This is a genomic window from Pseudomonas sp. NFACC25 (genome assembly GCF_900100935.1).
In the GTDB taxonomy this organism is placed as follows: Bacteria; Pseudomonadota; Gammaproteobacteria; order Pseudomonadales; family Pseudomonadaceae; genus Aquipseudomonas; species Aquipseudomonas marginalis.
The window spans coordinates 625,408-681,133 of the sequence record NZ_FMUC01000001.1; the positions used below are offsets into that span (position 1 = coordinate 625,408).

Annotated in this window: 57 protein-coding genes and 1 riboswitch (2 of these 58 running past the window's edge); of the genes, 22 read left to right on the forward strand and 35 right to left on the reverse strand. The window is 61.5% G+C overall.

The genetic code is table 11. The features are described from left to right. The 7 genes from cobU to cobO form a co-directional block, all read right to left on the reverse strand. Positions 1-462: the 5' portion of a bifunctional adenosylcobinamide kinase/adenosylcobinamide-phosphate guanylyltransferase gene (gene cobU, locus BLQ09_RS03000; RefSeq protein WP_092355238.1), read on the reverse strand. Its footprint begins 60 nt before the window's first position; the window shows 462 of its 522 coding nt (coding positions 1-462); its start codon is at positions 460-462; the stop codon falls past the left edge of the window. 427 nt (positions 463-889) lie between these two features. Further along, complete coding sequence (locus BLQ09_RS03010) at positions 890-2,341, reverse strand: cobyric acid synthase (protein WP_092355240.1); 1,452 nt, start codon at positions 2,339-2,341, stop codon at positions 890-892. Beyond that, a complete protein-coding gene (gene cobD / locus BLQ09_RS03015) occupies positions 2,338-3,327 on the reverse strand; it encodes a threonine-phosphate decarboxylase CobD (protein WP_092355243.1) in 990 nt (329 codons plus the stop codon). Before cobD ends, BLQ09_RS03010 begins: the two co-directional genes overlap by 4 nt. Beyond that, on the reverse strand, positions 3,320-4,228 hold the full coding sequence (cbiB, locus tag BLQ09_RS03020) for an adenosylcobinamide-phosphate synthase CbiB (protein WP_092355246.1): 909 nt from the start codon (positions 4,226-4,228) through the stop codon (positions 3,320-3,322). Before cbiB ends, cobD begins: the two co-directional genes overlap by 8 nt. Next, positions 4,225-4,875: a 5,6-dimethylbenzimidazole synthase gene (bluB, locus tag BLQ09_RS03025; RefSeq protein ID WP_092355249.1), complete on the reverse strand. Its 651-nt coding sequence runs from the start codon at positions 4,873-4,875 to the stop codon at positions 4,225-4,227. The genes cbiB and bluB overlap by 4 nt, the downstream gene beginning before the upstream one ends. Then, positions 4,872-6,221, reverse strand: coding sequence for a cobyrinic acid a,c-diamide synthase CobB (locus tag BLQ09_RS03030; RefSeq protein WP_027603803.1), 1,350 nt, complete (start codon positions 6,219-6,221; stop codon positions 4,872-4,874). Before BLQ09_RS03030 ends, bluB begins: the two co-directional genes overlap by 4 nt. Further along, positions 6,218-6,829 carry a cob(I)yrinic acid a,c-diamide adenosyltransferase gene (cobO, locus tag BLQ09_RS03035; protein WP_027603802.1) on the reverse strand — a complete coding sequence of 204 codons (612 nt, stop codon included), beginning with the start codon at positions 6,827-6,829 and terminating at the stop codon, positions 6,218-6,220. The genes BLQ09_RS03030 and cobO overlap by 4 nt, the downstream gene beginning before the upstream one ends. Before the next feature lie 72 nt (positions 6,830-6,901). Continuing rightward, positions 6,902-7,159: riboswitch (cobalamin riboswitch) on the reverse strand. A 99-nt stretch (positions 7,160-7,258) separates the two neighbouring features. Here cobO and BLQ09_RS03040 point away from each other — a divergent pair. Then, on the forward strand, positions 7,259-8,572 hold the full coding sequence (locus tag BLQ09_RS03040) for a PQQ-dependent sugar dehydrogenase (RefSeq protein WP_092355252.1): 1,314 nt from the start codon (positions 7,259-7,261) through the stop codon (positions 8,570-8,572). A gap of 122 nt (positions 8,573-8,694) precedes the next feature. Here the strand turns inward: BLQ09_RS03040 and BLQ09_RS03045 are convergent, their stop codons facing one another. From BLQ09_RS03045 to BLQ09_RS03065, 5 genes are all read right to left on the reverse strand, one after another. Continuing rightward, entirely contained in the window at positions 8,695-9,231 is a 537-nt protein-coding gene (locus BLQ09_RS03045) for a C40 family peptidase (RefSeq protein WP_092355254.1), read from the reverse strand. Positions 9,232-9,375: 144 nt separating this feature from the next. After that, positions 9,376-10,005: a C40 family peptidase gene (locus BLQ09_RS03050; RefSeq protein WP_027603799.1), complete on the reverse strand. Its 630-nt coding sequence runs from the start codon at positions 10,003-10,005 to the stop codon at positions 9,376-9,378. Between the two features lie 209 nt (positions 10,006-10,214). Continuing rightward, positions 10,215-10,919 (reverse strand): DnaA regulatory inactivator Hda, encoded by a 705-nt coding sequence (hda, locus tag BLQ09_RS03055; RefSeq protein WP_027603798.1) that lies wholly within the window; start codon positions 10,917-10,919, stop codon positions 10,215-10,217. Positions 10,920-11,122: 203 nt separating this feature from the next. Continuing rightward, on the reverse strand, positions 11,123-12,196 hold the full coding sequence (locus BLQ09_RS03060; protein ID WP_065940599.1) for an AI-2E family transporter: 1,074 nt from the start codon (positions 12,194-12,196) through the stop codon (positions 11,123-11,125). 42 nt (positions 12,197-12,238) lie between these two features. Next, on the reverse strand, positions 12,239-13,279 hold the full coding sequence (locus BLQ09_RS03065) for a DUF2066 domain-containing protein (protein WP_092355257.1): 1,041 nt from the start codon (positions 13,277-13,279) through the stop codon (positions 12,239-12,241). A gap of 356 nt (positions 13,280-13,635) precedes the next feature. Between BLQ09_RS03065 and purM the strand changes: the two genes are divergently transcribed. The 4 genes from purM to BLQ09_RS03085 all read left to right on the forward strand — a co-directional run bounded on the left by purM (position 13,636) and on the right by BLQ09_RS03085 (position 16,461). Then, on the forward strand, positions 13,636-14,694 hold the full coding sequence (purM, locus tag BLQ09_RS03070) for a phosphoribosylformylglycinamidine cyclo-ligase (RefSeq protein ID WP_014719398.1): 1,059 nt from the start codon (positions 13,636-13,638) through the stop codon (positions 14,692-14,694). Beyond that, the gene (purN, locus tag BLQ09_RS03075; RefSeq protein ID WP_027603795.1) at positions 14,694-15,344 is read left to right on the forward strand and encodes a phosphoribosylglycinamide formyltransferase; all 651 of its coding nucleotides are present in this window, start codon (positions 14,694-14,696) and stop codon (positions 15,342-15,344) included. The genes purM and purN overlap by 1 nt, the downstream gene beginning before the upstream one ends. An 8-nt stretch (positions 15,345-15,352) precedes the next feature. Next, the gene (locus BLQ09_RS03080) at positions 15,353-16,066 is read left to right on the forward strand and encodes a DUF3108 domain-containing protein (protein WP_027603794.1); all 714 of its coding nucleotides are present in this window, start codon (positions 15,353-15,355) and stop codon (positions 16,064-16,066) included. 206 nt (positions 16,067-16,272) lie between these two features. Beyond that, positions 16,273-16,461, forward strand: coding sequence for a hypothetical protein (locus BLQ09_RS03085; protein ID WP_027603793.1), 189 nt, complete (start codon positions 16,273-16,275; stop codon positions 16,459-16,461). A gap of 152 nt (positions 16,462-16,613) precedes the next feature. Here the strand turns inward: BLQ09_RS03085 and BLQ09_RS03090 are convergent, their stop codons facing one another. The 7 genes from BLQ09_RS03090 to BLQ09_RS03120 all read right to left on the reverse strand — a co-directional run bounded on the left by BLQ09_RS03090 (position 16,614) and on the right by BLQ09_RS03120 (position 24,441). Further along, the gene (locus BLQ09_RS03090; RefSeq protein WP_010208656.1) at positions 16,614-17,159 is read right to left on the reverse strand and encodes a DUF2058 domain-containing protein; all 546 of its coding nucleotides are present in this window, start codon (positions 17,157-17,159) and stop codon (positions 16,614-16,616) included. 25 nt (positions 17,160-17,184) lie between these two features. After that, entirely contained in the window at positions 17,185-18,018 is an 834-nt protein-coding gene (gene mazG / locus BLQ09_RS03095; protein WP_027603792.1) for a nucleoside triphosphate pyrophosphohydrolase, read from the reverse strand. Positions 18,019-18,084: 66 nt separating this feature from the next. Then, a complete protein-coding gene (gene relA, locus BLQ09_RS03100) occupies positions 18,085-20,328 on the reverse strand; it encodes a GTP diphosphokinase (RefSeq protein WP_027603791.1) in 2,244 nt (747 codons plus the stop codon). A 123-nt stretch (positions 20,329-20,451) separates the two neighbouring features. Continuing rightward, entirely contained in the window at positions 20,452-21,804 is a 1,353-nt protein-coding gene (rlmD, locus tag BLQ09_RS03105) for a 23S rRNA (uracil(1939)-C(5))-methyltransferase RlmD (RefSeq protein ID WP_092355260.1), read from the reverse strand. After that, positions 21,804-22,706: a cysteine synthase CysM gene (cysM, locus tag BLQ09_RS03110; protein ID WP_015885254.1), complete on the reverse strand. Its 903-nt coding sequence runs from the start codon at positions 22,704-22,706 to the stop codon at positions 21,804-21,806. Before cysM ends, rlmD begins: the two co-directional genes overlap by 1 nt. A gap of 230 nt (positions 22,707-22,936) precedes the next feature. Continuing rightward, a complete protein-coding gene (locus BLQ09_RS03115) occupies positions 22,937-23,542 on the reverse strand; it encodes a tRNA-uridine aminocarboxypropyltransferase (protein WP_092355263.1) in 606 nt (201 codons plus the stop codon). A 5-nt stretch (positions 23,543-23,547) separates the two neighbouring features. Next, complete coding sequence (locus BLQ09_RS03120; RefSeq protein WP_065924693.1) at positions 23,548-24,441, reverse strand: LysR family transcriptional regulator; 894 nt, start codon at positions 24,439-24,441, stop codon at positions 23,548-23,550. Between the two features lie 149 nt (positions 24,442-24,590). On the opposite strand from BLQ09_RS03120, the gene speB reads away from it, so the two are divergent. From speB to BLQ09_RS03140, 4 genes are read left to right on the forward strand one after another with little or no spacing between them, the layout of a single operon-like run. Continuing rightward, positions 24,591-25,541, forward strand: coding sequence for an agmatinase (gene speB, locus BLQ09_RS03125; RefSeq protein ID WP_092355266.1), 951 nt, complete (start codon positions 24,591-24,593; stop codon positions 25,539-25,541). Next, complete coding sequence (locus BLQ09_RS03130; RefSeq protein ID WP_092355269.1) at positions 25,541-25,963, forward strand: YybH family protein; 423 nt, start codon at positions 25,541-25,543, stop codon at positions 25,961-25,963. Before speB ends, BLQ09_RS03130 begins: the two co-directional genes overlap by 1 nt. Positions 25,964-25,984: 21 nt before the next feature. Beyond that, positions 25,985-27,499 carry a purine-cytosine permease family protein gene (locus BLQ09_RS03135; protein ID WP_027603785.1) on the forward strand — a complete coding sequence of 505 codons (1,515 nt, stop codon included), beginning with the start codon at positions 25,985-25,987 and terminating at the stop codon, positions 27,497-27,499. Between the two features lie 24 nt (positions 27,500-27,523). After that, on the forward strand, positions 27,524-28,906 hold the full coding sequence (locus BLQ09_RS03140; protein ID WP_027603784.1) for a sodium:solute symporter family protein: 1,383 nt from the start codon (positions 27,524-27,526) through the stop codon (positions 28,904-28,906). A gap of 65 nt (positions 28,907-28,971) precedes the next feature. Here the strand turns inward: BLQ09_RS03140 and BLQ09_RS03145 are convergent, their stop codons facing one another. The 3 genes from BLQ09_RS03145 to BLQ09_RS03150 all read right to left on the reverse strand — a co-directional run bounded on the left by BLQ09_RS03145 (position 28,972) and on the right by BLQ09_RS03150 (position 32,714). After that, positions 28,972-31,071, reverse strand: coding sequence for an NAD(P)-dependent oxidoreductase (locus BLQ09_RS03145; protein WP_027603783.1), 2,100 nt, complete (start codon positions 31,069-31,071; stop codon positions 28,972-28,974). A gap of 483 nt (positions 31,072-31,554) precedes the next feature. Further along, positions 31,555-31,677 carry a PA1414 family protein gene (locus tag BLQ09_RS31455; RefSeq protein WP_003193089.1) on the reverse strand — a complete coding sequence of 41 codons (123 nt, stop codon included), beginning with the start codon at positions 31,675-31,677 and terminating at the stop codon, positions 31,555-31,557. Between the two features lie 143 nt (positions 31,678-31,820). Further along, a complete protein-coding gene (locus tag BLQ09_RS03150; protein ID WP_065924698.1) occupies positions 31,821-32,714 on the reverse strand; it encodes a putrescine utilization regulator PtrR in 894 nt (297 codons plus the stop codon). Positions 32,715-32,817: 103 nt separating this feature from the next. Here BLQ09_RS03150 and BLQ09_RS03155 point away from each other — a divergent pair, with 103 nt between their 5' ends. After that, on the forward strand, positions 32,818-34,026 hold the full coding sequence (locus tag BLQ09_RS03155; protein ID WP_092355272.1) for an MFS transporter: 1,209 nt from the start codon (positions 32,818-32,820) through the stop codon (positions 34,024-34,026). On the opposite strand, the gene BLQ09_RS03160 is transcribed toward BLQ09_RS03155, so the two are convergent. From BLQ09_RS03160 to BLQ09_RS03170, 3 genes are all read right to left on the reverse strand, one after another. After that, complete coding sequence (locus BLQ09_RS03160) at positions 33,938-35,380, reverse strand: NCS1 family nucleobase:cation symporter-1 (protein WP_027603780.1); 1,443 nt, start codon at positions 35,378-35,380, stop codon at positions 33,938-33,940. The genes BLQ09_RS03155 and BLQ09_RS03160 overlap by 89 nt on opposite strands. A 198-nt stretch (positions 35,381-35,578) precedes the next feature. Further along, a complete protein-coding gene (locus BLQ09_RS03165; protein ID WP_027603779.1) occupies positions 35,579-35,977 on the reverse strand; it encodes a DUF2177 family protein in 399 nt (132 codons plus the stop codon). A gap of 113 nt (positions 35,978-36,090) precedes the next feature. Beyond that, the gene (locus BLQ09_RS03170) at positions 36,091-36,927 is read right to left on the reverse strand and encodes a CvfB family protein (protein WP_027603778.1); all 837 of its coding nucleotides are present in this window, start codon (positions 36,925-36,927) and stop codon (positions 36,091-36,093) included. Between the two features lie 322 nt (positions 36,928-37,249). Between BLQ09_RS03170 and BLQ09_RS03175 the strand changes: the two genes are divergently transcribed. The 3 genes from BLQ09_RS03175 (at position 37,250) to BLQ09_RS03185 (ending at position 39,292) form a co-directional block, all read left to right on the forward strand. Further along, positions 37,250-37,429 (forward strand): hypothetical protein, encoded by a 180-nt coding sequence (locus BLQ09_RS03175; protein ID WP_003193095.1) that lies wholly within the window; start codon positions 37,250-37,252, stop codon positions 37,427-37,429. A 206-nt stretch (positions 37,430-37,635) separates the two neighbouring features. Next, positions 37,636-38,358: a TorF family putative porin gene (locus BLQ09_RS03180; protein WP_027603777.1), complete on the forward strand. Its 723-nt coding sequence runs from the start codon at positions 37,636-37,638 to the stop codon at positions 38,356-38,358. A 67-nt stretch (positions 38,359-38,425) separates the two neighbouring features. Further along, positions 38,426-39,292: a DUF6279 family lipoprotein gene (locus BLQ09_RS03185; RefSeq protein ID WP_092355275.1), complete on the forward strand. Its 867-nt coding sequence runs from the start codon at positions 38,426-38,428 to the stop codon at positions 39,290-39,292. Here BLQ09_RS03185 and copD read toward each other — a convergent pair. The 5 genes from copD to BLQ09_RS03210 form a co-directional block, all read right to left on the reverse strand. Continuing rightward, positions 39,289-40,170, reverse strand: coding sequence for a copper homeostasis membrane protein CopD (gene copD, locus BLQ09_RS03190; protein WP_092355278.1), 882 nt, complete (start codon positions 40,168-40,170; stop codon positions 39,289-39,291). The genes BLQ09_RS03185 and copD overlap by 4 nt on opposite strands. Continuing rightward, a complete protein-coding gene (copC, locus tag BLQ09_RS03195) occupies positions 40,167-40,553 on the reverse strand; it encodes a copper homeostasis periplasmic binding protein CopC (RefSeq protein WP_092355281.1) in 387 nt (128 codons plus the stop codon). Before copC ends, copD begins: the two co-directional genes overlap by 4 nt. Before the next feature lie 50 nt (positions 40,554-40,603). Continuing rightward, positions 40,604-41,428 (reverse strand): copper resistance protein B, encoded by an 825-nt coding sequence (locus BLQ09_RS03200; protein WP_092355284.1) that lies wholly within the window; start codon positions 41,426-41,428, stop codon positions 40,604-40,606. 10 nt (positions 41,429-41,438) lie between these two features. Further along, positions 41,439-43,154: a copper resistance system multicopper oxidase gene (locus tag BLQ09_RS03205; RefSeq protein WP_092355287.1), complete on the reverse strand. Its 1,716-nt coding sequence runs from the start codon at positions 43,152-43,154 to the stop codon at positions 41,439-41,441. 130 nt (positions 43,155-43,284) lie between these two features. Next, positions 43,285-43,674 carry a transcriptional regulator gene (locus tag BLQ09_RS03210; RefSeq protein WP_092355290.1) on the reverse strand — a complete coding sequence of 130 codons (390 nt, stop codon included), beginning with the start codon at positions 43,672-43,674 and terminating at the stop codon, positions 43,285-43,287. A gap of 154 nt (positions 43,675-43,828) precedes the next feature. Here BLQ09_RS03210 and BLQ09_RS03215 point away from each other — a divergent pair, with 154 nt between their 5' ends. Next, complete coding sequence (locus BLQ09_RS03215; protein WP_027603771.1) at positions 43,829-44,104, forward strand: hypothetical protein; 276 nt, start codon at positions 43,829-43,831, stop codon at positions 44,102-44,104. 48 nt (positions 44,105-44,152) lie between these two features. Here the strand turns inward: BLQ09_RS03215 and BLQ09_RS03220 are convergent, their stop codons facing one another. Further along, on the reverse strand, positions 44,153-45,499 hold the full coding sequence (locus tag BLQ09_RS03220) for a DEAD/DEAH box helicase (protein ID WP_027603770.1): 1,347 nt from the start codon (positions 45,497-45,499) through the stop codon (positions 44,153-44,155). A gap of 193 nt (positions 45,500-45,692) precedes the next feature. Here BLQ09_RS03220 and BLQ09_RS03225 point away from each other — a divergent pair, with 193 nt between their 5' ends. From BLQ09_RS03225 to BLQ09_RS03250, 6 genes are all read left to right on the forward strand, one after another. Beyond that, a complete protein-coding gene (locus tag BLQ09_RS03225; protein ID WP_092355293.1) occupies positions 45,693-46,979 on the forward strand; it encodes a mechanosensitive ion channel family protein in 1,287 nt (428 codons plus the stop codon). 269 nt (positions 46,980-47,248) lie between these two features. Next, a complete protein-coding gene (locus BLQ09_RS03230) occupies positions 47,249-48,628 on the forward strand; it encodes an iron-containing redox enzyme family protein (RefSeq protein WP_051429301.1) in 1,380 nt (459 codons plus the stop codon). A 12-nt stretch (positions 48,629-48,640) separates the two neighbouring features. After that, positions 48,641-48,955 carry a Rieske 2Fe-2S domain-containing protein gene (locus BLQ09_RS03235; RefSeq protein WP_027603767.1) on the forward strand — a complete coding sequence of 105 codons (315 nt, stop codon included), beginning with the start codon at positions 48,641-48,643 and terminating at the stop codon, positions 48,953-48,955. A gap of 8 nt (positions 48,956-48,963) precedes the next feature. After that, entirely contained in the window at positions 48,964-50,145 is a 1,182-nt protein-coding gene (locus tag BLQ09_RS03240) for an MFS transporter (protein ID WP_027603766.1), read from the forward strand. A gap of 12 nt (positions 50,146-50,157) precedes the next feature. Then, a complete protein-coding gene (locus BLQ09_RS03245) occupies positions 50,158-51,375 on the forward strand; it encodes an ATP-grasp domain-containing protein (RefSeq protein WP_092355481.1) in 1,218 nt (405 codons plus the stop codon). A gap of 4 nt (positions 51,376-51,379) precedes the next feature. Next, positions 51,380-52,057 (forward strand): phenylalanine--tRNA ligase beta subunit-related protein, encoded by a 678-nt coding sequence (locus tag BLQ09_RS03250; RefSeq protein ID WP_027603764.1) that lies wholly within the window; start codon positions 51,380-51,382, stop codon positions 52,055-52,057. Between the two features lie 28 nt (positions 52,058-52,085). Here BLQ09_RS03250 and BLQ09_RS03255 read toward each other — a convergent pair whose 3' ends face one another. The 4 genes from BLQ09_RS03255 to BLQ09_RS03270 form a co-directional block, all read right to left on the reverse strand. After that, positions 52,086-52,502: an Lrp/AsnC family transcriptional regulator gene (locus BLQ09_RS03255; RefSeq protein ID WP_027603763.1), complete on the reverse strand. Its 417-nt coding sequence runs from the start codon at positions 52,500-52,502 to the stop codon at positions 52,086-52,088. 68 nt (positions 52,503-52,570) lie between these two features. Further along, the gene (locus tag BLQ09_RS03260; protein ID WP_027603762.1) at positions 52,571-53,446 is read right to left on the reverse strand and encodes a carboxylate/amino acid/amine transporter; all 876 of its coding nucleotides are present in this window, start codon (positions 53,444-53,446) and stop codon (positions 52,571-52,573) included. A gap of 211 nt (positions 53,447-53,657) precedes the next feature. Continuing rightward, positions 53,658-54,260 carry an FMN-dependent NADH-azoreductase gene (locus tag BLQ09_RS03265; protein ID WP_092355296.1) on the reverse strand — a complete coding sequence of 201 codons (603 nt, stop codon included), beginning with the start codon at positions 54,258-54,260 and terminating at the stop codon, positions 53,658-53,660. 151 nt (positions 54,261-54,411) lie between these two features. Further along, positions 54,412-54,726, reverse strand: a complete 315-nt coding sequence (locus BLQ09_RS03270; RefSeq protein WP_027603760.1) for a hypothetical protein — start codon at positions 54,724-54,726, stop codon at positions 54,412-54,414. 49 nt (positions 54,727-54,775) lie between these two features. Between BLQ09_RS03270 and BLQ09_RS03275 the strand changes: the two genes are divergently transcribed. Both BLQ09_RS03275 and BLQ09_RS03280 read left to right on the forward strand, forming a co-directional pair. Further along, entirely contained in the window at positions 54,776-55,699 is a 924-nt protein-coding gene (locus BLQ09_RS03275; protein WP_027603759.1) for a PA3225 family LysR-type transcriptional regulator, read from the forward strand. 14 nt (positions 55,700-55,713) lie between these two features. Further along, positions 55,714-55,726: the 5' end (the start) of an alpha/beta fold hydrolase gene (locus BLQ09_RS03280; protein WP_092355299.1), read on the forward strand. 791 nt of this gene lie beyond the right edge of the window; only the first 13 of its 804 coding nucleotides appear in the window; it begins with the start codon at positions 55,714-55,716; its stop codon lies off the right edge, out of view.

A 55,726-nucleotide genomic window follows, 5' to 3' on the forward strand; every position in this document is an offset into this window, starting at 1 on the left:
ACATCGCTCGGCCAAGGCTTGATGCAGCCAACCGGCTTCATCCACATAGCGGCGAGTCAATTCGCCCAGCGGCACGACACCCAGACCGGTCTCGTTGCTGACAAAAATAATTTCACCCGGCAGCACGGCCAGGCTTTCCAGCAATTGATCGCGCTCGAACGCCAGGCGCTGCGCGTCTTCGAGCATCAGCAGGTTGGTCAACCACAGGGTCAGGCAATCCACCAGCAGGCAACGACCGGGCGCGGCGTTTTCGCGTAGCACACGCGCCAGCTCGACAGGTTCTTCGATCAAACCCCAGTGATCAGGGCGACGCTCGCGATGCAAGGCAACGCGGGCATTCATCTCGCCGTCAAGCGGTTGGCTGGTGGCGATATAGATGACGGGCAAAGCGCTGTCGCTGGCGAGCTTTTCGGCCAGGCGGCTTTTACCGGAACGGGCGCCGCCTAAAATCAGTTGAAGCATGAGACACCCCCTACCCACCCACCCATCCACGATGCGCAGCGAGTCGTTTTTGATCTGGCTTTTGATCTGAGGTCGCCCCGTAAACCACGCTGGCCGAACGCAGGCTTGAATCCGTGGGTAACCCGGCAGGACGCCGGGTTAGCCGCACCGGGCCAGGGATGGCCCATTGCGGCGGCCCACGGATTCAAGCCGGAGTGAGGGCACACCGAGCCCAAGCGAGGTGCCGAGTGGTGGGGCGAAGGCCTTTTGCTTACTTTTGGGCCTTTCCAAAAGTGAGCCGCTGTAAGAGCGGAACCATAAGTGGCCGTTACCGCAGGAATGGATATGTACTCGGTATACCCGAACAATTCAACACCTGATACACCGCTATCGGGGGCAAGTCGAATCGTCGCACCGCTCCTCCCACATTTGAACCGTGTGTACACCCTTAAACCCCACACAGTTTGCGCAACAAATCGGTATCCAAGTGGTTCTCCACCAGATCCGCCAGGCGCTCGATATCGCGCTCGCGCAGGGCGTGATAATCCACCGCCTGCACATCCTGCAACCCGGCCCAACGCAGCAACGCACCGCAGGCCGCCGGGGTCTCGAACACGCCATGCAGATACGTGCCGAGAATCTGCCCATCAGCACTGTGCGCGCCGTCACGGCGACCGTCCTCCAGCAGCACGGCGGCGTTCGCCAGGGCCGCGCCGCATGTCACGCCGGCATGGATCTCATAGCCACTGACCTCGGCGTCCTCCAGCAACAAACGCCCGCGTACATTACGCAACTGTTTCTCGGCTTCCAGGGTGGTACTGAACGCCAGCAGCCCCAGGCCGTCGCTGGAACCGGCCGGCCCTTCCAGGCCCAACGGGTCGTGCACCTGCTCACCGAGCATCTGCAAGCCGCCGCAAATCCCCAGCACCTTGCCGCCGTAGCGCAAGTGCCGCGCCACGGCGGTGTCCCAGCCATGGGCACGCAGGTACGCGAGGTCGCTGCGCACACTTTTCGAGCCCGGCAGGATGATCAGGTCGGCGGCCGGAATCGGCTGGCCCGGCCCGATGAACTGCAAATCCACTTGGGGATGCAGGCGCAGCGGATCGAAATCCGTGTGGTTGCTGATGCGCGGCAACACCGGCACCACCACCTTGAGCACCTGCGCCGTCTTGTCGATCTGACGTTGGTCGATGCCGTCCTCGGCTTCCAGGTGCAGGTCCATCACGTAGGGCAATACGCCCACCACCGGTTTGCCGGTGCGTGCCTCCAACCAGTCCAGGCCCGGTTGCAGCAGTGCGATGTCGCCGCGAAAACGGTTGATGATGAAGCCCTTGACCCGCGCCTGTTCGCTGGGAGAGAGCAGTTCCAGGGTGCCGACCAGATGGGCGAACACCCCGCCGCGATTGATGTCGGCAATCAGCAGCACCGGGCAGTCGACGGCCTCGGCGAAGCCCATGTTGGCGATGTCATTGGCGCGCAGGTTGATCTCCGCCGGGGAGCCTGCGCCTTCCACCATCACCACCGGGTAGGCTTCGCTCAACCGTGCGTGGGAGGCCAGCACCGCCTGCATCGCGATGGCTTTGTAGTCGTGATAGGCCACCGCGTTCATGCTGGTCACGGCGCGGCCATGGATGATCACCTGGGAGCCGGTGTCGCTGTTGGGCTTGAGCAGCACCGGGTTCATGTCGGTGTGGGGCGCCAGGTTGGCCGCCTGGGCCTGCACCGCCTGGGCGCGGCCGATCTCGCCGCCTTCGGCTGTCACGGCGCTGTTGAGCGCCATGTTCTGCGGCTTGAACGGCACCACGGCAATGCCCTGGCGTACCAGCCAGCGGCACAACGCAGTCACCAGGGTACTTTTGCCGGCATCGGAGGTGGTGCCTTGCACCATCAGCGTCGTCATGAGGCGTCCTTGTAGGCCGCCAGCGCTTCGTCAAGGCGCAGCCAGTCGGCCTCGGTGTCGGGCAGGCCAAACCGTACGCTGCTGTTGTGCACAAACAGGCGCAGCAAGATGCCGCGCTGGGCCATGAATTCGTGCATGCGTTCGGCGTGCGGGGTGATCAGCCATTGGAACAACGCGCAGCCGCCCTGGGGTTGAAAGCCACGGCGTTCGAGCAGTTCAAACAAACGCTGGCCGGCCTCGATGCAGCGTGCCCGCTGCCGCGCATGGCCGGCGGTATCGCGCAGGCACACTTGGCCCAGCACCCGCGTCGGCCCGCTGACGGCCCAGGGCCCGACCTGTTCGGCCAGCAACTTGAGCAGCCTGCGCTCGGCCAGCACAAAGCCCAGGCGCACACCGGCCAGGCCGAAAAACTTGCCGAACGAACGCAGCACAATCAGGCCGACCTGATGGGCCTGGCTCGCCAGGCTCAACTGCGGGGTGACATCCATGAACGCTTCGTCCACCACCAGCCAGCCGCCGCGCTGGGCCAGCCTTGTGTGCCAATCCAGCAGGCGTTGCGGGGCCAGGCTCAGCCCGGTGGGGTTATTGGGATTGACCACCACCAGCACGTCGAGGACGTCGAGGAAGAAGTCGACTTCCTGCTCCTGCACTTCACGCACCACGTAGCCGGCACGCCGCCAGGCCTCGGCATGTTCGGCGTAGCACGGCGACAGCACGCCGACCTTGCCGGCACGGCGCAGGCGCGGCAGCAACTGAATCGCCGCCTGGGAGCCGGGCACCGGCAGGACATGCGCGGCGCCGTAATACTCGCTGGCCGCCTGTTCCAGGCCGTCGTCCGATTCCGGCAAGCGCGCCCAGGCCCGCAGCGGAATCTCCGGGATCGGCCACGGCCAGGGCGCGAGGCCGCTGGACAGGTCGAGCCAATCGGCCTCGGCAATCCCGTACTGAATCGCTGCCTTGCGCAGCCGGCCACCGTGCTCAAGCATAAAATTGCCCCCCCACGCAGAGAATCAGCAACCACAACCATACGCCGCGCTGCACCAGTTGCCAGCCGCGGTCGATAGAGTCGGCATCCGCCGCAGGGCCTTCGCCCAGTGGCGGACGCTGGTGCACCTCGCCGTGGTAAATCGCGGCGCCACCCAGCTCAACGCCCAACGCGCCAGCGCCGGATGCCATCACCGGCCCGGCATTGGGGCTGTCCCAGGTCGGCCCCTGGGTGCGCCAGCATTTGAGGGCCAGGCGGGTTTTGCCCAGCACGGCGTAGGTCAAGGCCACCAGGCGTGCAGGAATATAGTTGAGTACATCGTCGATCTTGGCCGCGGCCCAACCGAAACGCTCGAAGCGTTCGTTGCGATAGCCCCACATCGCGTCGAGCGTATTGCTCAGGCGGTAGAGCACCACGCCCGGCACGCCGGCGACGACAAACCAGAACAGCGCGGCAAACACCGCATCGCTGCCGTTTTCCAGCACCGATTCGGTGGCGGCACGGGCGACTTCGGTACGGTCCAGTTCACTGGTCTGGCGGCTGACCAGGTAGCTCACCCGTGTGCGGGCCGCGTCGAGGTCATCGCTGCGCAGGGCCTGGGCCACCGGGATCACATGCTCGCCGAGGCTGCGCATGCCGAGGGCGCAGTACAACGCGAGGATCTCCAGGACCCAGCCGATATACGGCGCCCACGACAACGCGGTGGCCAGCAGGGTCAACGGCACCACGGCGATAACCCATGCGGTCACGCCATGGCTGCGCCAGCCCCGGCCACCGCTGTTGAAACGCTGCTCGATGCGCCCGGCAAAATTGCCGAACGCCACCAGCGGATGCCAGCGCCTGGGCTCGCCCAGCAGCGCATCCAGCGCCACTGCTGCGACACACAGCAAGGCCACACTCATTGACTCACTCCCCACGCGTTTTCATACACCATGTCACTCAACGGCCGAGGCTCGGTCCAGCCTTCGAGCTGCAACATCGGTGCCGGGTAAAACTCCGTCACCGGCCCCAGGCACAAGACCGCCAGGGGTTTCGCGCCGGGCGGCAGGCCCAGCAGGTCGGCCAGGGCCTGGGGGTCGAACAGCGAGACCCAGCCCATGCCCAACCCCTCGACCCGCGCCGCCAGCCACAGGTTCTGGATCGCACAGGACAGCGACGCCAGGTCCATCTCCGGCAAGGTGCGCCGCCCGAAGATGTGGCGCTCGCGATCATCCATCAACGCCGCCACCAGCACTTCGGCGCAGTCGTGGATGCCTTCGACCTTGAGCTTCATGAACGCATCGGAGCGCTCGCCCAACGCCTCGGCGGTGCGCACGCGTTCTTCTTCCACCAACTGTTGAATCCGGCTGCGCAATGCGCGGTCGCTGATGCGGATAAACCGCCAAGGCTGCATCAGGCCGACACTGGGGGCCTGGTGCGCGGCCTGGAGCAGGCGATGCAGCAATTCGGGCGCGACACTGCCGCCGCTGAAGTGGCGCATGTCGCGGCGTTCGGCGATGGCGCGGTAGACGGCGTCGCGGTCGGCCTGGGGGAAAGCGTTGTCGGTCATGGCCCTATCGGGGGCAAGCCCCCTCCCACAGTGGATGGGGTTTCAGCTCGGTCCGGGGCAAACAACGCGGCTACCGCCGTCGGATTCGACGGGAAATAGAAGTGCACGTAAGAGGCCGTCATCCGCCCCTGCCGGAACACCGCTTCGGCACCGCGCCCACCGTTCGGGCTCAGGCCACGGGCAATCGGCTGGCACTCGGTGCTGGTCAGGGAATGGTGGTACGTGTGCCCGCGCAGCACGCCTTCCGGCAATTCGACGCTTTGCAGGGCCAGGGCCGCGAGTTTCTTTTGCATCACCGCATCGCCTTGCAGCAGGCCGACCAGTTCGGCGCGGGTGCCGTCGACATCGGTGAGCGAATCCAGCAGGTAGAGCATGCCGCCACACTCGGCGAGCAAGGGTTTTCCGGCGGCATGATGGTTACGAATGGCGTCAAGCATCGGCGTGTTTTGCGACAGCGCCTGGTGGTGCAATTCCGGGTAACCGCCGGGCAAGTACAGGCTGTCAGCCTCGGGCAGTTGGCAATCATGGATCGGCGAGAAAAACGTCAGTTCGGCCCCCATCGCCCGCAGCAGGTCGAGGCTGGCGCCATAGGTGAAGGCGAAGGCTTCGTCACGGGCCACCGCAATGCGCACACCGGCCAGCAACGGCTCGGCCTCGATCACTTCCGGCGCGGCGAAGGTCACCGGTGGCGGCAATGCGACTTCGCAGCTGCTGCCCAGGGCCTGGGCGGCGGCGTCCAGGCGTACGTCGAGGTCATTCAGCTCGCTGGCCTGCACCAGGCCCAAATGGCGGCTGGGCAGTTCGATCCCGGTTTCGCGGGACAGGGCGCCATACCAGCGCAAGCCTTCGGTGAGGCTGCCTTCCAGCAACTGCGCATGGCGCAGGGTGCCGACGCGGTTGGCCAGTACCCCGGCAAACGGCAGGTCCGGCTGATAACGCGCCAGGCCCAGGGCCAGGGCGCCGAAGGTCTGGGCCATGGCGGTGCCGTCGATCACACCGAGCACCGGCACGCCGAAATGCCGCGCCAGGTCGGCGCTGGACGGTGTGCCATCGAACAGGCCCATCACGCCTTCGATCAGGATCAGGTCGGCCTCACCCGCCGCTTCCCACAGCAGCCGACGACTTTCCTGCTCGCCCACCATCCACATGTCCAATTGATACACCGGCGCACCGCTGGCGCGCTCGTGGATCATCGGGTCCAGGAAATCCGGGCCGCATTTGAACACGCGTACCCTGCGCCCCAGGTTGCGGTGCAAACGGGCCAGCGCGGCGGTGACGGTGGTTTTGCCCTGGCCGGACGCCGGTGCGGCGATCAGGACGGCCGGGCAATGACGGGGCTGATTCAAAGTTCGACGCCCTTCTGTGCCTTGATCCCGGCCTGGAACGCGTGCTTGAGCATGCCCATTTCGGTGACGGTGTCGCCCATTTCGATCAGTTCAGGCTTGGCGCCACGGCCGGTGACGACCACGTGCTGCATCGGCGGACGCGCTTGCAGGTCGCTGAGGACCTGGTCCAAGTCGAGGTAACCATGCTTGAGGGCGATGTTCAGCTCATCCAGCACCACCAGGCCGATGGTGGGGTCTTGCAGCAGTTCACGGGACACGGCCCAGGCGGCTTCGGCGGCAGCGATATCGCGCTGGCGGTCCTGGGTCTCCCAGGTGAAGCCTTCGCCCATCACGTGGAAACGCACTTGCTCGGGGAAGCGGCGGAAGAACAACTCCTCACCGGTGCTGTTGCGCCCCTTGATGAACTGCACCACACCGCACTGCATGCCGTGGCCCATGGCGCGCGCAAGCATGCCGAATGCCGAGCTGCTCTTGCCTTTGCCGTTGCCGGTCAGCACCAGCAGCAAGCCGCACTCATTGGGGGAATTGGCGATGCGCTCGTCGATCACGGCTTTTTTGCGCAGCATGCGCGCCAGGTGGCGTTCGTCGCGGTCGGGGGTATCGGTCATGGCAGCTCTCCATTGGGGCTGGACAAAAACGGCAGGCAGGAAAAAACAGACAGCCAAGCATCGCCCACCGTGATGCTGTTGGATGATCCAGGCCGGTCTCCGGGCTCATGAGTGGTGCGCTGGCTCATCGACAGAGCGAACACGCCGACGGCGCGCCTTCCCATATCGCGGGCGATACAGTGGCAAAAGGCACCGTCTTGACTCATTTACCGTTGCGGGGGCAGCGCCGGAATCGCGGCAGCACTGTGTACAAGTGCGCTCGCTCACCGGCTTCCCTGTTTCACTCGGTCGACCCATGGGTCACAGAGCACCTGGAACAAGCCGCGAAGGTTAGTGGGTTGGGGGTGGAGCGTCAATTAAAGCTGGCCTTGCACTTGAACCATCGCACCAGCGCCCTCCTCTACCCTTACAGGTATCAAGGAGAACACCATGCATAAAACCAGACTCGCCCTGCTCATCATGCTCGCCGGCACCCTCGCGGCCTGCGGTGAAAGCTCCACCCTGCAGGTGTCCGACGGCACCGGGCCGTCGCCGCAGCTACCGGAGCCGAACAAAACCCTGATTCCCACGGTGAACATTGCCCCGGCTATCGGCTGGCCGGAGGGCGTGAAGCCAACGGCAGCGGCCGGCACCCACGTGGCGGCGTTCGCCGAAGGCCTGGATCACCCGCGCTGGCTGTATGTATTGCCCAATGGCGATGTGCTGGTGGCAGAAACCAATGCGCCGCCCAAGCCGGATGACTCCAAGGGCATTCGCGGCTGGGTCATGGAGAAGGTCATGGGCCGCGCCGGTGCCGGTGTACCGAGCCCCAATCGCATTACCCTGCTGCGCGACGCCGATCACGATGGTGTTGCCGAGACCCGTACGGTGTTTCTGGAAAACCTCAACTCGCCCTTCGGTATGACACTGGTCGGCAATGACCTGTACGTCGCCGATTCGGACAAGCTGCTGCGCTTCCCCTATCAAGCGGGCGAAACCGCGATCAAGGCAGCTGGCACCAAGGTGGTCGACCTGCCTGGCGGCCCCCTGAATCATCACTGGACCAAGAACGTGATCGCCAGCAAGGACGGCAGCAAGCTGTACGTGAGCGTCGGCTCCAACAGCAACGTCGGTGAAAACGGTCTTGAGGCGGAACAGGGCCGGGCGGCTATCTGGGAAGTGGATCGCGCCAGCGGCCAGCAGCGCATTTTCGCTTCCGGCCTGCGCAACCCTAACGGCATGGCCTGGGAACCCCAGAGCGGCAAGCTATGGACGGCGGTAAACGAGCGCGACGAGATCGGCAGCGACCTGGTGCCGGACTACATCACCTCGGTCAAGGATGGCGGGTTCTATGGCTGGCCCTTCAGCTATTACGGCCAGCATGTGGATGTGCGCGTCACACCGCAGAACCTGGACCTGGTGGCCAAGGCAATCGTGCCGGACTATGCGGTAGGGCCGCACACCGCGTCTTTGGGCCTGACGTTCGCCGAGGGCAGCAAACTCCCGGCTCCGCTCAGCAACGGCGCGTTCATCGGCCAGCATGGCTCGTGGAATCGCAAGCCCCACAGTGGCTACAAGGTGATCTTCGTGCCGTTCGAGGCAGGCCAACCTAAAGGGCAGCCGGTGGATGTGCTGACCGGGTTTCTCGATAAAGATGAGAACGCCATGGGCCGGCCGGTGGGCGTGGTGATCGATCAGCAGGGGGATTTGCTGGTGGCGGATGATGTGGGGAACAAGGTGTGGCGGGTGTCGGCGGCTCAATAAACGCCCCCAGAAGCAACACAGAACCAATGTGGGAGGGGACTTGCTCCCGATAGCAGTGGGTCAGGCACAGATACTGTGACTGATACTTCGCTATCGGGGGCAAGCCCCCTCCCACATTTGGTTCAGGGATTACGTGCCAGGTTTGCTGGCAACACACGCTTGGCGCTCAGATAGGCATTCTGCCAATACGCCTTGGACAAGGTGTCCAGCTTGACCGTACCGCCGGTCTGCGGCGCATGCACAAAGCGGCCTTCGCCCACATAGATGCCGGCGTGGCTGACCTGGGAGCCGCCACCGGTGGCGAAGAACAGCAGGTCGCCGGTCTGCAGGTTCTGCTCGCTGACATCCTGGGCGCGCATCACGATCAGCTCGCGGGTGGTGCGCGGCAGGGAGATGCCGGCGGCATCGCGGAAGACGAAGCCGATCAGGCCACTGCAATCGAAACCCGAGTCCGGCGTGTTGCCGCCCCAACGGTAAGGCGTGCCGACCAGGCCCAGTGCACGAAAGAGTACATCTTCGGCCGCAGGCGAGAAATTCTGGGTGGAATAGTTGAATACCGGCTTGGGCTTGACCGCAACGGGAGCGGGTGGCGGCCGGCTGGCGCAGGCGCTGATAAGCGCGGCGCAGAGGAAAAGGAGCAGGCGGGCTGAGGTCGACATGTGCAGAACAATCCTGGTCTGGATGCGGCTATCGCTGCCGAACGCTGAAAACCAGAACGCGCAAGCAAAGCTCGCGCGAACGGATTACAACAATGTCCAGGGATTCTAGCGCTTACACGTCAAACTTCAAGTATCACTTTAAGTTTACTTACTGGCGGTAACCGTAGTCGGGGCCATGGCGAGTGCGCGCTTGGCTTCGATGAAGGTTTTGCTCCAGTAGCTGTCACCCAGGCTGTCGACTCGAACACCGCCACTGCGACGGCTGCTGGAGTGGATAAACTGGTTATCGCCCAGGTAGATACCGGCATGGCTGACGCGACCACGGCCCGCAGTACTGAAGAAAAGCAGATCACCGGGCTTGAGGTTGTTGCGCGCGACCAACGGTGCTTTCACGTTGATCATTTCGCGAGTGGAGCGTGGCAGGTTCATGCCAGCTTCTTCACGAAACAGGTAGCCGATGAAACCGCTGCAGTCGAAACCGGCTTCAGAGGTACCGCCGAAACGGTAACGGGTACCGATCAGGGACATGCCGCGTTCGAGGATGCTGTCGGCCAGGACTGGAAGCTGGTAAGGCTTGTTGCCGGAGAAATCGGCCAGTTCCTTTTCGGTTGCCACCTCTTCTTCATAGACAGAAGCAGACTGTGCAGCAACGAATTTTGCCTGGGACTGTTGTTGAGGTTTTTGCTGCTCAACCACCTGTTGAGGGTGGGAGGCGCAACCAAACAACAGGGTAACGAGTGCGAGGGGCACGAGGGGTGCGAAGCGATTTAGCATGGGCACGACCGTGGCTGGTATGTAAAGAAGTCGAGACTATGCCTTCTATCACATCGATTTGCAAATTCAATCGTGATCTATGTGACTTCACGATTGGACTATGACATCTAAGCCGTAATTCCATTTATCGGTTCACATGCGTAGCCAACGTGGCTTAGACGCAGGATTTCTGGCGCCTGGAAATTGCCGAACCCCGTAGATTCAAGCAGTTACCAGCCCAACGTTTCCTTGAGAAAAGGGATCGTCAATTTTCGTTGAGCCTGCAGGGAGGCCTGATCGAGCTGCTCGAGCAAATCGAACAACGCGCTCATGCTGCGGGTGCCACGGGTGAGGATAAAGTGCCCGACCTCATCGGTGAGGTGCAGGCCGCGACGGGATGCGCGCAATTGCAGGGCCCGCAGTTTGTCTTCGTCGGAGAGTGGGCGCATCTGGAAGATCAGCGCCAGGGTCAGGCGCGACTTGAGGTCGGCCAGCTTCACCGGTAACTCCCGTGGCGAGGTGGAGGCGGCAATCAACAAGCGCCGTCCGCTGTCCCGCAGGCGGTTGAACAGATGGAACAGCGCCTCTTCCCAATCCGCCTTGCCGGCCACCGCCTGCAGATCGTCCAGGCACACCAGTTCGTATTGCTCAAGGTTGTCGAAGATCCCGATGCCGCGATCCATCAACTCGGCCAGGGGCAGGTAAACCGCCGGCTCGCCCATCTGCTCGAAACGCAGGCAAGCGGCCTGCAACAGGTGGGTACGCCCGACGCCGTGTTTACCCCACAGATAGATCAGGCTTTCGGTCCACCCGGCGTCGGCTTCGCAGAGCCGCTCGACATAGCCGAGTGCAGCGGCATTGGCGCCTGGGTAGTAATTGATAAAGGTAGCGTCATCACGCAGACGCACACCTAAGGGCAGCTGAATCGGTTTCATGCTGACTGAACGGCTCCCATCGAACCGTTAGTGGCCTCTGTGTAAAGTTTGCAAAGTTTATACCCGTGACGCCGGGCGCACAATGCAGCAGACCACAAGCAAAATCAAAGGTTTGCGTTAACTTGCCGGTTTTAAGCGGATTGTTTGACGCCATAGCCCCATAAACAACAAACCCGGCCGAAGCCGGGTTTATGACGCAGCGGTTACAGGTCGGGGTCTTCGACCCCCGTATAGGCGTCGGAATCCTTGTACAGATCGTGCACATGACGCACCAGCACCATGATCACCGCCGCCACCGGCAGTGCCAGCAGGATGCCGGTAAAGCCGAACAGCTCGCCGCCCGCCAGGATCGCAAAGATCACCGCCACCGGGTGCAGGCCAATCCGGTCCCCCACCAGCAACGGCGTGAGCACCATGCCTTCCAGGGCCTGGCCAACCATGAACACCGCGACAATCCCCAGCATCGGGTACAGGTCGCCGCCAAACTGGAACAGGCCAGCCACCAACGCCGCGCCGATCCCGATCACAAAGCCCATATACGGCACGATAGCGGCAAGGCCGGCGATCAGGCCGATCAACAGGCCCAGCTCCAGGCCGATGGCCATCAAGCCCGCCGCGTAGATGATCCCCAGTGCCAGCATCACCAGCAGCTGCCCGCGCACAAAGGCACCAAGCACCTCATGGCACTCGCCGGCCAGGGCCACGATGCGCTCTTCACGGTTGCGGGGCAGCAGGCTACGGATCTTGGCCATCATGATGTCCCAATCACGCAGCAGGTAGAACGCCACCACCGGAATCAGCACCAGGTTGGTCAGCCAGCCGATCAGCGCCAGGCTGGAGGCGGTCGCCTGGCTGAGGATCACCCCCACAATATCGGTGGTCTGGCCCATGTGCTCGCTGATCGCCGCCTTGACCTTGTCGAACTTCCAGAAGCCATCCGACAGGCCCAACTTGGCCTGGGCCCACGGCATCGCCGTGTGCTGCAGCCAGTCGAGCATCTGCGGCGCCAGCTCATAGAGACGAAACAGTTGCTTGGCCAGCATCGGTACCAGCACCAGCACCAGCGCGGTGATGATCAACGTGAACAGTGCAAACACCGCAACCACGCCCAAGGTCCGCGACAGACCGGCTTTTTCCAGGCGATCCACCACGGGATCGAACAGATAGGCGAGCAGCAACGCAACCAGGAACGGCGTCAGGATCGAATGCAGCAGGAACACAAAAACGCACAGCAGGACGATCCCGCCAAGCCACACCCAACGACGCGTATCCGCCATAAACCACTCCATTATTTGCTTCTATCTATATAGGAAGAACTTTTACCAACGAAAATGCAGTTGCGCCTGGGGCGCAGGTGCCGCTGGCGGTTGTGTGCCATCGACCGCAGGCTGCTGCGCCGGGGCCTCACCGACAGGCACTTCCTGCAACCTGGCCAGGCTCAACTGGGTACGCAACTGATCGGCGCTGCCGTTGACCCGATACACAATACGATTGCCATCCACCCATTGCGGCTGGCCGCCAAACGGCTCAAGCAGGTGCCCCAGGGCCGCGTACCGCTCCAGGTTCATGCCCTGCACTTCCAGCAGTTGCTCGGTACTCACACCGGGCTTGACCGCAAAGCGCGGCGCCAGTTTTTGGCTGACCGCCAGCATGACTGCATCGGCCAGCGCGCCCGTGTCGGCGCCTTGCGCGGTGCCCTGCTCGCTCTTGTCACCCAGCCACAGGCGCCATTTGGCCTGCCATTGATTGCCTTCCTGGCGTGCATGCACGGCCAGCAAGGCGTCGGCACCGTAGCGCTCGGACGCGGCGCGCAATGGCGTGGCATCGGCGCTTTCAAGATTCGGCGCGGTGGCGACCACCTGTTCATCCAGGTCCCCCAGGGGCAGGCGCAATGGCAAGCCACGGTGCTGTGCCGCACGGCGCAGCGCCTGGGCAGCGGCCTGGCCATCGCCGACCAGGCTGCTGCCTTCGGTGGAGTCGTTCAGCCACCAGCCGAGGATCGAGGGCCGATTGCTGCCCCAGATCGACAGGCCGGCGTCACGCAAGGCGCGATCGGTGCTGACCGGGTCGAAGTCCACTTGCAGGCTCTCGGGCGGGCCGGCGTCGTAACCGTATTGAGTGATGATTTGCTGCGGATCCTTGCGAATCGCCGCCAGGCCCGGGCCTTGTGCGGCCTTGGCGTCGCCGGTGAGGCGGATCACCAGGGTCTCCACCGCACGCTGGGTCGCCTGGTCGCGCTCTTGCGGCGATTGGCTGCTGACGGGTTCGAGTACCTGGTACAGGCCATTGAGGGTTTCGGCATGACTCGCCAGGCTGATCAACGACAAGCAGCCTACAAAAAAGACATTACACAGACGCATGGAAGATTCCCGAACGACAAATTTAGCGGCTGGAACAGACCGCGTGAAATCGGTGTAGCCAGGCTGTGACCACAGCGACAACTAAAACATTCACGGGGTCCCGGTAAGTTTTCGCCATGTCATTAACGACAGCGGTTTAAAGGCTATACCTTAATACGTGCCTGAACAGACCCGATCAGCATTTTTTAACCGGCTTTTTTAAATCTATCTGCCCTGCCCGTCGGCCCGAGGATGGCCGCTGCCCCTCAAGCCTGATAAAATCGCGCGCCTTCGCAGACCGTCAACGGCTGGGCCTTTTACCAAAAGCGCCTGCCCGCTCGGTCGTTACCCCTGAATCCCCCCTAAAGGCCTGGATCATGAGCAAGCAACCCTCCCTGAGCTACAAGGACGCCGGTGTAGACATCGACGCCGGTGAAGCATTGGTCGAACGCATCAAGAGCGTTGCCAAGCGCACTGCGCGCCCCGAAGTCATGGGCGGCCTGGGCGGTTTTGGCGCCCTCTGCGAGATCCCGGCCGGCTACAAGCAGCCCGTATTGGTTTCCGGTACCGACGGTGTGGGCACCAAGCTGCGCCTGGCACTGAACCTGAACAAGCACGACAGCATCGGCATCGACCTGGTGGCCATGTGCGTCAACGACCTGGTGGTATGCGGTGCCGAGCCGTTGTTCTTCCTCGACTACTATGCCACCGGCAAGCTGAACGTCGAGACCGCCACCCAGGTGGTGACCGGCATCGGCGCCGGCTGCGAACTGTCGGGTTGCTCCCTGGTCGGCGGCGAAACCGCTGAAATGCCAGGCATGTACGAAGGCGAAGACTACGACCTGGCCGGCTTCTGCGTCGGCGTGGTGGAAAAAGCCGAGATCATCGACGGCTCCAAAGTGGCTGCCGGCGACGCCCTGCTCGCCCTGCCATCCTCCGGCCCGCACTCCAACGGCTACTCCCTGATCCGCAAGATCATCGAAGTGTCCGGTGCCGACATCGAGAACATCCAGCTCGACGGCAAGCCGCTGACCGACCTGCTGATGGCCCCGACCCGCATCTACGTCAAGCCACTGCTCAAGCTGATCAAGGACACCGGCGCGGTCAAGGCCATGGCCCACATCACCGGCGGCGGCCTGCTGGACAACATCCCGCGCGTACTGCCAAAAGGCGCCCAGGCGATCGTCGACGTGGCCAGTTGGCAGCGTCCTGCGGTATTCGACTGGCTGCAGGAAAAAGGCAACGTCAATGAAACCGAAATGCACCGCGTGCTGAACTGCGGCGTGGGCATGGTGATCTGCGTCGCGCAGGAACACGTTGAAACCGCGCTGAACGTATTGCGTGAAGCCGGCGAGCAGCCTTGGGTCATCGGCCAGATCGCCACCGCTGCCGAAGGCGCGGCTCAGGTTGAACTGAAGAACCTCAAGGCTCACTGATGCCTCGGACCTGTGATGTCGTGGTGCTGCTTTCCGGCACCGGCAGTAACTTGCAGGCCCTGATCGACAGCACGCGCACCGGCGACAGCCCGGTGCGCATCGCTGCGGTGATCTCCAACCGCAGCGACGCCTACGGCCTGCAACGCGCCAGGGACGCGGGTATCGAAACCCGCTCGCTGGATCACAAGGCTTTCGAAGGCCGCGAGGCCTTCGACAGCGCCCTGGTCGAACTGATCGACGCCTTCAACCCCCAACTCGTGGTGCTGGCCGGTTTCATGCGCATTCTCAGCGCAGGTTTCGTGCGGCACTACGAAGGGCGCCTGCTGAATATCCACCCTTCCCTGCTACCCAAATACAAAGGCATGCACACGCACCAGCGCGCCCTCGATGCCGGTGACAACGAGCATGGCTGCAGCGTGCACTTCGTCACCGAGGAACTCGATGGCGGGCCTCTGGTCGTACAGGCAGTGGTTCCGGTAGAGTCTGACGACTCGGCGCAGACCCTTGCGCAACGGGTGCATACCCAGGAACACAGGATTTACCCGCTGGCTGTGCGCTGGTTTGCCGAGGGGCGGTTGATTCTTGGTGACCAGGGTGCATTATTGGACGGTCAGTTACTTGCGGCCAGCGGCCACTTGATTCGAACCTAGGAGATTTTATGCGTCGCGCCTTGCTCTTCGCTTTTGCGCTGTTCGCCTTGCCTGCCGTGCAAGCGGCAGATCTACACCCGTTCTCCGCCAGCTACACCGCCGACTGGAAACAGTTGCCCATGAGTGGTTCGGCAGAACGCAGCCTGACCAAGAACGGTGACGGCACCTGGACCTTGAACTTCAAGGCTTCCATGATGATCGCCAGCCTGACCGAAACCAGCGTGATCCTGTTCGACAAGGACACCCTGCAACCGAAGAGCTATGCCTTCGAACGCGGCGGCCTGGGCAAGACCAAGAAGATCAATCTGGACTTCGACCCGTCGACCAAGAAAGTCACGGGCTTTGAAAACAAAGACCCGGTCAATGTGCCCCTGCAAAGCGGCATGCTCGACAAGTCGACCTACCAGTTGGCCTTGCAGCGCGACGTGGCAGCCGGCAAGAAAAGCATGAGCTACAACGTGGTTGAAGGCACCGACGTCGACACCTACGACTTCCGCGTGATCGGCCCGGAAAAGGTCCAGACCAAGGTCGGCAGCATTGACGCGATCAAGGTCGAGCGCGTACGCGACCCGACTCAAAGCAAGCGCATCACCCAGATGTGGTTCGCCAAGGACCTGGGTGGCATCCTGGTAGCCCTGCGTCAGGTGGAAACCGACGGCAAGGAATACAACATCATGTTGCAAGACGGTACCGTTGACGGCAAAGCCATCAAGGGCAGCTGATTGGATTGATGAGCAGAGAAGAGCCTCGCTGAATGCGGGGCTTTTTTTCGTCTGGGGGTTTTGGGTTCAAGTGTCTGCCGTCATCGGGAGCCCAACATGAAACTTCTGTCATAAACCTCTAAAGCGGTTTACTTAGCAAGCTAACAAACCGTATAAAAAGACCTGCGACGACTTGCCGCATACCCACCAGAAATTGGAGCAAGCAGATGACTGTAAAAGTAACTGAACGCGACGACGAACATATGTCCCACGAAGCGCTGGGCCATGGGATTCACATCTGGGATGTCCACCAACAGGACCTGCTGGTCGGCATGTTTCATAACGAGAGCGACGCTCATAATTATAAAAACGAGCTCGAAGCCCTTGAGATGAAACGCCAGACGCAAAGCGCCTGAAACTTCGAAATCCTGTAGGCCCCCCAGCCCCACGCAGCTGGGGGGGCCTATAAAACACAGACCCCGCCTTCTGAGCGGGGTTTGTGTGTTCTGGGGCTGCTTCGCAGCCCAACGCAGGGCACGCCTGCTCACCACAATTCGTTGCTACAGCCTTACCACATCAAATCATCCGGGATCTGGTAAGCGGCGTACGGATCATCCTCATCCGGCACCTGGCTTTCAGTGAGGATATTGAGCTGCACGATACGCTCCGGGGCGCGCTCCTGGATCTTCAGCGCGGCTTCACGGGGGATCACCTCGTAGCCGCCACCGTGATGCACGATGGCCAGGGAGCCGTTGCTCAGCTTGTTGCGCATCAACGTGTTGACCGACAGGCGCTTGACCTTCTTGTCATCCACGAAGTTGTAGTAGTCCTCGGTCGTGAGCTTAGGCAGGCGCGAGGTCTCGATCAGTTGCTTGACCTGGGCCGTACGGGCCTTGGCCTCGGCTTTTTCCTGCTGCTGGCGGTTCAGCTCCTGGTCACGCTTGACCTTCTCGGCCTGCGCTTCGGCGGCCAGGCGCGCCTGGGTGTCATCGGCCTCGATCTGGCCCTTGTGGACCAGGCGCTGCTGTTTCTGTTTCTCTTTGCCGACCTGCTTGGCCTGCTTTTGGTTGACCAGACCTGCTTTGAGCAACTGGTCGCGAAGGGAAAGGCTCATGGTGCTTACTCACTTAGGCAACTGCTCAACCGCAGCTGGACACGTTCTTTTCCTGACGTTTGGCTTCGCCCCACAGGGCGTCCAACTCTTCGAGCGTGCAATCTTCTATGGGTTGGTGGGTATCGCGCAATGCCTGTTCGATAAATCGGAAGCGTCGCTCGAACTTGGCATTGGCGCCACGCAGCGCGGTTTCCGGGTCGATCTTGAGGTGACGGGCCAGGTTGACCGCCGCGAACAGCAGGTCACCGACTTCATCGGCGATGGCCTCCGGGTCGTTGTCGGCCATGGCTTCGAGCACTTCGTCCAGCTCTTCGCGCACGTTATCCACCACCGGCAACGCCGATGGCCAGTCGAAGCCGACCTGGCTGGCGCGCTTCTGCAATTTGGCGGCCCGGGACAGGGACGGCAAGGCGCTGGGCACATCGTCCAGCAGGGACAGCTGCTCCGGCGCGTCGGATTTTTCCGCACGCTCCTCGGCCTTGATCTGCTCCCAACGCTCCTTGACCTGTTCTTCACTCAGTTGAGGAATATCCAGCGGCGCATACAGATCGCCGGTCGGGAACACATGGGGATGGCGGCGAATCAGCTTGCGGGTGATGCTGTCGATCACCCCGGCAAATTCGAAACGTCCCTCTTCCCGCGCCAGCTGGCTGTAATACACCACTTGGAACAACAGATCGCCCAACTCCCCCTGCAGATGATCAAAGTCGCCGCGCTCGATGGCGTCGGCCACTTCGTAGGCCTCTTCCAGGGTGTGCGGGACAATGGTCGCGTAGGTTTGCTTGATGTCCCACGGGCACCCGTATTGCGGGTCCCGCAGGCGACTCATCAGGTGCAGCAGGTCTTCAAGTGAATACATCTTTCTGTGTCCGATCAGTGTGGGAGCAAGCCCCCTCCCACATTTAGCCTGCATTCATTGCGCGAATCATGGGGTACGGTTGCGCCGCGTCTCAATGATGTTCGGCAGCTGGGAAATCCGCCCCAGCAACCGCCCCAGTGCGTCCAGCCCCGGAATCTCGATGGTCAGGGACATCAACGCGGTGTTGTCCTCTTTATTCGAGCGGGTGTTGACCGCCAGCACGTTGATGCGCTCATTGAGCAGCACTTGCGAGACGTCGCGCAGCAGGCCGGAACGGTCGTAGGCACGGATGATGATGTCCACCGGGTAGGTGAGCACCGGCACCGGGCCCCAGCTGACCTGGATAATCCGCTCCGGCTCGCGCCCGCCCAGTTGCAGCACCGAGGCGCAGTCCTGGCGGTGAATGCTGACGCCACGGCCCTGGGTGATGTAGCCGACGATGGCATCCCCCGGCAACGGCTGGCAGCAACCGGCGATTTGCGTCAGCAGGTTGCCGACGCCCTGGATCTGGATATCGCCGCGCTTGCCGGGCTTGTAGCCGGTGGCCTTGCGTGGGATCAGCTCCAGTTGTTCGTTGCCGCGCTCCGGCTCGACCAGTTGCTGGGCCAGGTTGACCAGCTGCGCCAGGCGCAGGTCGCCGGCACCGAGGGCGGCGAACATGTCTTCGGCGATCTTCATGTTGGCCTTTTCGGCCAGCTTGTCGAAGTCCACCTGCGGCAGGCCCAGGCGGCCCAGCTCGCGTTCGAGCAGGGTCTTGCCGGCGGCGACGTTCTGGTCGCGGGCCTGCAGCTTGAACCAATGGACGATCTTCGCCCGCGCCCGCGATGTGGTGATGTAGCCCAGGTTCGGGTTCAGCCAGTCGCGGCTCGGCGTGCCGTGCTTGCTGGTGATGATCTCGACCTGTTCGCCGGTTTGCAGGCTGTAGTTGAGCGGCACGATGCGCCCGTTGATCTTGGCGCCTCGGCAGTTATGGCCGATCTCGGTGTGCACGCGGTAGGCGAAGTCCAGCGGCGTCGCGCCCTTGGGCAAGTCGATGGCATGGCCGTCGGGGGTAAAGATGTAGACCCGGTCCGGCTCGATATCCACGCGCAACTGTTCGGCCAGGCCGCCGATGTCGCCGAGTTCTTCGTGCCATTCCAGCACTTGGCGCAGCCAGGAGATTTTCTCCTCGTACTGGTTGGACCCGGCCTTGACGTCGGTGCCCTTGTAGCGCCAGTGCGCGCACACGCCCAGCTCTGCCTCTTCGTGCATGGCGTGGGTGCGGATCTGCACTTCCAGCACCTTGCCCTCGGGGCCGATCACCGCAGTATGCAGCGAGCGATAGCCATTTTCCTTGGGGTTGGCGATGTAGTCGTCGAACTCCTTGGGAATGTGCCGCCACAGCGTATGGACGATCCCCAGCGCGGTGTAGCAGTCGCGCATTTCCGGCACCAGCACGCGCACGGCGCGCACGTCGTAGATCTGGCTGAAGGCCAGGCCCTTGCGCTGCATTTTGCGCCAGATCGAGTAGATGTGTTTGGCGCGGCCGCTGATGTCGGCATCGACCCCGGTGGCCTGCAGCTCGGCGCGCAACTGGCCCATCACGTCGCTGATAAAGCGCTCGCGGTCGAGCCGCCGCTCGTGCAGCAGCGTGGCGATCTGTTTGTATTGATCAGGTTCGAGGTAGCGGAAGGACAAGTCCTCCAGCTCCCACTTGATATGGCCGATACCCAGGCGGTGGGCCAGCGGTGCGTAGATGTCGAAGACTTCGCGGGCGACGCGGTTGCGCTTTTCATCGTCGGCGGTCTTCACCGCACGGATCGCGCAGGTGCGTTCGGCCAGCTTGATCAGGGCGACACGTACGTCGTCGACCATCGCCACCAGCATCTTGCGCAGGTTTTCCACCTGGCCCTGGGTGCCCAGCACCATGGACTGGCGCGGGCTGAGGCTGGCGCTGATGGCGGCCATGCGCAGCACGCCGTCGATCAGCTTGGCCACCACCGCGCCAAAACGCTGGCTGACGGTCGGCAACTGGATGTGCCCTTCGCGCACGCCGCGATAGAGCACGGCGGCGATCAGCGAGTCCTGGTCCAGCTTGAGATCGGCAAGGATCTCGGCGATTTCCAACCCGGTGCGAAAGCTGGAAGTGCCTTCGGCCCACAGGTTCTTGGCTGCATTGTCTTGTTGCTCAGACTCACGAGCGAACTCGCAGGCTGCTTTCAAGGCTTCACGGTCCAGTGCCGGGTCGACACTGATGGCATGATCCAGCCATGCCTCGAGATTGATACTGCCGTCGGTGTTGATCGGCTGGTGTGCTCTCACCTGTACCATCTTGCTTACCTTCCCTATGACGCACCTTGGATGCGCCAAAATCATCGCCGACCTTTTTACTGCGAGCTCCGTGGCAGATCATAGGCCTTGGAGAACGCAGGCCAGTCGGATTAAACGGGCATCCTAGCCCGCTTCAAATAACGCCATGGCCTCGACATGCGCTGTCTGCGGAAACATGTCGAGGATCCCGGCACGTTTTAGCCGGTAGCCTTGCTTGACCAGCTCAACCGTGTCCCGCGCCAGCGTCGCCGGGTTACAGGACACATACACCAGGCGCTTGGCCCCCAGGGTGGCGAGCTTACGCACAACCTCTTGGGCACCATCGCGGGGTGGGTCCAAGAGTACCGCAGAAAAGCCCTGTTTGGCCCATTCCGCGTCAGTCAACGGCTGGGACAAATCGGCCTGAAAAAACTGCGCATTATGCAAATTGTGGCTGATGGCGTTCTGCGCAGCCCGGTCCACCATGGTCTGCACACCTTCCACCGCCACCACGTCGCGCACCTGTTTCGCCAGCGGCAAGGCAAAGTTGCCCAGGCCGCAGAACAGGTCCAGCACCCGCTCATCAGGCTGTGGCGCCAGCCAGTCCAGGGCCTGGGCCACCATCGCCTCGTTGACCCCGGCGTTGACCTGGACAAAATCCCCCGGTCGGTACGCCAACTCCAAGTCCCATGGGCCCAATCGGAAACCTAGTGACTGATCAGGCTCAATCGGTTCCGGCTGGCCTTCCCCATGCAGCCACAGCTGGGCGTCATGGAAGCTGCAGAATTCTTTCAGGATCAGCAGGTCCGCCTCCGACAACGGCGCCATATGCCGCAGCAACACGGCGACGGACGAGCCGCTGAACAACTCCACATGCCCCAGGGCCTGAGGTTTGCTCAGGCGGCGCAGCATGTTCGGCAGGCGCTGCATGATCGGTTGCAAGGCCTGTACCAGCACCGGGCAATCATCGATGGCGACGATGTCCTGGCTGGCCACGGCGCGGAAACCCACCTCAAGCTTCTTCGCCTTGGCATCCCAACGCACCGCCACCCGGGCGCGGCGCCGGTAAGCGAATTCCGGCCCACTCAATGGTGCGGCCCACTCCTGCGGTTCGACACCGGCCACGCGGGACAGTTGCTCGGCGAGCATGCGCTGTTTCAGGGCAAGTTGTTCGGCATGGGGCAAGTGCTGCACGCTGCAACCGCCACAGCGACCGAAGTGCGCGCACGGTGCCGGGCGACGCAGCTCGCTGGCCGTGAACACGCGCTCGGTGCGGGCCTCGACCACCTTGCCGTGGGTGCCCAACACCCGCGCTTCAACCTCTTCGCCGGCCAGCGCACCGTTGACAAACCAGGTGCGACCTTCAAAGAACACGATGCCGCGGCCGTCGTTGGCCAGGCGCTCGATGGCCAGGCGTTGCTTCTTGCCCACGGGAATCTGTGGGGCCCGGCTGCCGCCCGTCGGTTGGAAGCGCAGGCCTCTCTCGTGCTTGGCCATCAGTTGGGTTCGTCGAAAATGCCGGTCGACAAGTAACGGTCGCCTCGGTCACAGATGATCGCGACGATCACCGCGTTTTCCACTTCCTTGGACAAGCGCAACATACCCGCCACGGCGCCGCCGGACGACACGCCGCAGAAGATGCCTTCTTCACGGGCCAGGCGGCGGGTGGTGTCTTCGGCTTCACGCTGGGCCATGTCGATGATGCGGTCCACGCGGGTCGCGTTGTAGATCTTCGGCAAGTACTCTTCGGGCCAGCGACGAATGCCTGGGATCGCCGCGCCTTCCATCGGTTGCAGGCCGACGATCTGGATCGCCGGGTTCTGCTCCTTGAGGTAGCGCGAGTTGCCCATGATGGTGCCGGTGGTGCCCATGGAACTGACGAAATGGGTGATGGTGCCCTGGGTCTGGCGCCAGATTTCCGGACCGGTGGTGGTGTAGTGCGCTTCGGGGTTGTCCCCATTGGCGAACTGGTCCAGCACCTGGCCACGGCCTTCGGCGGCCATGCGCTCGGCGAGGTCGCGGGCGCCTTCCATGCCTTCTTCCTGGGTGACCAGCACCAACTCGGCGCCATAGGCGGTCATCGCCGCCTTGCGCTCGGCGCTGCCGTTGTCGGGCATGATCAGCACCATCTTGTAGCCCTTGATCGCGGCGGCCATGGCCAGGGCGATCCCGGTATTACCCGAGGTGGCTTCGATCAGGGTGTCGCCGGGCTTGATCTGCCCGCGCAGTTCGGCGCGGGTGATCATCGACAGCGCCGGGCGGTCTTTCACCGAGCCGGCCGGGTTGTTGCCTTCGAGCTTGAGCAACAGGGTATTGCTGGTTTCACCCGCCATGCGTTGCAAGCGGACCAGGGGCGTGTTGCCGACGCAATCGGCGATTGTAGGGTACTGCAAGGTCATGGCGTATTCGCAATCCAGACTGCGGGGGCGAACATCATACCGGGAAAGGTCGGCGGGCCATATCACGCAAAGTGCGGTGCTTATGGCTTAAAGGAATAAGCGAGGCGGTGGTGGCTGAGCGGGCGCCATCGGGAGCAAGCCCCCTCCCACACTGGACCGCATTCTCATGCTGGAACTCGATCGAATGTGGGAGGGGGCTTGCTCCCGATGGCCGCGCCTCGATATCCCGCCTAGCGCAAATGCCCATCGCCATGATTTCTCCGAAAGACCTCCTCCCCCATCGCCGCAATCTGCCCTTCGATCAATGCATCAAACGGCTTGAGCAACGGCTCGAACGACACTGGCGCCTCCAGCACCTGCAACGCCTGCACAATCGCCTCCACCGTCGACAACGCCCCCGGTCCGGGCGCCTTGCGCAGTCGATAGCGAGACACGGCGCCCTCGACCAGCGTGACCCGTGGCAACGCCGCCAACACAGGATTGAGGTGCAGCAGTTTGCGCGCCTTGCGCCAGGTGCCGTCGGGCACTACCAGCAACAGCGGCTGATCGCCGGGTGCATAGGCTTGCAGCGGCTGTGCATCGTCAGCCGGAAACAACAGCCGCGCCTGATAGCCGGGCGGGTTCAACAGGGTCGGCAAGTCATCAAAGACCTCGCCCACCACCAACTGCGCATTGTTCAATCCCAACGCCGCCAGCCGCGCGGTATTGAGCGCATGGTTGACCTCACTCGGGTGCTGCAAAACAAGCACACGTGTGCGGCTGTCGAGGCTGGGAATCAGCGCGCACAGGCAATGGGCGGCGGGCCTGAGGCAGCGGGAACAGTGGGGTCGGGACATGGTTTTCAGGCCTGGTTGAGCTGCGCTTTGAGTAGATCGCGGAAGGTCTGGATCAGCGGTTCGCGGCTGCGGCCCCGGCGCATGATCATCGAGAACGGCGCCTGGTAGCCGAAGGTCGCCGGCAGCAATACGCGCAGGTCGCCCTTGTCGGCCCAGGCCTGGGCGTAGTGCTCGGGCAGGTAGCCGATGTAGGCACCGGAGAGCACCAGGATCAACTGCGCCTCCATACTTTCCACCGTCGCGGCGCTGTGCTTGAAGCCGTGGCGCGCCAGTTCGGCCTGGCTCCAGTAGCCGCGCCCGACCATGCGCTGCTGGGTGATCACCTGCTCGGGGATGCGTCGTTCGCTGAACAACGGATGGCGGGTGCTGCAATACAACCAGTGTTGCTCGCGGTACAGCGGCATGTAGATCAGCCCGCTCATGCGGTTGGAGAAGGCACCGATGGCCAGGTCCAGGCGGTTGTCCTGCACGCCGAGTTGCAGTTCGTAGGGGCTCATCACCGATAGATTCAGGTGCACCGCCGGGTGCTCCAGGCTGTAGGCGCCGATAACCTCGGCGAACGGCAAGGCCTTGTCGCTCACCGTGGAGTCGAGCACGCCGAGCTTGAGCGTCCCGCGCAGCTCGCCCTTGAGCGCGGCGGCGTATTGCTCGAAGCCTTCCAGTTCGCCGAGCAGGCGCAAGGTTTCCTGGTGGAACAGCTCGCCTTTGCTGGTCAGGCTGAACCCACCCCGGCCGCGATGACACAGCACCAGGCCCAACGCACTTTCCAACTGGCTCATGTAGGTGCTGATGGCCGAGGTGGACAGGTTGAGTTCGTGCTGGGCATTGGCGAACCCCTGGTGGCGCACGACGCTGACGAAGATGCGCAGGAGTTTCAGGTCGGGCAAGGCGCTGGCCATGGTCGGCTCCGGGTGTAGATGTGGGCAGTCTACCTGCCCGCATTAGTTTAGAAAAACCTGAACTAAGTATTTGCCCCTGCCGATTCTTCCCTTCCTGCGCTTTTCGCAGAATCGGCCCCTGATAAACACAACAACGATGAGGCAATCCCGTGGACAAGATTTTCCACCAACCACTGGGCGGCAACGAAATGCCGCGCTTCGCCGGCATCGCCACCATGATGCGCCTTCCCCACCTGCAATCGGCCAAGGGCCTGGATGCGGCCTTTATCGGCGTGCCCCTGGACATCGGCACCTCGCTGCGCGCCGGTACCCGCTTCGGGCCACGTGAAATCCGCGCCGAGTCGGTAATGATCCGCCCCTACAACATGGCCACCGGTGCCGCGCCGTTCGACTCGCTGTCGGTGGGGGACATTGGCGACGTGGCGATCAACACCTTCAACCTGCTGGACGCCGTGCGCATCATCGAAGAGGCCTACGATGAGATTCTCGAGCACAACGTGATCCCGATGACGTTGGGCGGCGACCACACCATCACCCTGCCGATCCTGCGGGCGATCCACAAGAAACACGGCAAGGTCGGGCTGGTGCACATCGATGCCCACGCCGACGTCAACGACCATATGTTCGGCGAGAAAATCGCCCACGGCACCACCTTCCGCCGCGCCGTGGAAGAAGGCCTGCTCGATTGCGACCGCGTCGTGCAGATCGGCCTGCGCGCCCAGGGCTATACCGCCGAAGACTTCAACTGGAGCCGCAAACAGGGCTTTCGCGTAGTACAGGCCGAAGAATGCTGGCACCACTCCCTCGCGCCACTGATGGCCGAGGTGCGGGAAAAAGTCGGCGGCGGCCCGGTGTACCTGAGCTTCGACATCGACGGCATCGACCCGGCCTGGGCGCCCGGCACCGGCACCCCGGAAATCGGCGGCCTGACCACCATCCAGGCAATCGAAATCATCCGTGGCTGCCAGGGCCTCGACCTGGTTGGTTGCGATCTGGTAGAAGTTTCGCCGCCCTACGACACCACCGGCAACACCTCGCTGCTGGGCGCCAACCTGCTGTACGAGATGCTCTGCGTACTGCCTGGCGTGGCGCACCGTTGATGAGCGTGCCGCAGGTATTGAAAGCCGCCGCCGACCTGGTGTCGGCCTTTGCGCGCAACGACCGTGCCGCCTACTTCGGCGCGTTCACGGCCGATGCCAGCTTTGTGTTCTACACCCTCCCCCAGCCACTGCTCAGTCGCGATGCCTACCAGGCATTGTGGGACAGCTGGCGCCGGGATGAAGGATTTGAGGTGCTGTCCTGCACCTCAAGTAACGCCGTGGTCAGCCTGCAGGGTGACGTGGCGATATTTATCCATGACGTGGCCACCGAGCTGCGCATGAACGGGGAGGAATTCTTTAGCCAGGAACGCGAGACCATTGTCTTCAAACGCCAAGGATCTCGCACAGAACAACAAGAAGGCCCGTGGCTGGCCTGTCACGAACATTTGTCCGCTATGCCGGAAGGGCTGCCGCCCCCTTAGCCAATGTGATCGGAGCTGATCATGAATAATAAAAACAACGATAAAAGTATTCGCACAATAGAAACCAACGGGGTCGAACAGATCCCGGACAACGAACGTACCGCCACCCCCAAGGATCTGTTCCGCCTGATCTTCGGCGGCGCCAATACCTTTGCCACCGCCGTGCTCGGTTCCTTTCCCGTGTTGTTCGGCCTGTCGTTCCAGGCCGGCGTCTGGGCGATTGTGCTGGGCGTGCTGGTGGGTGCGTTGATCCTGGCGCCGATGGGTCTGTTCGGGCCGATCAATGGCACCAACAACGCGGTGTCTTCCGGTGCGCACTTCGGCGTGCACGGGCGGATTGTCGGCTCGTTTCTGTCATTACTGACGGCAATTGCCTTCTTCTCACTGTCGGTGTGGAGTTCAGGCGATGCGCTGGTCGGCGGTGCGAAACGGCTGATCGGCCTGCCGGAAACCGACCTGACCCTGGGCCTGGCCTACGGCGTATTCGCCATGCTTGTCCTGACGGTGTGCATCTACGGCTTTCGCTTCATGCTGTGGGTCAACCGCATTGCGGTCTGGGCGGCAAGCCTGCTGTTTCTGTTGGGCATCTTCGCGTTCGCGCCGACCTTCGACAGCCACTTCGCCGGCAGCGTAGCCCTGGGCCAGACCGGCTTCTGGGCGGCCTTTATCGGCGCGGCGCTGGTGGCCATGAGCAACCCGATTTCCTTCGGGGCGTTCCTGGGTGACTGGTCACGCTATATCCCACGTGAGACGCCGAAAATGCGCATCATGCTGGCGGTAGTCCTGGCACAGATCGCCACCTTGATCCCGTTCCTGTTCGGCCTGGCCACCGCCACCATCGTGGCGGTCAAGGCGCCGGACTACATCGCGGCCAACAACTACGTCGGCGGTCTGCTGGCGGTGGCACCGACCTGGTTCTTCCTGCCGGTGTGCCTGATCGCGGTAATTGGCGGCATGTCCACCGGCACCACTTCGCTGTATGGCACCGGGCTGGACATGTCCAGCGTGTTCCCGCGCCTGCTGTCGCGGGTCAAGGCCACGCTGCTGATCGGGGTGATGTCGATTGCCTTCATCTTTATCGGACGTTTCGCCGCCAACCTGGTGCAGAGCGTATCGACCTTCGCCGTGCTGATCATCACCTGCACCACGCCATGGATGGTGATGATGATCATCGGCCTGATCGTGCGTCGCGGCTTCTACTGTCCGGATGACCTGCAGGTGTTTACCCGGGGTGAAACCGGCGGCCGCTACTGGTTCAGCCATGGCTGGAACTGGCGCGGGCTGGGGGCCTGGATTCCGAGTGCGCTGGTGGGCCTGTGCTTCGTCAACTTGCCGGGGCAGTTTGTCGGGCCGCTGGGCAACCTGGCCGATGGCATCGATATCAGCCTGCCGGTGACGCTGGGGTTGGCGTCGGTGGTGTACCTGACGTTGTTGCGTGTGTTTCCGGAGCCGGCTTCGGTGTATGGCCCCAAGGGTCCGCTTCGCAGCCCTGCGGGAGCAAGCTCCGCTCCCACAACAAGTTCGCCTGTTACCTAAAACAATAATCGGAGACCCGCCGTCATGGCTTTGGATTTATTCGTCGTACTCATCTACGCCGCCGGCATGCTCGTGCTCGGCTATTACGGCATGCGCCGCGCCAGGACCCACGAAGACTACCTGGTAGCCGGTCGCAACCTGGGCCCGTCGCTGTACATGGGCACCATGGCCGCCACTGTACTGGGCGGTGCATCCACCGTCGGTACCGTGCGCCTGGGTTATGTGCATGGCATCTCCGGCTTCTGGCTGTGTGCGGCGTTGGGCATGGGGATCATCGCGCTGAACCTGTTCCTGGCCAAGCCGCTGCTCAAGCTGAAAATCTTCACCGTCACCCAGGTACTGGAAAAACGCTACAACCCCATGGCCCGCCAGGCGAGTGCGGTGATCATGCTGGCCTACGCGCTGATGATCGGCGTGACCTCGATCCTGGCCATCGGCACGGTGCTGCAAGTGCTGTTCGGCCTGCCGTTCTGGATTTCGGTGTTGCTGGGCGGTGGTGTGGTGGTGGTCTACTCGACCATCGGCGGCATGTGGTCCCTGACCCTCACCGACATCGTGCAGTTCGTGATCAAGACCGTCGGCCTGATGTTTATCCTGCTGCCGATCTGCCTGTACCGCGTCGGCGGTTGGGACGAACTCGTGGCCAAGCTGCCGGCATCGAGCTTCAGCTTCACCGCGATCGGCTGGGACACGATCATCACCTACTTCATGATCTACTTCTTCGGCATCCTGATCGGCCAGGACATCTGGCAGCGGGTGTTCACCGCCCGTGACGAAAAGGTCGCCAAGTACGCAGGCACTTTCGCGGGTTTCTACTGCATCCTTTACGGCCTCGCCTGTGCGCTGATCGGCATGGCGGCCCATGTGCTGATTCCGGACCTGGACAACGTCAACAACGCGTTCGCGGCCATCGTCAAAGTCTCGCTGCCGGACGGCATCCGCGGCCTGGTGATCGCGGCGGCACTGGCGGCGATGATGTCGACGGCCAGCGCCGGCTTGCTCGCCGCCTCCACCGTATTGACCGAAGACCTGCTGCCACGCCTGCGCCGCGGCAGACAATCGAGCCTGGCAATCAACCGCCTGTTCACGATGCTGACCGGTATCGTCGTGCTGGGCATCGCACTGGTGGTCAATGACGTAATCAGCGCCCTGACCCTGGCCTACAACCTGCTGGTGGGTGGCATGCTGATCCCGCTGATCGGCGCGATCTTCTGGAAGCGCGCGACCACGTCGGGGGCAATCACCTCCATGAGCCTGGGTTTTGTAACGGCGCTGGTGTTCATGTTCAAGGATGGCCTGGATGCGAACACGCCGATCTACTACAGCCTGGCAGTGGCGCTGGTGAGTTTTGTGCTGGTGAGTGTGTTGTCACGCCGGCCAGAGGCGGGGGTGGTTCGGGCGGTGTAAGCAATAACGAGGGTTGGAGCGGTTTCTTCAGCGGGTGCGACGTCGGATGTCGCACCCGTTTTTTATCATGAGTACATTGTGGAAACTGCGGGCGCCTTTGCCTGGATGATTTCCTCGACCAAGGAGGCCCACACCAATCCCTGGGTGGTGCCCCCGGCATACGTCCCGCCGGCGGCAATGCGGTTGTAGGCGGAGCAATAAACTATCGACAGTCCATCCGGAGTGCCAGGCCTGGCACATTCGATAATTTGCAAGTCGCCACTTTCGATCGCCCGGCGGTAAGACTTTGGAAAGTGACGAGAAACGGCTGCTTGACATGCCGTCAGTATCTGCTCCTTGTACGCAGGCGTGGAATCGGGAGGAACCTGCCCACCGGAGACAAGAATATAGTCCCCGTCCAGGCGGCAATTCATGACACCAATGGGCAGATCGTACTGCAGTTTGAGTCCGCGCATTCCGACAGCTTCACTACCAACAGCACGCATCTTAAAAAACCAGCCAATGATCGCGATGACTTCTTCTTCCTCTACCCCCATGGCAGTGACGACGACGTGTTCTCTGCTCAACTCAGCAATTTGGACAGGACTTAGATGCTGGGGTAGGAACTGAACCCCCGAGCGCGCCAAAAGCGCCACTATCTCATCCCTTAGCTGGACAAATTCCACATCGTAACCCGATACTTCAATAGCCCGAGCGATCCCTGGGACCCCATAACTTTTCTGGAATTGAAGGCGACTGATCTCTACAAGTTCACGTCCTGGCTTGCCACTCGGCCAAGGCCTTTTTTCAATATCGCGTTGCTCGTGGATCGCGGCTTCTACGCCACTAGCGTCGTCCATAAACGCTCGTACAATCCGCGACCGTGCAAACCGTGCTAACGATGGATTGTCGGCCAGAAACTTTTCAAACAGCTCAATGCCTGCACGATTGCACTCCACGGCCAGGTACTGGTTTCCAGGCATCAGATAAGCGTTGTCCAGCGGCTTTGCAGTCGTCTCCGTGGCTGAAAGGTGGCGCATGTTCACCTGCTTATGACTGGCGCCATCGCTCTGCTGATGTCCTCCGTAGACCGAGACCTGATAATTGGCCAGGCGGAACATCACGGCTTGGAGCAGGCCGTTGATGCCTCGACCGATGATCGATACGCGCGGCGCGCGGGCATCTGCCTGTTGCGCGGGGATCATCAATGAGTGGGCAAGTTTGCGCCGGACCAGGCAGCGCAAGGCGGTCAGGCTCAGTTGAATCGAGACGGCGTAGTCAAGGTCGCCGTGGCAGGCTTCAGTCATTGCCGCCTGGGTTGTCAGGGTCGCCGGCTTGCGCCACTTGGAGACACTGCAGCCGAGTGCCTGCGCGCGCACCCGAAATGCATCCAGTGTCCCAGGCCCGTAGTCCAATACAAGCTGGATAGCTTCAGCCGTTGCCAGGGCCCGTAAAGCGTCATCGCTGAAGACATCGGGCTTGGCGACGCAGACCAGGCGAGCCTGCCTGTGCAGGCACTGAATAAGGGCCCGATCAATGCGATGGGTGGACTCATCATTCAGGGATAAACAGATAGCGACGGCACGGGCCCCCTCCAGCACCTCGTGCCAGTCCACGCCAAAGGACACTCGGCTGTCGGAACAGGCTTTGCCGAGAGTGTCCGGCCTCTGACCATGTCGATCCAATACCTTGATCCGAACCTCCGGATCTCGATCAAGCAACAACTTGACCAGCTCCCTGCCCACGTTGCCGTATCCCAGCACACAGATGTCGCGCGGCAGGGAGCCATCAGCCAGTGTCAGCCAGCGCGCCATATAGGCGGCGACATGGGGCGCGTTGACCCCCGGCGTATTGACTACGCGGATGTCGTTGGAACCGCAAAGGTCCAGTCGCACCTTATCCAGGCTCGTACCTCTGCGGATCAAATGGAGGTCGCCAAACGGGTGGGATATGCGCCATTGGGCGATAACGTCTGCATCGATCGCCTGGTCCCCGACAATGATCGCCGATGGACTCAGGAGACCGATCTGAATGAGCAGATCGTGTTTGGTCAATGTCGGGGGGAAGAACACTACGTTGCTGGGTGCGTGAGCCTTCCAGGCTCTCGACACCGGTGCGAGATGCAGGATATTTCCGGTTATGGCGATGAGTGACGCGGCGACTGGCGGAATGGAAGAGAGCCTCATAGCTGTTTCTCCAACACTTCTGACGGACTGATGCCTCGCAGAGAGCCCTTCAATAAAGGGGGGGCGTTATTGGAAGGCCATTGAGAAACTCAACCTACGCTCATGGTTTGAATTGAATAAGCCAGCCACTTCTGATGAACAAGTAGCCTGATTCCGACACGTGAAGGTCAGAGGCCTGACTGACCTGCATGGATTCGGACTACTCGCCCAAGCTATCGAGGGACGACAGGGGTTCCTGAAAGCAGACGCTCGCATCCGAACGATTGTTCAGATCACTGGGGCGAGTGAGTGTTATGGCGTGAGGGTGCTATCGCGCAGGCCCGGGGCAAGGGTGACTGGGACGGCGAGAGGTATGACTGACGCTGAAAACGCTGTATGGACGCTGAGACGTAGGATGTCACGCCCGCTGGTTTTGCCTGGCGCAAAATAAACGGTGGGAGCGGGCTTACTCGCCCCCACCTTCAATCCTGCTTCAGCCAGAGATTATCTGCGGCGCGGACGACGCTGCTCGTCATCGGTACGAATCGGCACCGGTTGCAGGGGGGGCTCGATCAAGCCCAATGCAACGCCAAGGTCGTGGAGCCAGTTCTGGATTTTCTCTTTCATGGTTTGCCCCCTTTGAGGGAAATGCTGGTCGGCGCAAGTTCTGTCGCCTTTTCCTACATTGATAGTAGCCCTAAGTCCTACGTATTGCTTGAATGAAACCACAACGAACTGTTACTGAATTGATGCAAATCCTGACGGATCGCTCAAGCAATCGCACGTGCGTCTTGCAGGACCTCGGCCCTGCCCTCTTGCTGCAGGTCGATCCATGCGTTGAGGTTAGCGCCGAGCATACCCTTTCGCCACATCAGCCAGGTCGTCGCAGTGGCAAATTGCCCTGTCAGCGGATGAACGGACACGCTGTCCTTGCCCGGCAGGCTGTCGAGCATGGATTCGGACATCAGCGCCACACCTGAACCGGCGATGACACAGGCGAGCATGCCTTGATAAGACTCGATCTCAATCGCCCGCCCCATGGCGACGTGCTCGTGGGAAAACCAGGTTTCCAGGCGCGTGCGGTAGGCGCAACTGCGGCGAAAAGTGAACACCGAACGGCCGGCAACATCCTGCGGCCCGCGCACCGGTGGGTGGTCGGCTTCGCATATCAGCACCAGGCGTTCTTCGCACAGGGCCACACCGTCCAGGGAGGCAATCGTGATGGGCCCGTCCACAAATGCGGCGTCCAGGCGACCGGTGATCAACCCTTCGAGCAGTTCACCGCTGGGCGCCGACAGCACCTGGAGGTTCACCATCGGATACGCCTTGTGATAGCACGCCAGCAGCTTCGGCAAATGCACTGCCGCCGTGCTGTACATGCTGCCCAGCACAAAATTGCCGGCCGGTTGCCCGCCTTGCACGGCGCCATGGGCTTCATCATGCAGCGCCAGCAGACGGGTGCTGTAGTCCAGCAACACCTTGCCCGCCGGAGAAAGCTGCAAGCGCTGGCGTTCGCGCACGAACAATTCCACGCCAAGCTGTTCTTCCATCTGCTTGAGCCGGGTCGACAAGTTCGACGGCACTCGATGCAGGCGCTCGGCAGCGCGGGTGATGGAGCCCTCTTCCGCCACGGCCTGGAAGATGCGCAATTGACTGAACTCCATGACTTTCTCCAAAACTGAACAAGTTGCTCACTATTATTCATTTTTACAGAAAGTCAATCCGCTCTAGCCTGACGGTATTCGCTTACCCGCAGGACACCCGACCATGTCACCCCTCACCCGCTTACTCGCCAGCTTTATCGCCCTGATGATGGCCATGGGCATTGGCCGCTTCGCCCTTACCCCGCAAATGCCCCACTTGCTCAGTGAAGGCCAGATCGACCTGACCGGCGCCGGACTGATCGCAGCGGCCAATTACCTGGGCTACTTCGTGGGCGCGGTGGATTCGATTTTTGCGCGCAGCCATCACCATGTGCGGGGTCGCCTGTATGGCGGGCTCTGGTTGTGCGTGTTGCTGACCCTGGCGTCGTACTGGGCCCAGGGTTTCTGGCCACACATGCTGTTGCGCTTCGGTACCGGCGTTGCAAGTGCCTGGGCATTGGTGATGATCACCAGCCTGAGCCAGCCGCTGGCGATTGCCGCCGGGCGTGCACGCCTCGGCGCCCTGGTGTTCGCCGGGCCGGGGCTGGGGATTGTATTGACCGGGTTGCTGGCGCTGGGCTCCAACCTGTTGGGCCGAAGCTCTGCAACCTTGTGGCTGATCTACGGCGTAGTGGCGCTGGTGATGCTGCTGGCAATCTTGCCCTTCCTGCCACAGCCGTCCGCCGTCACTGCGCCTGTTGCAAGCCGCGCCGACACGGCCAGCAACGGCAGCATTACTCACCTGTGCTGGATCTACATGTTGTTCGGCCTGGGCTACATCATTCCGGCGACCTTCCTGTCACAGATGGCCAGCGCGCAATTCAAGGGCGCCTGGCAGGCTGATCTGTTCTGGCCCTGCTTTGGTTTGGCCGCGGCGATTGGGGTAGTGGTCGCAAGCCTGCGTCCCAAGGACCCGGACACCACCCGCCGCTGGCTGATGACCACGTTGTGGCTGCAGGCGGCCGGGGTATTCGCCTGCCTGCTGGGTAACGGTTGGGGCCTGGCGCTGGGGGTGTTGCTGTGCGGCGGGCCGTTCCTGGCCTGCATGCAGTTGGTGATGGCGCGCCTGCGGGACGTTGCGCCCCACGGCTATCAGCGCAGCACCGGGCTGCTGACCGCCAGCTTTGCCATCGGCCAATTGAGTGGGCCGTTGCTGGCGTCGGTGAGCAGCCACCTGAGCGGTGGCCTGCAACCGGCGCTGGTGATTGCCGGTGCAGGCCTGTCAGTGGCGGGAGGGGTGTTGGTCAGCCGGCGACCAACGGTGCCGGCGCACGAACCTGCTCACGCCGCGCCAACACCAGGAAAAACAGCCCACCCAGGAAGCAGCCGGTGAACCAGGCAAAGTTAGCCATGCCCTGCAACGCCGGCGTGAAGGTGATCGCAACACCTGCCAGGGTCGCGGGCACCAGCGCCTTGACCGCCGTCCAGTTCACACCGCCGTCGAAGTAATAGCGCCCGCTCGGGCTGTCATCGAACAGCGCGTCCACGTCGATCTTCTGCTTTTTGATCAGGTAGAAGTCCACCAGCAGAATCCCGAACAGCGGGCCGATAAAGGCCGCGAGGATATCCAGGGTGTAGTGGATCATCAGCGGGTTATTGAACAGGTTCCACGGGGTGATGAAAATCGACGCCACCGCGGCGATCATGCCGCCGGCGCGCCAGCTGATTTTGCTCGGTGCGACGTTGGCGAAGTCGAACGCCGGGGACACGAAGTTGGCGACGATGTTGATGCCGATGGTGGCAGTCACAAATGCAAAAGCGCCCAGCAGCACTGCCATGCTGTTATCAATGCGCGAGACGGTAGCGATCGGGTCATGGAGCATTTCGCCAAACACCGGCAAGGTGCCCGAGACGATCACCACGGTCACCAGGGAAAACGCCAGGAAGTTCACCGGCAGGCCCCAGAAATTGCCACGCCGCACGTCCTGCATGCTGCGGCAGTAACGGCTGAAATCACCGAAATTCAGGGTTGGCCCGGAAAAGTACGACACCACCAGCGCCGTCGCCACGATCACTTGCCCGAACGCCTGCCAGCCCGACAGGGATTTTTCCGCCAGGGTAAAGCTGATATTCGCCCACCCTGCCTTCCACACGATCCAGCCGGCCAGGGCAAACATCACCGCATAGACCACCGGCCCCGCCCAATCGATAAAGCGGCGGATGGACTCCATGCCGGCCCAGAACACGGCCGCCTGCAACACCCATAAACTGAGGAAACCAAACCAGCCCAGGTAAGACAGGCCGGCAAAATGCGGCTCTGCAAACACCGCCATCTGTGGGAAAAAGCGCAATACCACAATGATCAGGGCACTCGACGCCAGGTAGGTCTGAATCCCGTACCAGGCCACCGCAATCAAGCCGCGAATCACGGCGGGAATGTTCGCACCGAACACGCCAAACGCCAGCCGGCAGATTACTGGATAGGGCACGGCGGCCTGCTGGCTGGGCTTGGCCACCAGGTTGGCAATCAATTGCACAATGCAAATGCCTGCCAGCAAGGCAATCAACACCTGCCAACTGGCCAGCCCCAGGGCAAACAGACTGGCGGCGAACACATAGCCGCCCACGCTGTGCACGTCACTCATCCAGAAGGCAAAGATGTTGTACCAGGTCCACTTTTGCGGCAGCGGCCCCAGGTCCTGGTTGTACAGGCGGGGGCTGTAGCCTTTGGGCAATTGTTCGGTCATCGCGGGCTCCTCGTCATACCGGCCTGCGCTTCCGTCACGGGGGTGCATACGGAAGGCGGCACGGTTTGTATACGAGATAGTCAGCAGAATACGTGCCAATAGCACACAATCCCTCTGAAACCGCGTTCCAAAGGGCTACACAGAGCCTCAGTGACGGGGACTGCGCTCAGCAACGGTGCAGATTAATCCTGTACACAATCACTGGTGCACCCGATGTGCACACACGTACCCGACCGTGCAGCAGGCCGCTGTGAGGAAGGCGCCCCAGGCCATGTCCATCACCGCCAACCCGCCGGACCAGCCTTGCAGCGTGGCCCAGTTGCTCAGGTCATAGGTGCCGTAGGCCACCACGCCCAGCAACGCACCCAGTCGCGCCGCGCGTTGCCAGCTGGCACTGGGCAAGACCACGAACACCACGCAACCGAGGACATACAAGAGATAGAACAGCGCGGCGGGCAACAGGCGAGGCTGATCGAGCATCAGCGGGCCCAGCAGGGATTTGTAGGTCGGGCCCATAAGGACGCCAAGCCAGAGGCCGTCGAGGACCAGGAAGGCAAGCAAGGTGCCGAGGTAGGCAAAGACAGACTTCTTGGACATTCATGCAGCCTCTGTAGGAGCGAGCTTGCTCGCGAAAATATTCCAGGCGCATCACGGTGTCGGATGGACCTTTTTCGCGAGCACGCTCGCTCCTACAGAAGAGCAAACCGCACTCAGCTTAGTTCAATGCGATCCGCGTGAATCACGATCTGGCCCTGCTTGTAGAGTGCACCAATGGCTTTCTTGAAGTTGCCCTTGCTCACGCCAAACAAGTTGCTGATCACCGCCGGGTCGCTCTTGTCGCTGACCGGCAAACTGCCGTTGTTTTCACGCAACTTGGCGAGGATCTTCGAGTTGAGGCTGGACGCCGCTTCCTGGCCGACCGGTTGCAGGCTCAGGCTGATGTTGCCATCGGCGCGGATCTCTTTGATAAAGCCTTTCTCTTCCTTGCCCGGGCGCAGGAACTTGAACACTTCGTTCTTGTGGATCAGGCCCCAGTGCTTGTTGTTGATGATCGCCTTGAAGCCCATGTCGGTGGCTTCGGCGACCAGCAGGTCGACTTCCTGGCCCACGACGTAGTTGGCCGGCGTCTTGTCCAGGTAGCGGTCGAGGCGTGCGGTCGCGGTAATACGCTTGGTGTGTTTGTCGAGGTAGACATGCACCACGCAGTATTCACCGGCGGTCAGCTGACGTTTCTCTTCCGAATACGGCAGCAACAGATCCTTTGGCAAACCCCAGTCGAGGAACACGCCAATACTGTTGACTTCCACGACTTTCAAACTGGCAAATTCGCCGACTTGAACTTTCGGTTTTTCGGTAGTGGCGATAAGTTTGTCATCGCTGTCCAGATAAATGAAAACGTTAAGCCAGTCTTCATCTTCACTGGGAATATCTTTGGGGATATACCGATTAGGCAAGAGGATTTCGCCATCTTGCGCCCCATCGAGGTACAAACCAAAGTTAGTGTGTTTAACCACTTGCAAGCTGTTGTAGCGCCCGACTAAAGCCATTTCCAATACCCTCATTGCGTGGGCGGCATTCTACCCGAGTTGCCCTCGCCGCGCGCGCGCGCCTGAAAAATCGCGGGTTTGCCTGGCGTTCCAGTGGCAGCGCCCCGCTCGTCCGATCATTCGGCTGAATTTTTCCACGCCACCGTTGCCGGCTCAGCCCGTGGTTTCGAGTTAAAACAGTAAGTTAGGGGTTTATTTCAAAGATGAACTTTGGCTGTTTTCCGCCGCCGCGCTTATTCCCGGGGGATATTTACCAAGCAATTGTCAAGTATTTCCTGTACGATGCCTGGCCAAGTTAATTTTCTACAGGTTAGTGGCCGCCATGCGTGTAAAAGCATCCAACAGCAAAGCAAAGCCAGCTCCCGCCGTTGAAACCAGCGAATCGATCAACAGCCAGATTGCTGCTTTCCTCAAGTCCGGTGGCGAAATCCAGCAAATTGCCAAGGGCGTGAGCGGCCAGACTTTCGGCCCGTCCAAGCAGATCAGCCTGGGTAAAAAGTAATACCGCGCAGCACATCTGGTCCCTAAGCGTCTTGCCTTCAAGGCGCTAGGACTAGAGCCCGAAATACCCTCTCGCGTCATCTTCAGAACGTGCAAATCGACGAACGGGCCTCACCTCCTGGCATTCGCCGGTATGCTTGCACACGTCTAGCACGGGCATCTGCCCTATTTTTCCGTTACTGCTCCTCGCTTTTCATGGAGTGAAGCATGCTTAAACGCTGCATTTTCGTGGCCAGTATCCTGGCGGCCAGCCCTCTCGCCGAAGCGCAGATTTTCCAGCGTGAACTGGGTGACTTCGACCTGAAACTGGGCACCACCCCCAGCCGCAGCATGGCCCAGGGCCTGGTCAAGCCGACCTCGCCGGGCAGTGACTCGTTCCATGGCGGGCTGGACCTGAGCCATGACAGCGGCCTGTACTTCGGCCAGTTTTCGCCGAACATGGGCCTGTCCTCGGCCAGCACCCTCGAAGTCGACTCCTACATGGGGTTCAAACACCCCTTCGACCAGACCCTGGGCTACGAAGTCGGCCTGATCCACTACAGCTACCCCAAGCTCAGCCCCCTCGACAGCCAGGAGTTCTACGGCGGTCTGAATCTACTCGGCAATCGTTTCGGCGCTTCCTTCAGCAACGACCCGGACCGCCAGGACAGCACGCTGTTCGCCGACCTCGGCGGTACCCAGCCCTTCGGCATCGGCGTCAGCATGAAATACACCACCCATCAGCTGGGCACGCCGGCTTCGGTAGAGGGCGGCACCATCAGCAGCTTCAGCGACTGGTCGGTACAGTTCTCCCGCGCCTGGAAAGGCATCGACCTGGACCTGATCTACAGCGACTCCAGCCTCAGCGGTGGCGATTGTTCGGCCTACTCCGGACACAATTCGCAATGCGATGGCCTGTTGACCCTGAAGGCGGTGCGGTCGTTTTATTGATGGGCTGAACTGTCGCGTGCGCCGCGGGTTCACATGCATTGACTCCCCTCTGCGCAAGGACACGCCCATGCTGCGTCGGCTCAAACTGCTGGTGGTATTCCTGACCCTGAGCCTGGTGCTCGCCGGCTGCAACCGCGTGGGCCTGGCCTACCGCAACCTGGACGTGATCATCCCCTGGACCCTCAACGACTACCTGGACATGAACGCCGGGCAGAAGAGCTGGTTCAACGACAAGCTCAAGGACCACCTGGCCTGGCACTGCACCACACAATTGCCGGGTTACCTCGACTGGCTCGACCGCCTGCAAGCAATGGTCGAGAGCAACCAGGTCACCGATGCAGCGCTGCAAACCCGCACGGTTGAGGCCAAGCAGGCGATTGCCGAGGTGGCGCGGGAAATCACCCCGTCGGCGATTGAATTGTTACAAGGGCTGGATGACCAGCAGGTCAACGACATGAACGATGCCCTGGCCAAGGACCTGCGCAAACGCCAGGACGAATACCTCAAGCCGCAGCTGGCCAAGCAGATCCAGGACCGCGCCGAGCGTATGAGCAAGCGTCTGGATGCGTGGATGGGGCCACTGAGCGATAGCCAGAAGAACCGGGTAATGGCCTGGTCCATCAGCCTGGGCGAGCAGAACGAGCAGTGGATCGGCAACCGTGCCCACTGGCAGGCACAATTCATCGACGCCGTGCAGCAACGCCACAGCGCCGATTTCCCGCAGAAAATCCAGCAACTGCTGGTGGACCGCGAAAGCCTGTGGACACCGGAGTATCGCGCGGCGTATGCCCAGACCGAAGCCGCTGCGCGTAGCCTGATCATCGACATCATGGCCGACAGCAGCGTGCCGCAACGGCTGAAACTCACCCAGAAAATCGACAAGGTCCGCAGTGACTTCCAGGCGCTCAAATGCCTGAAAAGCGCGCAGTCCTAATTGGGCGCCAGGGTGCCCAACCAGGCCACCAGCGCGAGGACCAGGACCCCGGCCCCCATCTCCAGCACCATGCTGCGCCGTAGCGCAGCCATGGCAGCGACATAATCACCGGCCGCCACGGAGCGTTGCAGAAGCGGCGTCAGGTGGAAACGATTGAGCGCCGCCAGCCCCAGCATCAGGCCAAACAGTCCCAGTTTCAGGCACAACAGGATCGCGTAGACACCGCCGGTAAGGCCGTCCAGATTCAGCCCGACCACCAACAGATAGTTGGCCACCCCGGTGCCGATCAGCACCGCTACAAATCCCGCCCCCACATGCTCGAACCCCTTCAGCGCCCTTGCCAGCACCCGAACGTGATAAGCGTCGTGCATAGACGTGCGCCTCGACAACAACCCGAACGCCGCCAACGCCCCGACCCAGCCACCCGCTGCCAACAGATGCGCGCCGTCGCTGAGGATGTGCCACACACCCTGCGTGCCTTCATGCATCACGCCGTGCCCGGTCCACGCCAGCGTCACCAACGCGGCGGCACCCGACAAAGTGGCCAATGGCAGGCGGGGGCCAAGCGCAGCCACCACCAGCGCCCCCATCCGTAGCCACCACGTCACGCCCAGGTCGGTCTGCCAGAGCATCATGTGCAGATGCGGCCACAGCGTCTGCCAATCCGTCGCGCCACTCATGGCCTGGGTCAGCGCCAACAGCGACGCTATCGACAGCACTATCCCGACGCCAGCCGTCAGCCGCAGCAGGCCCCTCAAATTCAGCAGCACGCGCTCCGGCGCCTTGAGCCCGTAAAGACCAAAGAGCCCCAGGCCAAACAACAGCATCAGGTCAAGATAGAGCGCAAAGCGCAGTGTGACTTGGGTCAATTCGCTCATGGCTGGACGCTGAACACCACGTTACCGGTAATCGGGTGCGTGTCGGATGACACTGCGCGCCAATCGACCCGGTAGGTGCCGGTAGCCAGTGCAGAAGCCGGCTTGATCAGCATCACCCTGGGGTCGGTGCTCGCCGCGACACTGGCCTTGATGGGCATCGGCGAATTGGGCATGCCGGGCATATCGGTCATGGTCAGCCGGGCCCCGGAAAACTGCGTCAGCAGGTTCTCCGAAAAGTGCAGTTCAATGACGGCCGGCGCGGCACCTTGGGCCCCGGCTGGAGGGAGGGAGGACAACAGTTTCGGATGGGCCGAGGCCGGCAGGCTGATCATCAATCCGACCCACAGCGCCCCCCCCGTTAACGCGGTTTTCAACATCGACATGCAAGGCTCCAGGCCGCTCAAGGCGGCGAGTTATAGGAATAAGAAACCGGTTAAAACCAAAGGCGCACACCGACCACCCAGCGCAGCTGGCTGATGTCTTCGTCTTCATCGCGAGCGTACTGCGCCGTCCGCCCATAGCTGCGGTTCCAACTCACCCCCACGTAAGGCGCCAACTCCCGGCGCACCTCGTAGCGCAAGCGCAGGCCCAGCTCGCTTTCCGAAAGGCCTGCGCCCACCCGGCGTTGCGGATCGTTCTGCGCATAAAAATTGAGTTCGGCCGTCGGCTGAAGGATCAGGCGATTGGTCAGCAGGATGTCGTAGTCACCTTCCAGGCGTGCCGCGGTGTGGCCCGACTCGCCCACAAACAGCGTCGCCTCGGCCTCGAAGTTGTAGAGCGCCATGCCCTGCAGGCCGAACGCCGCCCAGGTCTGGCTGTCCCCGGGCTTGAAGTCCTGGCGCACGCCGCCAACCAGGTCCCACCAAGGGCTGATGGCGTGCCCCCACAACGCCTGGGCTTCGGCGCTGTCAGTGCGACCGGCGCTGCGCTCGCCTTCGCTGCGCAGCCACAGGCGGTCGATGTCACCACCGACCCAACCCTTGATGTCCCAGTTCAGCGCACCACCGCCACCGCCGCCTTGCCATTCCAGCTGGTTGACCAGCAGCATTGAGTTGATGCCGCTGTCATGCACCACATGCCCGCCCGGCGCGTTGTACACGGCGGCGCGATCCGCGTCGGTGAGCAGCGGGATCGGCGTACGGCTTTCGGTCAGCGCCGGAACCGCCGGGCTCATGCCTTGAAACTCCTCGGCCTGCACCGGCGAGCCGAATGCCCACCCGGCCAGCGCGATACACACCGATAAAACTCGACGATTCATGCTCGCGTCCTCATTCATGCACGCGCACTTCACGGAACATGCCCATTTCCATGTGGTACAGCAGGTGGCAGTGATAGGCCCAACGGCCCAGGGCATCGGCGGTCACCCGGTAACTGCGGCGCGAGCCCGGCGGCATGTCGATGGTGTGTTTGCGGACCTGGAACTGGCCGTTTTCATCCTCCAGGTCGCTCCACAGGCCGTGCAGGTGAATCGGGTGGCTCATCATCGTGTCGTTGACCAGCACCAGCCGGACGCGCTCGCCATAGGTCAGTTGCAAGGGCTCGGCATCGGAGAACTTCACGCCATTGAATGACCAGGCGAACTTCTCCATATGCCCGGTGAGGTGCAATTCAAGGGTGCGCGCGGGGTCGCGGCCATCGGGGTCCTCAAAGGTGCTGTGCAGGTCGGCGTAGGTCAGCACTCGCCGGCCGTTGTTGCGCAGGCCGATACCGGGATCGTCGAGCTTGGGCACCGGGCTCATCGCCTGCATGTCCACCAAAGGGTTGTTCTGCTCGCTGGCCGGGTGGCTCTGCATCGACATCGCGCCCATCCCACTGTGATCCATGCCCGCCATATCCGGCATGTCCGCCATGGCGCCGTGATCCATCCCACCCATGCCCATGTCGTCCATGGTGAGCCAGGGGCGCGGCTCAAGTGCCGGTACGGGGGCCGTCGCCCCCGCCTGGCGGGCAAGCGTGCCACGGGCATAACCCGTGCGGTCCATGGACTGGGCAAACAGCGTGTAGGCCGCTGCCGTGGGCTCCACCAGCACATCGAAGGTTTCGGCGACCGCAATGCGGAACTCATCGACGCTGACCGGCTTGACCGGCTGGCCATCGGCGGCGATGACGGTCATCTTCAGCCCCGGGATGCGCACATCGAAATAGGTCATCGCCGAACCGTTGATAAAGCGCAGGCGTATTTTCTCCCCGGCTTCAAACACCCCGGTCCAGTTGAGGCCGGGGGGCTGGCCGTTGAGCAGGTAGGTGTAGGTCTGGCCGCTGACGTCCGCGAGGTCGGTAGGGTTCATCTTCATCTGCGCCCACATCAGCCGGTCGCTGACGGTGGCCGACCAGCCCTGCTTGCCCACATCCCGTGCGAAATCGCCCACGGTGGGCTTATGCAGGTTGTAGTAATCGGACTGCTTCTTGAGGGTCTTCATCAGGGCGACGGGGTCTTCGTCGGTCCAGTCCGAGAGCATCACCACGTAGTCGCGCTGGCAGGTGAAGGGCTCGGGCTCCAACGGCTCGATGACCAGCGGGCCGTACACCCCCTGCTGCTGCTGGAACCCGGAGTGGCTGTGGTACCAGTAAGTGCCGTGCTGTCTGACCTTGAACTGATAGACAAACACGCCACCCGCCTCGATGCCCTTGAAACTCAGGCCGGGCACGCCGTCCATGGTCGACGGCAACAAGATGCCGTGCCAGTGGATCGACGTCGGCTCGCTGAGGCGGTTGTGCACGCGCAGGGTCACGGTGTCGCCCTCACGCCAGCGCAGCAACGGGCCGGGCAGGCTGCCATTGATGGTCAACGCGGTGCGCTGTTGACCCGTGAGATTGACCGGCGTCTGCTCGATAAACAGAGCGAATTCGCTGCCCGCCAGCACCGTGGGCTCGCCCGCACTTGTCAGCGCCCATACCGGCGTGCGCCATAGCCCGAGCCCGCCCAGCAGGCCGCCGGCGGCCAGGCCTTTGACGAAGGTTCGTCTGGAGGTAGTAGAGTACATGCCGATTCAAGTCCGTCAGTTGAATGGCAGCAGATTAGGGGTCGCCGGCTGTCAGCAACCTTAGCGGCAGATTACCGATCCGACAGTTTCGGCGTGCCCGGCACCGCCTGGGTGCCGGGGCATGGAGGGGTCAGGCAATCTGTGCCTTGGACGCCACCTCAGCGAAGGTCGCCGGATCCAACGCATCGGCCTGCTCATCCAGCACCTGGCGCGGGTGATCGTTGCCCGGGATGGAGCTGTCGATCAGCGCCAACAGCTGCGCGCCCAGGGCGGTCAGAATGAAATTCTCTCCGTTACCGCCTTCTTCCTCAGGCCGCGACTCGATAAACCCACGCTTGAACAACAGCGCTTCATAGTCCGCGGCGGTCTTTTTAAGCGCATCCAGGTTACCGGTGGACTCGCCCGCAATGGCCTTCTCGGCCGCTTCCTGCTCGGCGTATTTGCGTGGGGCAAAGCTGCCCTCGCCGTTCTGCACTTCATGCAGCAGACGTTCGATCAGATCCCAGTTGTAAGTCGTCATCCTGATTCCTCCTGCAGGCCTAAGGAAAGTAGACCGTCTGTAGGAGTGACCCTGTGGGTCTGTGGCCGTTCATACCAACCGACGGGCGTCATTTCTCTGAACTTTCCAGACGTTCGCCCCCTCAACTGAGCATCACCGCCAAGGAGGTCCGACCATGAAAACCCTGATGAACCTGGCCATCGCCGCCACGTTGCTCACCGCCCTGCCTGCCTGGGCCTGCACGCCGGAGGAGGCCACGGCCAAGCGCGAGCAACTGGCCCAGGAAGTGGCCAAACTCACCGAGCAGAACCCGACCAAGGCCAAGGAGATGAACGACGAGCTGCAGAAGATGGACCTGGATACTGAAAGCGCGGAGTTCCCCGACAAGTGCCAGTTGATCGACGCCCGGCTCAAGGAATTGAAAGAAGCGGCGGCCAAGGCGAACAACTGAGGTTAAAAAAAACCGGACAACGTCCGGTTTTTTCACATCCCCCACGCCTTACTCGGCAGCGGGTGCTTCTGGCTTGCGACGCTTGAGCGGCGCCATGCCATCCTTGCTGACGAGCGACAGGTTGTCGGTCTTCGGCCGGTTGGCGATCTTGCGCTTGGTCGGCGACTTGGCACCGGCCTTTTTCTTCTCGCCCTTGGCGTCGGTTTTTTTCTTCTTCACGCCAACGGCCTTGCCCGACGCCTTGACCTTCTTCGGCCCGGTGTAGGTGCCTTTGACTTCCTTGATGGTGCGGCGCTCGAACGACTGCTTGAGGTAGCGCTCGATGCTCGACATCAGGTTCCAGTCGCCGTGGCAGATCAGCGAGATCGCCAGGCCATCGTTGCCCGCACGCCCGGTACGGCCGATACGGTGCACGTATTCGTCGCCGCTGCGGGGCATGTCGAAGTTGATGACCATGTCCAGGCCGTCCACGTCCAGGCCGCGCGCGGCGACGTCGGTGGCGACCAGGATCTTCACGCCGCCGGCCTTGAGGCGGTCGATCGCCAGTTTGCGGTCCTTCTGGTCTTTCTCGCCGTGCAGCACAAACGCCTTGTAGTCCTGGGCCACCAGGCGGCCGTAGATGCGGTCGGCGGCAGCGCGGGTGTTGGTGAACACGATGGCCTTCTGATAGGTCTCGTTGGCCAGCAACCAGTTGAGGATCTGTTCCTTGTGCACGTTGTGGTCAGCGGTGACGATCTGCTGGCGCGTGGTGGCGTTCAGGTCGCTGACGTTGTTGACCTGCAGGTGCTCAGGGTTGTTCAGGACCTTGGCGACCATCTCGCGCAGGGTCGAACCACCGGTGGTGGCGGAGAACAGCATGGTCTGCTGGCGGTTCACGCATTCAGCCACCAGGCGCTGCACGTCGTCGGCAAAGCCCATGTCGAGCATGCGGTCGGCTTCGTCGAGCACCAGCACCTCGACTTCCTTGAGGTCAAGGTTGCCCGCATTGAGTTGCTCGATCATGCGGCCCGGCGTGCCGATCAGGATGTCCGGCACCTTGCGCAGCATGGCGGCCTGGACCTTGAAGTCTTCGCCACCGGTGATCAGGCCGGACTTGATGAAGGTGAACTGCGAGAAGCGCTCGACTTCCTTCAAGGTCTGCTGGGCCAGCTCGCGGGTCGGCAGCAGGATCAGGGTCTTGATGCTGACGCGGACCTTGGCCGGGCCGATCAGGCGGTTAAGAATCGGCAGCACGAAAGCGGCGGTCTTGCCACTCCCGGTTTGAGCCGTCACCCGCAGGTCACGCCCTTCGAGCGCGAGCGGGATGGCCGCTGCCTGCACAGGCGTAGGCTCGACAAATTTAAGCTCGGCCACGGCTTTGAGCAGGCGTTCGTGCAGGGCGAATTGGGAAAACACGGGTGCTACCTCGAAGAAATACAAAAAATCAGCTGCATAGGGTACCGGTTTCGGGCGTCCAAACCGAGTGTCTTTACGCGAACGGCGCTAATCAGTTGCTTTTTTGTCAGAGCATTTGTCCACGGCATCAACTTTGTTGCACTTAAATGCTCTAATCGCGCCGTCTTGTCTTACAGAAGAATCGGTTTCATCCATGGATATCAAACAGCTCTGGCTCAACGTCCAAGACCTCTGGGGCACCCTCGACGAACACCCGCTGCTGCATGCCAGCCTCGGTTTCCTGGTGTTGCTGGTGGTGGCCCTGCTGCTCGGACGGGTGGCCCGTTACCTCATCCTGCACGCCGTCAAATTGCTCGGACGGCAACCGGCGCTGCACTGGCTCAACGACCTGCGGCACAACAAAGTCTTCCACCGCCTGGCGCAGATGACGCCTTCGCTGGTGATCCAGTTCGGCCTGTACCTGGTGCCGGACCTGAGCAAGACCGCCATCCTGTTTATCGGCAACGTGGCCCTGGCCCTGACCATCCTGTTCCTGATGCTGGCCATGAGCGCCCTGCTCAACGCCCTGCTGGACATCTATGCGCGCACCGAACACGCGCGTACCCGCTCGATCAAGGGCTACGTGCAGTTGGCGAAGATGGTGCTGTACGTGTTTGGCGCGATCATCATCGTCGCGACCCTGATTGACCGTTCGCCACTGTTACTGCTGTCGGGCCTGGGTGCGATGTCGGCGGTGATCCTGTTGGTCTACAAGGACACGCTGTTGTCGTTCGTCGCCAGCGTGCAATTGACCAGCAACGACATGCTGCGCGTCGGCGACTGGATCGAAATGCCCCAGGTCGGCGCCGACGGCGATGTGGTGGACATCACCCTGCACACGGTCAAGGTGCAGAACTTCGACAAGACCATCGTCTCCATCCCGACCTGGCGCCTGATGTCCGAATCGTTCAAGAACTGGCGCGGCATGCAGGCCTCGGGTGGGCGACGCATCAAGCGCAGCCTGTTTATCGATGCCAGCGGCGTGCGCTTTTTGCGTGACGATGAAGAAGTACGCATGACCCAGGTGCATCTGCTCACCGACTACATCGGGCGCAAGCAGGCCGAACTCAAGGCCTGGAACGAAGCCCAGGGCCACAGCGCGCAACTGTCGGCCAACCGCCGGCGCATGACCAACCTCGGCACCTTCCGCGCGTATGCCCTGGCCTACCTCAAAAGCCATCCGGACATCCAGCCGAACATGACCTGCATGGTGCGCCAGATGCAAACCACCGCCGAGGGCGTGCCGCTGGAGATCTACTGCTTTACCCGCACCACCGCGTGGGCCGATTACGAGCGGATCCAGGGGGATATTTTCGACTACCTGCTGGCCGTGTTGCCGGAGTTCGGATTGAACCTGTACCAGCAACCCAGTGGCACCGACTTGCGCACCGGGATACTGGCCCTGGCAGGCACTGCCCGAACCTTGGAAACCCCGGAGTAGTGACAACGATATCGACGAGGGGCTGGGAAGCGCCTCGTCGCTATATAGGACGATGGGCGCAACCGTATTTATCTAAACACGACCGATAAAAGCCAGCATCTATGTATAGCCGCTGCTGCCGATTATTCAACGGGCCCACCCCATAAAGAAAATTTCTCCTACGCCTTTAGTGAATTTCACTACTTGCGCGCACTATTTCTAATCTGTTTTAAAAAAAATCCACGCCTTAGCATCTGGCCATCAAACAACGCCAGCAAAAGGCCTCCCTCATGTTATGGACAACTCAGCTTTCCGATAATGCAGCAGACTTTGTATTAAGTTCGAATGCCGAAGCATTGACCCACTATTGTGGTGCTGGCGCCTTTGCTCAACCCCACGATTTTTATACCCAAAACCCCTACCAGCGCCCTTCGCGGCCGCAGGACGTCACCGATTCAATCATCACCACCTGCCTGACCAGCGACCAGCTTTCAAACAGCCAGCATCTATTGGCACAGCGGTTGTTATTGAATATCTACGAACAAGACCTGGTCTTCTTGCCCAAGCCGCCATTGGAACTGGACTTCAAGGCGTTCAAGCGTTTCTATGATCCCCAGCACGCGGCCAGTGGCAAAAAGATCCGCCCGTTGCTGGAACACTACTTGTACAACTGGCTCAAGGAAGAAGTACATATCAATGGCCCTTGGTGCCTGGACTCTTTTATCGCCCACACCGATAAAGTATTGGATGACGTCGCCCGATCCGAGTCCAAACTCCATGAAGTACTGACCACCAGCCGCCACCCCGAGCGAGCCGCCAGGTTTTTCATGACGCAGTGTGCGGGAGACTTCCTCAGTGAAGCATCGGCCATGGCCCGCAACGTACTGGGTAACAGCGGTGTGTACACCAGCGAATTGTTCAAGATCCTGATCGACGAGTACGGCTACGGCGTCGACAAAAAGAAGCACAGCACCATTTTTGAAGACATGCTCCAGGACATGGGCATGTCCCATCACGTGCACCACTACTGGCAGTTCTATACGCCGGCGTCGCTGTCGCTCACCAACTACTTCCACTATGTATCGGCCAACCATGGCGAGCTGTTCCGCTATATCGGCGCCATGTACTACACCGAAGCCACGTTGGCGCTGACCACCAAGCACCAGTCACGCGCGATCAAGACCATCTTCAACGGCAGCGTCTCCACGGACTATTTCGATGAGCATGCCCACATCGATGTACACCACGGAAGAATGGCCCTCCAGCGCCTGATCATTCCCATGATCAAGCAGTTCGGCACCCAGATCATCCCCGACCTTATTCGCGGCTTTGAAGAGTTCAGGCTGCTTCAGGACATCGCCGACGAAGAGTTGTATGCCCATATCAACTGGCATGACGCGTTCGATGAGCATCGCGCACAGGCAGCGGCGCTCCAGGGCCACAAACCCGTGGACCTGAGGATTACCGAGACCGAACACGAGCTGTCGGTGCTGCATACCCACCCGAATGACGAACTGTTCTGGGTCGAATCAGGCGAGCTGGAGTTTGTCGCCAGCCCCGAACTGACGGTGCGCCTCAAGGCCGGCGAAGGCGTGGTGATTCCCAAGGGAATGCTGCACGGCACCCGCATCACCAGCCCGTCCTGCACGTACACCGTCACCGCCATCTGAGTAGGCAATCCAATGAAAGCCATCAGCCTGAATCTCGACCACGCCAACTTTGTGGCCGTGGGGGAAAGAACCTACTTTCTCAAGCGTCACGCCTATTCGACGCAATTGCTGCCCACCGCATGCCCCCACCGTGGCGGCCCGCTGCACATGGGCGAAGTGACAGGCGACGGCCAAAGCGTGATCTGTCCCTGGCACGACAACGCCTACAAGGTCTGCAACCTGGAAAAAAAGGCGCTGCCCACCGTGCGCGTCATGAACCAGATCAGCACCGTCGTCGGCGACACCGAGCGCTGTGTGCCGCTGCTTAAAATCTCCCGTTACGACTGATGAAGCCCATGAATACTAAATCGACATTGACCGCGTTCTATTCAATCGTGACCCTCTTCACCGGCCTCGACATGGCGATTGTCATCGCGATGGTCTGGTTCGGCCTGGAGACTACCGGTTCGACATTCCTGGTCGGCGCCACCTTGTGCGTGGCCACCGTGGTGCCCTATTTGTGCGAACAGTACATCGGCAAGTTCTTTACCATTGAACTCAGCCTGAAACGGCTGCTGTACATTCGCCTGGCGGCCTTCGCCGCAGTACTGGGGCTGTCGTTTACCCAGGCCGCCTTGCTGCCCATCGGCTTCCTGGCCATCGCGTTCGTGGTGGGCGTCACCGACTACTTCACCATCAGCACCCTGGAATCGAAAAATACCAAGCTGGTGCTGGCCGGCCTCACCGACAGCGATACCTGCGCGCGGTTGATGCAAACCTCCATCCAGATCGGTGCCTTCGGCGGTGCGCTGCTGGGCGGGTTGATCGTGGATGTGTTCTCGGTCAACCAGACACTGCAGATCATCAGCCTGGCGGCGATCCTCTCGCTCGCGGCCATCCTCCTGGTGGCCGACAACCCCAACGAACACACCGCCGAACAGGCCACAGGGCCCTCCACTGCGCGGCCGCTGGACCTGCCGCGCAACCTCTACATCCTGATCATCGTGTTGAGCATGATCGGGTTCCATATCGGCGCGTTCAACAGCCTGGTGCCCATCGTTTTTCAAAAGCTCAATGAGTGGAATGCCACCCTGTTCGGCGTCGCCAGTGGCCTGGCCGGCCTGGGCGCCTTCAGCGCCGCGGTATTGCCGCGCATCAAGCTCAACAGCTACGGGGCCATCTCGCTGGTGATACTGGCGGACGTGGCAATCGTCTACTTCCAGAACCTCTACGTGATGATGGCCGCGGCCTTCCTGCTGGGTTTTTGCATCAACAGCCTGCGGATCCAATTGCGTAAAACCCTGATCGAGTCGGCGCCCAACGCCCGGGTAGCCGATGTGATCGCGGCCAAGAGTTCGCTCTACTACCTGCTGGTCAGTGGCTCGGCACCGATGATCCTGACGTTCTTCACCACCTCGGGATTTCTCGGACTCGAAGGCGCCCGCCTGTTGATGATCGTCTCCGCCGGCCTGTTGGCCACCGCCGTACTGGCATGGAAACTGACCCCGGCCGCCGCGCCCACGGCCACCACGGAATAAGGAATGCACGACGTGAAAACCGTACTCATCGTTGACCCGTTCTCCACGGGCAAACTCTACGCGCCCTTGCTCAACGCACAGGGCATACGGTGCATCGCCGTGATCTCCACACGCGCCTTGCCTGAACACTTCACCAACGACTTGATCACAGAGAACTTCCATGAGGTGTATGCCTGGGAAGAGAGCCTGTTGATTACCCTGGAAGCCTTGTCACCGAGCGCCGTGATCGCCGGTTGCGAAACCGCGATCTACCTCACGGACTACCTGACGGAGCTGCTCGACATCCCGGGCAACAGCCGTATCACCAGCGACCTGCGACGCAACAAATTCTCCATGCAGCAGGCGCTGAAAAAATACCAGTTGGCCCACATCGATTCGCACTTGCTGAGCTCACCGAGCCGTATCGGCGAAGTGCTGGGCAAACTCGACGAGGCGGCCACCTATGTGGTCAAGCCGCTGAACTCGGCCGCCACCGAAGGCGTGGTGTTTGCCCAGGGCAAGCGCGAAGTGGAGACCGCCTTGAAAAACGCGGCCTGGCAGCAGAAAAACGACCTGGGCGAAGTCAATCTCGGTTTTATCGTGCAGTCGTTCATAGCGGGACCGGAGTACGTGGTGGACATGGTCGCCTTTGACGGCACCTACGTCGTTGCCAGCGTCTGCAAGTACACCAAGATCCAGAAGAACGGCAGCATGTTTGTCTACGAAAGCCTCGACACCCTCGACCCGCGGGCTGAAGAACTGCAACCGCTGACCGATTACGCGCGCCAGGCGGCAGCGGCCCTGGGCGTGCGGGTCGGGCCGATTCATATGGAAATCATCTGGTCTGAGGCCGGGCCGGTGATGATCGAGGCCGGCGGTCGCTTGCACGGCGGCATCGCGCCCCTGCTGTTCCAGCAGGTGTATCACCCCGACTTGCTGTCACTGTCGATCGACAGCTACCTCGGCCACCCACGCCCCCAGGCCGATGCGGTCAGCCAGATCAGCCATGGCCGGATCGGTTTCTTCTGTTCCGATGAACGCCATGCCTTCGCTCCGCCCTCACCCCAGGCCATACAAAGCGCCCAGGCGGACGAGGCCTATTGCGGGCACCGTTATTTCATCGGCGCCGGCGATACCACGCCGGTCACGATCGACTTCGCCACCTGTCCAGGGCTGTTCTGGCTGCAAAGCCCTTCGGCGCAGCAACTGGACACCAGTACCGCCAACCTGCGAAAAAAACTGTGGGGCTAAGGTTATGAAAAGTCGCTTGATCATCAGAAAGTCAGCCTGTGAGCTGGGCATCAATAATGCGTGCGCCGCCGTGATCGAAGACATCACCGTCTCGGATGACCAGAGCTTCGTCGGGGTACTGCAAAGTAACCTGAACCACGTGGCCTCGCGCCTTAACGAGCTGGACTCGAACGTCGTATACGAGGGGTTTGCCAAACAGCTCAAGAAACTCGGCTACGAAAATACCGTGAGCGCCAACGAAAAGCTGCTGCGCCGCTTCATCGCCAAAGGCGTGTACCCCATCAACAACATCGTCGACGCCTATAACGCGGTCGCGATCCGACATGGGGTCAGCATCGGCGTGCACACCTATCATCAGAAGGATGACATCTACGTGATGCGGTCGGAAAAACCGAGGGTGCTACGCCCCCTGTTCGCCAAGAAGGCCATCACCATTCCCGTCGGCGATATCGTCTATACCTGCGGTGATGTGCCGTTGGCGAGCATCGGCAAGGTGGATGCCGATGCCCATGACTTCCGGCTGACAAAAGACTCGTCGAGGTTGTTGGTGGTGATCCTGGGGCACGACGACACATCGTTCCAATTCAACCAGGCGGTCATCGAAGAACTCGTGGACACCCTGCGCCAGAAAATGCCGAACCTGAGCCATCATTTTCTTGAAACCGTGCGCGACCACGCCTGAAGCCAGCACATCAAGGGGTGGCCGGCGCCTAGCGCCAGGCCTTCAGCACCGGGTTGACCACCACTTCCTTCACATGCTCGATCTTCAGCAGGCTGTCCTTGAAGACCATCAGTTCTTCAAAGCTCCTGTACCGAACGTCGAGCATCATGTCCACGTCGCCAAACAGGGAATAGGCATGCACCACCTGGCTGAACTGCTGGATCTTCGGAAACACCAGATGGCAGTTGCTGCCATTGAGCGTCAGCATCAAGAACGCCGCTTGCAGGGTCTCATCGCCCTCGGCGACGTTGATGGTGAAGCCCAGGATGATGCCTTTTTCAATCAGCTTTTGAACGCGCGACTCCACTGCGGTTCGAGACTTGTGAACTTGCCGCGCCAATTGCGCCAGGCTGACTCGGGAGTCATCCTTCAAGGCTGCAATGATCAGTTCATCAATCTTGTCCACTCTGCCGCCCCCACACCGTTCTTTTCGATAGCAGACTTTCATTGCCGCTCACGCTCGCCTTCGACCGATCACGTCGCAGACTGTACGCCAGGCGCGGGCTTTACGCCCAATCGACTTATCCACACCGCCCCCAGGATCACCAGGCCACCCAAGGCCAGGCGACCCAGCGGCTCGTGCTGGTTCCAGATCAGCAGGTTCAGCAACAATCCTACCGGCACATGCAGGTTGTTCATCACCGCCAGGGTTCCGCCATGCACCAGGCAGGCGCCTTTGTTCCACCAATAAATGCCAAGGGCAGTGCTGACCAGCCCGAGGAACAGCAAGACACCCCATTGCAGCGGCGCTTGCGGCAGGAAATCGGCCTTGCCGAACAACAGGAACGCCGGCAACACCACCAGCAACGCGCCGAGGTAGAAGTAACCGAAGCGCCGGTAGTGCGGCAGGTCACTCGGGTAGCGTGCCACCAGGTGCTTGTACATCACTTGCCCGGCGGCGTAGGTGAAGTTAGCCAGTTGCAGCAGCAGGAAGCCCATCAGGAAGTGGGGGGTGATCTGGTCGAAGCGAATCACCGCCGCCCCCGCCACTGCCACCAGGGCAGCAACCAGTGCCCACGGGTTGAAGCGCCGGTTGAGCGCATCTTCGATCAGGGTCACGTGCAAAGGCGTGAGGATGGTGAACAGCAGCACCTCCGGCACCGTAAGCACACGAAAGCTCAGGTACAGGCACACATAGGTCACGCCGAACTGCAGCGCGCCGATCACCAGCAGGCCGCGCATAAAGGCAGGTTCGACCGAACGCCAGCGAGTCAGCGGGATAAAGACCAGCCCGGCCAGTACCACACGCACCAGCACCGCGAAGTAGCTGTCGACGTGACCGGCGAGGTATTCGCCGATCAAGCTGAAGGAAAATGCCTGAATCAGGGTGACAACCAGTAGATAGCCCATGTGCGCCTCGCATCGAATGGGCGGGACATTAAAGGTTTTCGGCGATTGAAGAAACTCGGGGCAAAAAAAACCCGACCTCGCTAAAGCGGCAGTCGGGCAGGAGCACTCAGGAGCAACAAGTGCAAAGGGAGGTTCGTACGCGTACTTGAAGGGTTTGCGTGGAGCGATATAAACACCGCGCGATTATCTGACGATTAAAGGATCAACCACCTCACGCCACGAGCTGTACCAGCTGGGCCTTGGCGTGGTTGATGCCCTTTTCCTGGAAGTCCCCGCTCAGGTTCACCCCTTCGGCGTGAATGAAAGTGACGTCGTGGATGCCGATAAAGGCCATGACCTGGCGCAGGTACGGTTCCTGGTGATCGGAACTGGCGCCGGTGTGGATGCCACCCCGGGCGGTCAACACAATGGCACGCTTGCCGGTCAACAAACCTTGCGGCCCGGTGGGGGTGTACTTGAAGGTCACACCCGCCCGCAACACGTGATCCAGCCAGGCCTTGAGGGTGCTGGGGATGGCGAAGTTGTACATCGGTGCAGCCATCACCAGCACGTCGGCGGCCAGCAGTTCGTCGGTCAACTCGTTGGAGCGGTCGAGGGAAGCCTGTTCGTTACCGTTGCGCTGATCCGCCGGTTTCATCCAGCCGCCGAGCAGGTTGGCGTCCAGGTGCGGAACCGGGTTGAGCGCCACGTCACGCACCGTGATCCGGTCCGTCGGGTGGGCGGCCTGCCATTGGCTGATGAACTGCTGGGTCAGTTGACGGGAGACCGAATCCTGCTGGCGGGCGCTGCTTTCGATGATCAGGACATTGGACATGGCTTCGTAGGCTCCATCTGTAATTGCTGTAAGTCGATGGAGTGGAGATTAGACAGAGCCAATTCGATAAAAAAGCGCAAAAAACTGCTATAACCAATCTATAAATTTGTTTATAAGCGGAGTATCGCGAGGGGCATGCTCCGCTGCTGTGTTATTTCGGCGCGCAGGCCAACGCGATACGCATCTTGATAATGGCGCGGTTGAACTTGACCGTGGTGTTGGTGCTTTTCCCCGCCGGCACCGTAACCGTGCGACGACGCGGCGATTCCGGGCCATTGGTGAACGTTACCGAACACACGGCGTCCTGGGTGCCGTAGTTATTCAGCTGGATCGAGCTGATATCGCCGTCCACGTCGGAGGCGGTGTAATCGATGCTCACGCCGTCGATCTTTTTCGTCACGTCGATGGGGTAGGCAAACGCGCTCATCGGCAGCAGCGTCAGCAACACACAACAGAATTTTCTCATTCGGCAGTCTCCAATAGGGACCGCCAGCTTAGGACAAGAGGAACACATCTTGAAAGCGCCCCGCGTTACCCTCGATCAATGGCGCACGCTGCAAGCCGTCGTCGACCACGGCGGCTTCGCCCAGGCAGCGGAAGCGCTGCACCGTTCGCAGTCCTCGGTGAGCTACACAGTAGCCCGTATGCAAGACCAACTCGGCGTGCCGCTGCTGCGCATCGACGGGCGCAAGGCGGTACTCACCGACGCCGGTGAAGTGCTGCTGCGCCGCTCCCGGCAACTGGTGAAAAACGCCAGCCAGCTGGAAGACCTCGCCCACCATATGGAACAGGGCTGGGAAGCCGAAGTGCGGCTGGTCGTCGATGCGGCCTATCCCAACGCGCGCCTGGTACGCGCACTCACCGCGTTCATGCCGCAGAGCCGTGGTTGCCGGGTGCGTTTGCGGGAAGAGGTGCTGTCCGGCGTCGAAGAGCTGTTGATCGAAGGCGTGGCCGACCTGGCGATTTGCGGCTTCAGCATCCCCGGCTACCTGGGCACCGAAATGAGCGACGTGGAGTTCGTCGCCGTGGCCCACCCCGAGCACGCCTTGCACCGCATGAACCGCGAGTTGAGCTTCCAGGACCTGGAAAGCCAGATGCAGGTGGTGATCCGCGACTCCGGCCGCCAGCAACCCCGGGATGTGGGCTGGCTTGGCGCTGAACAACGCTGGACCGTCGGCAGCCTGGCCACCGCCGCCGCCTTTGTCGGCAGCGGCCTGGGCTTTGCCTGGCTGCCACGGCACATGATCGAGCGTGAACTCGCCGAAGGCGTGCTCAAGCAGCTACCCTTGGAACAGGGCGGCAGCCGCCACCCCACGTTCTACCTGTATTCAAACAAGGACAAACCCTTGGGGCCGGCAACGCAGATCCTCGTGGAGCTGCTGCGCACCTTTGACACAGCCCCTCTGGACGCGCCTTTCGCCGCTCCCCAGCAAGCCTGAAACGGAGTTCATGCATGGCCTGGTTCG

Coding starts and splice junctions, on each gene's coding strand:
- BLQ09_RS03010 (WP_092355240.1), bottom strand. CDS start 2,341: ATGACGACGCTGATGGTGCAAGGCACCACCTCCGATGCCGGCAAAAGT.
- cobD (WP_092355243.1), bottom strand. CDS start 3,327: ATGCTTGAGCACGGTGGCCGGCTGCGCAAGGCAGCGATTCAGTACGGG.
- cbiB (WP_092355246.1), bottom strand. CDS start 4,228: ATGAGTGTGGCCTTGCTGTGTGTCGCAGCAGTGGCGCTGGATGCGCTG.
- bluB (WP_092355249.1), bottom strand. CDS start 4,875: ATGACCGACAACGCTTTCCCCCAGGCCGACCGCGACGCCGTCTACCGC.
- cobO (WP_027603802.1), bottom strand. CDS start 6,829: ATGACCGATACCCCCGACCGCGACGAACGCCACCTGGCGCGCATGCTG.
- BLQ09_RS03040 (WP_092355252.1), top strand. CDS start 7,259: ATGCATAAAACCAGACTCGCCCTGCTCATCATGCTCGCCGGCACCCTC.
- BLQ09_RS03045 (WP_092355254.1), bottom strand. CDS start 9,231: ATGTCGACCTCAGCCCGCCTGCTCCTTTTCCTCTGCGCCGCGCTTATC.
- BLQ09_RS03050 (WP_027603799.1), bottom strand. CDS start 10,005: ATGCTAAATCGCTTCGCACCCCTCGTGCCCCTCGCACTCGTTACCCTG.
- hda (WP_027603798.1), bottom strand. CDS start 10,919: ATGAAACCGATTCAGCTGCCCTTAGGTGTGCGTCTGCGTGATGACGCT.
- BLQ09_RS03060 (WP_065940599.1), bottom strand. CDS start 12,196: ATGGCGGATACGCGTCGTTGGGTGTGGCTTGGCGGGATCGTCCTGCTG.
- BLQ09_RS03065 (WP_092355257.1), bottom strand. CDS start 13,279: ATGCGTCTGTGTAATGTCTTTTTTGTAGGCTGCTTGTCGTTGATCAGC.
- purM (WP_014719398.1), top strand. CDS start 13,636: ATGAGCAAGCAACCCTCCCTGAGCTACAAGGACGCCGGTGTAGACATC.
- purN (WP_027603795.1), top strand. CDS start 14,694: ATGCCTCGGACCTGTGATGTCGTGGTGCTGCTTTCCGGCACCGGCAGT.
- BLQ09_RS03080 (WP_027603794.1), top strand. CDS start 15,353: ATGCGTCGCGCCTTGCTCTTCGCTTTTGCGCTGTTCGCCTTGCCTGCC.
- BLQ09_RS03085 (WP_027603793.1), top strand. CDS start 16,273: ATGACTGTAAAAGTAACTGAACGCGACGACGAACATATGTCCCACGAA.
- BLQ09_RS03090 (WP_010208656.1), bottom strand. CDS start 17,159: ATGAGCCTTTCCCTTCGCGACCAGTTGCTCAAAGCAGGTCTGGTCAAC.
- mazG (WP_027603792.1), bottom strand. CDS start 18,018: ATGTATTCACTTGAAGACCTGCTGCACCTGATGAGTCGCCTGCGGGAC.
- relA (WP_027603791.1), bottom strand. CDS start 20,328: ATGGTACAGGTGAGAGCACACCAGCCGATCAACACCGACGGCAGTATC.
- rlmD (WP_092355260.1), bottom strand. CDS start 21,804: ATGGCCAAGCACGAGAGAGGCCTGCGCTTCCAACCGACGGGCGGCAGC.
- cysM (WP_015885254.1), bottom strand. CDS start 22,706: ATGACCTTGCAGTACCCTACAATCGCCGATTGCGTCGGCAACACGCCC.
- BLQ09_RS03115 (WP_092355263.1), bottom strand. CDS start 23,542: ATGTCCCGACCCCACTGTTCCCGCTGCCTCAGGCCCGCCGCCCATTGC.
- BLQ09_RS03120 (WP_065924693.1), bottom strand. CDS start 24,441: ATGGCCAGCGCCTTGCCCGACCTGAAACTCCTGCGCATCTTCGTCAGC.
- BLQ09_RS03130 (WP_092355269.1), top strand. CDS start 25,541: ATGAGCGTGCCGCAGGTATTGAAAGCCGCCGCCGACCTGGTGTCGGCC.
- BLQ09_RS03135 (WP_027603785.1), top strand. CDS start 25,985: ATGAATAATAAAAACAACGATAAAAGTATTCGCACAATAGAAACCAAC.
- BLQ09_RS03140 (WP_027603784.1), top strand. CDS start 27,524: ATGGCTTTGGATTTATTCGTCGTACTCATCTACGCCGCCGGCATGCTC.
- BLQ09_RS03145 (WP_027603783.1), bottom strand. CDS start 31,071: ATGAGGCTCTCTTCCATTCCGCCAGTCGCCGCGTCACTCATCGCCATA.
- BLQ09_RS31455 (WP_003193089.1), bottom strand. CDS start 31,677: ATGAAAGAGAAAATCCAGAACTGGCTCCACGACCTTGGCGTTGCATTG.
- BLQ09_RS03150 (WP_065924698.1), bottom strand. CDS start 32,714: ATGGAGTTCAGTCAATTGCGCATCTTCCAGGCCGTGGCGGAAGAGGGC.
- BLQ09_RS03155 (WP_092355272.1), top strand. CDS start 32,818: ATGTCACCCCTCACCCGCTTACTCGCCAGCTTTATCGCCCTGATGATG.
- BLQ09_RS03160 (WP_027603780.1), bottom strand. CDS start 35,380: ATGACCGAACAATTGCCCAAAGGCTACAGCCCCCGCCTGTACAACCAG.
- BLQ09_RS03165 (WP_027603779.1), bottom strand. CDS start 35,977: ATGTCCAAGAAGTCTGTCTTTGCCTACCTCGGCACCTTGCTTGCCTTC.
- BLQ09_RS03170 (WP_027603778.1), bottom strand. CDS start 36,927: ATGGCTTTAGTCGGGCGCTACAACAGCTTGCAAGTGGTTAAACACACT.
- BLQ09_RS03175 (WP_003193095.1), top strand. CDS start 37,250: ATGCGTGTAAAAGCATCCAACAGCAAAGCAAAGCCAGCTCCCGCCGTT.
- BLQ09_RS03180 (WP_027603777.1), top strand. CDS start 37,636: ATGCTTAAACGCTGCATTTTCGTGGCCAGTATCCTGGCGGCCAGCCCT.
- BLQ09_RS03185 (WP_092355275.1), top strand. CDS start 38,426: ATGCTGCGTCGGCTCAAACTGCTGGTGGTATTCCTGACCCTGAGCCTG.
- copD (WP_092355278.1), bottom strand. CDS start 40,170: ATGAGCGAATTGACCCAAGTCACACTGCGCTTTGCGCTCTATCTTGAC.
- copC (WP_092355281.1), bottom strand. CDS start 40,553: ATGTCGATGTTGAAAACCGCGTTAACGGGGGGGGCGCTGTGGGTCGGA.
- BLQ09_RS03200 (WP_092355284.1), bottom strand. CDS start 41,428: ATGAATCGTCGAGTTTTATCGGTGTGTATCGCGCTGGCCGGGTGGGCA.
- BLQ09_RS03205 (WP_092355287.1), bottom strand. CDS start 43,154: ATGTACTCTACTACCTCCAGACGAACCTTCGTCAAAGGCCTGGCCGCC.
- BLQ09_RS03210 (WP_092355290.1), bottom strand. CDS start 43,674: ATGACGACTTACAACTGGGATCTGATCGAACGTCTGCTGCATGAAGTG.
- BLQ09_RS03215 (WP_027603771.1), top strand. CDS start 43,829: ATGAAAACCCTGATGAACCTGGCCATCGCCGCCACGTTGCTCACCGCC.
- BLQ09_RS03225 (WP_092355293.1), top strand. CDS start 45,693: ATGGATATCAAACAGCTCTGGCTCAACGTCCAAGACCTCTGGGGCACC.
- BLQ09_RS03230 (WP_051429301.1), top strand. CDS start 47,249: ATGTTATGGACAACTCAGCTTTCCGATAATGCAGCAGACTTTGTATTA.
- BLQ09_RS03235 (WP_027603767.1), top strand. CDS start 48,641: ATGAAAGCCATCAGCCTGAATCTCGACCACGCCAACTTTGTGGCCGTG.
- BLQ09_RS03240 (WP_027603766.1), top strand. CDS start 48,964: ATGAATACTAAATCGACATTGACCGCGTTCTATTCAATCGTGACCCTC.
- BLQ09_RS03250 (WP_027603764.1), top strand. CDS start 51,380: ATGAAAAGTCGCTTGATCATCAGAAAGTCAGCCTGTGAGCTGGGCATC.
- BLQ09_RS03260 (WP_027603762.1), bottom strand. CDS start 53,446: ATGGGCTATCTACTGGTTGTCACCCTGATTCAGGCATTTTCCTTCAGC.
- BLQ09_RS03265 (WP_092355296.1), bottom strand. CDS start 54,260: ATGTCCAATGTCCTGATCATCGAAAGCAGCGCCCGCCAGCAGGATTCG.
- BLQ09_RS03270 (WP_027603760.1), bottom strand. CDS start 54,726: ATGAGAAAATTCTGTTGTGTGTTGCTGACGCTGCTGCCGATGAGCGCG.